General features: G+C 58.6%; 56 protein-coding genes and 7 pseudogenes (1 of these 63 only partly in view). 26 read left to right on the top strand and 37 right to left on the bottom strand.

Going from position 1 to position 55326, the window contains the following annotated elements; translation table 11 throughout:
• A protein-coding gene (locus tag ASE98_RS08595; protein ID WP_060540946.1) for a spermidine synthase crosses the window boundary here: on the bottom strand, nt 1–94 show its beginning. The gene continues 662 nt to the left of window position 1, outside the view; only the first 94 of its 756 coding nucleotides appear in the window; its start codon is at nt 92–94; its stop codon lies off the left edge, out of view.
• 150 nt (nt 95–244) lie between these two features.
• On the opposite strand from ASE98_RS08595, the gene ASE98_RS08590 reads away from it, so the two are divergent.
• Nucleotides 245–1591 carry a class II 3-deoxy-7-phosphoheptulonate synthase gene (locus tag ASE98_RS08590; protein ID WP_060540945.1) on the top strand — a complete coding sequence of 449 codons (1347 nt, stop codon included), beginning with the start codon at nt 245–247 and terminating at the stop codon, nt 1589–1591.
• 93 nt (nt 1592–1684) lie between these two features.
• Here the strand turns inward: ASE98_RS08590 and ASE98_RS08585 are convergent, their stop codons facing one another.
• The 3 genes from ASE98_RS08585 to ASE98_RS08575 form a co-directional block, all read right to left on the bottom strand.
• Nucleotides 1685–2914 (bottom strand): winged helix-turn-helix domain-containing protein, encoded by a 1230-nt coding sequence (locus tag ASE98_RS08585; protein WP_060540944.1) that lies wholly within the window; start codon nt 2912–2914, stop codon nt 1685–1687.
• A 69-nt stretch (nt 2915–2983) separates the two neighbouring features.
• Nucleotides 2984–3223 carry a DUF1127 domain-containing protein gene (locus ASE98_RS08580; RefSeq protein WP_082457509.1) on the bottom strand — a complete coding sequence of 80 codons (240 nt, stop codon included), beginning with the start codon at nt 3221–3223 and terminating at the stop codon, nt 2984–2986.
• 160 nt (nt 3224–3383) lie between these two features.
• Complete coding sequence (locus ASE98_RS08575) at nt 3384–3605, bottom strand: DUF1127 domain-containing protein (RefSeq protein ID WP_060540943.1); 222 nt, start codon at nt 3603–3605, stop codon at nt 3384–3386.
• A 95-nt stretch (nt 3606–3700) separates the two neighbouring features.
• Between ASE98_RS08575 and ASE98_RS08570 the strand changes: the two genes are divergently transcribed.
• Nucleotides 3701–4555 carry a LysR substrate-binding domain-containing protein gene (locus ASE98_RS08570; protein ID WP_060540942.1) on the top strand — a complete coding sequence of 285 codons (855 nt, stop codon included), beginning with the start codon at nt 3701–3703 and terminating at the stop codon, nt 4553–4555.
• On the opposite strand, the gene ASE98_RS08565 is transcribed toward ASE98_RS08570, so the two are convergent.
• Nucleotides 4545–5279 (bottom strand): sulfite exporter TauE/SafE family protein, encoded by a 735-nt coding sequence (locus tag ASE98_RS08565; protein WP_060540941.1) that lies wholly within the window; start codon nt 5277–5279, stop codon nt 4545–4547. The genes ASE98_RS08570 and ASE98_RS08565 overlap by 11 nt on opposite strands.
• A gap of 125 nt (nt 5280–5404) precedes the next feature.
• On the opposite strand from ASE98_RS08565, the gene ASE98_RS08560 reads away from it, so the two are divergent.
• From ASE98_RS08560 to ASE98_RS08550, 3 genes are all read left to right on the top strand, one after another.
• On the top strand, nt 5405–6361 hold the full coding sequence (locus ASE98_RS08560) for a LysR family transcriptional regulator (RefSeq protein ID WP_060540940.1): 957 nt from the start codon (nt 5405–5407) through the stop codon (nt 6359–6361).
• Between the two features lie 84 nt (nt 6362–6445).
• The gene (locus tag ASE98_RS08555; RefSeq protein WP_060540939.1) at nt 6446–6907 is read left to right on the top strand and encodes a MarR family winged helix-turn-helix transcriptional regulator; all 462 of its coding nucleotides are present in this window, start codon (nt 6446–6448) and stop codon (nt 6905–6907) included.
• Nucleotides 6908–7239: 332 nt separating this feature from the next.
• Nucleotides 7240–7659: an organic hydroperoxide resistance protein gene (locus ASE98_RS08550; RefSeq protein WP_060540938.1), complete on the top strand. Its 420-nt coding sequence runs from the start codon at nt 7240–7242 to the stop codon at nt 7657–7659.
• 204 nt (nt 7660–7863) lie between these two features.
• Here ASE98_RS08550 and ASE98_RS08545 read toward each other — a convergent pair whose 3' ends face one another.
• Together ASE98_RS08545 and earP are read right to left on the bottom strand one after the other, a co-directional pair.
• Entirely contained in the window at nt 7864–8433 is a 570-nt protein-coding gene (locus tag ASE98_RS08545; RefSeq protein ID WP_060540937.1) for an elongation factor P, read from the bottom strand.
• 48 nt (nt 8434–8481) lie between these two features.
• Nucleotides 8482–9624 (bottom strand): elongation factor P maturation arginine rhamnosyltransferase EarP, encoded by a 1143-nt coding sequence (gene earP / locus ASE98_RS08540; protein WP_060540936.1) that lies wholly within the window; start codon nt 9622–9624, stop codon nt 8482–8484.
• 124 nt (nt 9625–9748) lie between these two features.
• Between earP and ASE98_RS08535 the strand changes: the two genes are divergently transcribed.
• Nucleotides 9749–10159: a hypothetical protein gene (locus ASE98_RS08535; protein ID WP_060540935.1), complete on the top strand. Its 411-nt coding sequence runs from the start codon at nt 9749–9751 to the stop codon at nt 10157–10159.
• A gap of 2 nt (nt 10160–10161) precedes the next feature.
• The gene (locus ASE98_RS08530; protein WP_060540934.1) at nt 10162–10644 is read left to right on the top strand and encodes a GreA/GreB family elongation factor; all 483 of its coding nucleotides are present in this window, start codon (nt 10162–10164) and stop codon (nt 10642–10644) included.
• Between the two features lie 6 nt (nt 10645–10650).
• On the opposite strand, the gene cysB is transcribed toward ASE98_RS08530, so the two are convergent.
• From cysB to ASE98_RS08505, 5 genes are all read right to left on the bottom strand, one after another.
• Nucleotides 10651–11625 (bottom strand): HTH-type transcriptional regulator CysB, encoded by a 975-nt coding sequence (gene cysB, locus ASE98_RS08525; RefSeq protein WP_060540933.1) that lies wholly within the window; start codon nt 11623–11625, stop codon nt 10651–10653.
• Nucleotides 11626–11738: 113 nt separating this feature from the next.
• Nucleotides 11739–12242, bottom strand: coding sequence for a universal stress protein (locus ASE98_RS08520; RefSeq protein ID WP_060540932.1), 504 nt, complete (start codon nt 12240–12242; stop codon nt 11739–11741).
• 95 nt (nt 12243–12337) lie between these two features.
• Nucleotides 12338–13243 (bottom strand): 5'-nucleotidase, encoded by a 906-nt coding sequence (locus ASE98_RS08515; protein ID WP_060540931.1) that lies wholly within the window; start codon nt 13241–13243, stop codon nt 12338–12340.
• Between the two features lie 20 nt (nt 13244–13263).
• Nucleotides 13264–14220, bottom strand: coding sequence for a putative 2-dehydropantoate 2-reductase (locus tag ASE98_RS08510; protein WP_060540930.1), 957 nt, complete (start codon nt 14218–14220; stop codon nt 13264–13266).
• Nucleotides 14217–14603 (bottom strand): thioredoxin family protein, encoded by a 387-nt coding sequence (locus tag ASE98_RS08505; protein WP_060540929.1) that lies wholly within the window; start codon nt 14601–14603, stop codon nt 14217–14219. The genes ASE98_RS08510 and ASE98_RS08505 overlap by 4 nt, the downstream gene beginning before the upstream one ends.
• Here ASE98_RS08505 and ASE98_RS08500 point away from each other — a divergent pair.
• Both ASE98_RS08500 and ASE98_RS08495 read left to right on the top strand, forming a co-directional pair.
• Entirely contained in the window at nt 14602–15045 is a 444-nt protein-coding gene (locus ASE98_RS08500; RefSeq protein ID WP_060540928.1) for a PilZ domain-containing protein, read from the top strand. The two genes, ASE98_RS08505 and ASE98_RS08500, sit on opposite strands and share 2 nt — an antisense overlap.
• A gap of 182 nt (nt 15046–15227) precedes the next feature.
• Nucleotides 15228–16304, top strand: coding sequence for a 3-deoxy-7-phosphoheptulonate synthase (locus ASE98_RS08495; protein ID WP_060540927.1), 1077 nt, complete (start codon nt 15228–15230; stop codon nt 16302–16304).
• 85 nt (nt 16305–16389) lie between these two features.
• Here ASE98_RS08495 and ASE98_RS08490 read toward each other — a convergent pair whose 3' ends face one another.
• Complete coding sequence (locus ASE98_RS08490) at nt 16390–16677, bottom strand: GNAT family N-acetyltransferase (RefSeq protein WP_020800382.1); 288 nt, start codon at nt 16675–16677, stop codon at nt 16390–16392.
• Nucleotides 16678–17317: 640 nt separating this feature from the next.
• Here ASE98_RS08490 and oprI point away from each other — a divergent pair.
• Nucleotides 17318–17569, top strand: coding sequence for an outer membrane lipoprotei OprI (gene oprI, locus ASE98_RS08485; protein ID WP_007943620.1), 252 nt, complete (start codon nt 17318–17320; stop codon nt 17567–17569).
• Between the two features lie 124 nt (nt 17570–17693).
• Here the strand turns inward: oprI and ASE98_RS08480 are convergent, their stop codons facing one another.
• From ASE98_RS08480 to ASE98_RS08470, 3 genes are all read right to left on the bottom strand, one after another.
• Nucleotides 17694–18665 carry a L,D-transpeptidase family protein gene (locus ASE98_RS08480; RefSeq protein WP_060540926.1) on the bottom strand — a complete coding sequence of 324 codons (972 nt, stop codon included), beginning with the start codon at nt 18663–18665 and terminating at the stop codon, nt 17694–17696.
• Nucleotides 18666–18766: 101 nt separating this feature from the next.
• Nucleotides 18767–19060, bottom strand: a complete 294-nt coding sequence (locus ASE98_RS08475; protein WP_003226812.1) for a hypothetical protein — start codon at nt 19058–19060, stop codon at nt 18767–18769.
• Nucleotides 19061–19116: 56 nt separating this feature from the next.
• Nucleotides 19117–19722 (bottom strand): arylesterase, encoded by a 606-nt coding sequence (locus tag ASE98_RS08470; protein ID WP_060540925.1) that lies wholly within the window; start codon nt 19720–19722, stop codon nt 19117–19119.
• Between the two features lie 10 nt (nt 19723–19732).
• On the opposite strand from ASE98_RS08470, the gene ASE98_RS08465 reads away from it, so the two are divergent.
• From ASE98_RS08465 to greB, 3 genes are read left to right on the top strand one after another with little or no spacing between them, the layout of a single operon-like run.
• Nucleotides 19733–20416, top strand: coding sequence for an ABC transporter ATP-binding protein (locus ASE98_RS08465; RefSeq protein WP_060540924.1), 684 nt, complete (start codon nt 19733–19735; stop codon nt 20414–20416).
• A complete protein-coding gene (locus ASE98_RS08460; RefSeq protein WP_060540923.1) occupies nt 20416–22920 on the top strand; it encodes an ABC transporter permease in 2505 nt (834 codons plus the stop codon). The genes ASE98_RS08465 and ASE98_RS08460 overlap by 1 nt, the downstream gene beginning before the upstream one ends.
• Nucleotides 22921–22954: 34 nt before the next feature.
• Nucleotides 22955–23452: a transcription elongation factor GreB gene (gene greB / locus ASE98_RS08455; RefSeq protein ID WP_060540922.1), complete on the top strand. Its 498-nt coding sequence runs from the start codon at nt 22955–22957 to the stop codon at nt 23450–23452.
• Between the two features lie 16 nt (nt 23453–23468).
• Here greB and ASE98_RS08450 read toward each other — a convergent pair whose 3' ends face one another.
• From ASE98_RS08450 to ASE98_RS08440, 3 genes are all read right to left on the bottom strand, one after another.
• Nucleotides 23469–23777 carry a hypothetical protein gene (locus ASE98_RS08450; RefSeq protein ID WP_060540921.1) on the bottom strand — a complete coding sequence of 103 codons (309 nt, stop codon included), beginning with the start codon at nt 23775–23777 and terminating at the stop codon, nt 23469–23471.
• 249 nt (nt 23778–24026) lie between these two features.
• Nucleotides 24027–24461: a DoxX family protein gene (locus ASE98_RS08445; protein WP_060540920.1), complete on the bottom strand. Its 435-nt coding sequence runs from the start codon at nt 24459–24461 to the stop codon at nt 24027–24029.
• 95 nt (nt 24462–24556) lie between these two features.
• Nucleotides 24557–25978: a transglycosylase SLT domain-containing protein gene (locus tag ASE98_RS08440; RefSeq protein ID WP_060540919.1), complete on the bottom strand. Its 1422-nt coding sequence runs from the start codon at nt 25976–25978 to the stop codon at nt 24557–24559.
• 236 nt (nt 25979–26214) lie between these two features.
• Here ASE98_RS08440 and ASE98_RS08435 point away from each other — a divergent pair, with 236 nt between their 5' ends.
• Complete coding sequence (locus ASE98_RS08435) at nt 26215–27024, top strand: TatD family hydrolase (protein WP_060540918.1); 810 nt, start codon at nt 26215–26217, stop codon at nt 27022–27024.
• Nucleotides 27025–27240: 216 nt separating this feature from the next.
• Nucleotides 27241–27606, top strand: a complete 366-nt coding sequence (locus ASE98_RS08430; RefSeq protein ID WP_060540917.1) for a terminase — start codon at nt 27241–27243, stop codon at nt 27604–27606.
• Here ASE98_RS08430 and ASE98_RS08425 read toward each other — a convergent pair whose 3' ends face one another.
• The 3 genes from ASE98_RS08425 to ASE98_RS08415 all read right to left on the bottom strand — a co-directional run bounded on the left by ASE98_RS08425 (nt 27607) and on the right by ASE98_RS08415 (nt 29742).
• The gene (locus tag ASE98_RS08425; RefSeq protein ID WP_060540916.1) at nt 27607–28401 is read right to left on the bottom strand and encodes an acyl-CoA thioesterase; all 795 of its coding nucleotides are present in this window, start codon (nt 28399–28401) and stop codon (nt 27607–27609) included.
• A gap of 196 nt (nt 28402–28597) precedes the next feature.
• A complete protein-coding gene (locus ASE98_RS08420) occupies nt 28598–29356 on the bottom strand; it encodes a CHAD domain-containing protein (protein ID WP_060540915.1) in 759 nt (252 codons plus the stop codon).
• 107 nt (nt 29357–29463) lie between these two features.
• Nucleotides 29464–29742, bottom strand: a complete 279-nt coding sequence (locus ASE98_RS08415; protein ID WP_060540914.1) for a hypothetical protein — start codon at nt 29740–29742, stop codon at nt 29464–29466.
• Nucleotides 29743–29960: 218 nt separating this feature from the next.
• On the opposite strand from ASE98_RS08415, the gene ASE98_RS08410 reads away from it, so the two are divergent.
• Entirely contained in the window at nt 29961–30998 is a 1038-nt protein-coding gene (locus tag ASE98_RS08410) for a patatin-like phospholipase family protein (protein ID WP_060541017.1), read from the top strand.
• Between the two features lie 111 nt (nt 30999–31109).
• On the opposite strand, the gene ASE98_RS08405 is transcribed toward ASE98_RS08410, so the two are convergent.
• The 6 genes from ASE98_RS08405 to kdpF all read right to left on the bottom strand — a co-directional run bounded on the left by ASE98_RS08405 (nt 31110) and on the right by kdpF (nt 39297).
• Nucleotides 31110–31808, bottom strand: coding sequence for a response regulator (locus ASE98_RS08405; protein ID WP_060540913.1), 699 nt, complete (start codon nt 31806–31808; stop codon nt 31110–31112).
• Between the two features lie 48 nt (nt 31809–31856).
• A complete protein-coding gene (locus tag ASE98_RS08400) occupies nt 31857–34508 on the bottom strand; it encodes a sensor histidine kinase (protein ID WP_060540912.1) in 2652 nt (883 codons plus the stop codon).
• A 142-nt stretch (nt 34509–34650) separates the two neighbouring features.
• Nucleotides 34651–35196, bottom strand: coding sequence for a potassium-transporting ATPase subunit KdpC (gene kdpC, locus ASE98_RS08395; protein WP_060541016.1), 546 nt, complete (start codon nt 35194–35196; stop codon nt 34651–34653).
• A gap of 239 nt (nt 35197–35435) precedes the next feature.
• The gene (gene kdpB / locus ASE98_RS08390; RefSeq protein ID WP_060540911.1) at nt 35436–37493 is read right to left on the bottom strand and encodes a potassium-transporting ATPase subunit KdpB; all 2058 of its coding nucleotides are present in this window, start codon (nt 37491–37493) and stop codon (nt 35436–35438) included.
• Nucleotides 37494–37504: 11 nt separating this feature from the next.
• Complete coding sequence (gene kdpA / locus ASE98_RS08385) at nt 37505–39199, bottom strand: potassium-transporting ATPase subunit KdpA (RefSeq protein WP_060540910.1); 1695 nt, start codon at nt 39197–39199, stop codon at nt 37505–37507.
• Nucleotides 39200–39207: 8 nt separating this feature from the next.
• The gene (kdpF, locus tag ASE98_RS08380; RefSeq protein WP_007899818.1) at nt 39208–39297 is read right to left on the bottom strand and encodes a K(+)-transporting ATPase subunit F; all 90 of its coding nucleotides are present in this window, start codon (nt 39295–39297) and stop codon (nt 39208–39210) included.
• Nucleotides 39298–39611: 314 nt separating this feature from the next.
• On the opposite strand from kdpF, the gene rfbB reads away from it, so the two are divergent.
• The 5 genes from rfbB to ASE98_RS08355 all read left to right on the top strand — a co-directional run bounded on the left by rfbB (nt 39612) and on the right by ASE98_RS08355 (nt 43621).
• A complete protein-coding gene (gene rfbB / locus ASE98_RS08375; RefSeq protein ID WP_060540909.1) occupies nt 39612–40694 on the top strand; it encodes a dTDP-glucose 4,6-dehydratase in 1083 nt (360 codons plus the stop codon).
• Nucleotides 40691–41566: a glucose-1-phosphate thymidylyltransferase RfbA gene (gene rfbA / locus ASE98_RS08370; RefSeq protein WP_060540908.1), complete on the top strand. Its 876-nt coding sequence runs from the start codon at nt 40691–40693 to the stop codon at nt 41564–41566. Before rfbB ends, rfbA begins: the two co-directional genes overlap by 4 nt.
• 43 nt (nt 41567–41609) lie before the next feature.
• Nucleotides 41610–42479 (top strand): dTDP-4-dehydrorhamnose reductase, encoded by an 870-nt coding sequence (gene rfbD, locus ASE98_RS08365; protein WP_060540907.1) that lies wholly within the window; start codon nt 41610–41612, stop codon nt 42477–42479.
• Nucleotides 42480–42714: 235 nt separating this feature from the next.
• Nucleotides 42715–42882: a DUF2897 family protein gene (locus ASE98_RS08360; protein WP_020299652.1), complete on the top strand. Its 168-nt coding sequence runs from the start codon at nt 42715–42717 to the stop codon at nt 42880–42882.
• 181 nt (nt 42883–43063) lie between these two features.
• Nucleotides 43064–43621 (top strand): TetR/AcrR family transcriptional regulator, encoded by a 558-nt coding sequence (locus ASE98_RS08355; protein ID WP_060540905.1) that lies wholly within the window; start codon nt 43064–43066, stop codon nt 43619–43621.
• Here the strand turns inward: ASE98_RS08355 and fabF are convergent.
• A complete protein-coding gene (fabF, locus tag ASE98_RS08350; RefSeq protein WP_060540904.1) occupies nt 43618–44892 on the bottom strand; it encodes a beta-ketoacyl-ACP synthase II in 1275 nt (424 codons plus the stop codon). The genes ASE98_RS08355 and fabF overlap by 4 nt on opposite strands.
• A gap of 32 nt (nt 44893–44924) precedes the next feature.
• Nucleotides 44925–45182: pseudogene (locus ASE98_RS27165) on the bottom strand (SDR family NAD(P)-dependent oxidoreductase); the annotation flags it as partial.
• A gap of 444 nt (nt 45183–45626) precedes the next feature.
• On the opposite strand from ASE98_RS27165, the gene ASE98_RS08340 reads away from it, so the two are divergent.
• The gene (locus ASE98_RS08340) at nt 45627–46916 is read left to right on the top strand and encodes a GNVR domain-containing protein (protein WP_060540903.1); all 1290 of its coding nucleotides are present in this window, start codon (nt 45627–45629) and stop codon (nt 46914–46916) included.
• 275 nt (nt 46917–47191) lie between these two features.
• On the opposite strand, the pseudogene ASE98_RS26520 reads toward ASE98_RS08340, so the two are convergent.
• The 5 genes and pseudogenes from ASE98_RS26520 to ASE98_RS08320 all read right to left on the bottom strand — a co-directional run.
• Nucleotides 47192–47409: pseudogene (locus ASE98_RS26520) on the bottom strand (transposase domain-containing protein); the annotation flags it as partial.
• Between the two features lies 1 nt (nt 47410).
• Nucleotides 47411–47815, bottom strand: a pseudogene (locus ASE98_RS26515) (IS66 family transposase); the annotation flags it as partial.
• A 295-nt stretch (nt 47816–48110) separates the two neighbouring features.
• Nucleotides 48111–48914: an IS21-like element helper ATPase IstB gene (gene istB, locus ASE98_RS08330; protein ID WP_060540902.1), complete on the bottom strand. Its 804-nt coding sequence runs from the start codon at nt 48912–48914 to the stop codon at nt 48111–48113.
• On the bottom strand, nt 48907–50406 hold the full coding sequence (istA, locus tag ASE98_RS08325) for an IS21 family transposase (protein WP_177336958.1): 1500 nt from the start codon (nt 50404–50406) through the stop codon (nt 48907–48909). The genes istB and istA overlap by 8 nt, the downstream gene beginning before the upstream one ends.
• 126 nt (nt 50407–50532) lie before the next feature.
• Nucleotides 50533–50877, bottom strand: a pseudogene (locus ASE98_RS08320) (transposase domain-containing protein); the annotation flags it as partial.
• 214 nt (nt 50878–51091) lie between these two features.
• On the opposite strand from ASE98_RS08320, the gene ASE98_RS08315 reads away from it, so the two are divergent.
• Nucleotides 51092–53149, top strand: a complete 2058-nt coding sequence (locus tag ASE98_RS08315; RefSeq protein ID WP_060540899.1) for an acyltransferase family protein — start codon at nt 51092–51094, stop codon at nt 53147–53149.
• Nucleotides 53150–53204: 55 nt separating this feature from the next.
• Here ASE98_RS08315 and ASE98_RS26510 read toward each other — a convergent pair whose 3' ends face one another.
• Entirely contained in the window at nt 53205–53372 is a 168-nt protein-coding gene (locus ASE98_RS26510) for a hypothetical protein (protein WP_156465486.1), read from the bottom strand.
• A gap of 238 nt (nt 53373–53610) precedes the next feature.
• Between ASE98_RS26510 and ASE98_RS27160 the strand changes: the two are divergent.
• The 3 pseudogenes from ASE98_RS27160 to ASE98_RS08305 all read left to right on the top strand — a co-directional run.
• Nucleotides 53611–53966: pseudogene (locus tag ASE98_RS27160) on the top strand (IS66 family transposase); the annotation flags it as partial.
• Between the two features lies 1 nt (nt 53967).
• Nucleotides 53968–54446 (top strand): annotated as a pseudogene (locus tag ASE98_RS27155) (IS66 family transposase); the annotation flags it as partial.
• Nucleotides 54447–54489: 43 nt separating this feature from the next.
• Nucleotides 54490–54849: pseudogene (locus ASE98_RS08305) on the top strand (IS4 family transposase); the annotation flags it as partial.
• 43 nt (nt 54850–54892) lie between these two features.
• Here ASE98_RS08305 and ASE98_RS08300 read toward each other — a convergent pair.
• Nucleotides 54893–55222: a ComEA family DNA-binding protein gene (locus ASE98_RS08300; protein ID WP_060540898.1), complete on the bottom strand. Its 330-nt coding sequence runs from the start codon at nt 55220–55222 to the stop codon at nt 54893–54895.
• Nucleotides 55223–55326: the final 104 nt, after the last annotated feature.

Raw genomic sequence — 55326 nt, 5'->3', positions numbered from 1 at the left:
CGAGAAAACGGTAGTCGGCCACTTCCAGTACGCGAATCACGCCAAACTCGTCCTGTACCTCGGCGAGCAGATGCTCGACGCGCTCCTCAGTCATCTTGTCTCCTGATCGTCACCCGGGGCGGCGACGCGATAACACCGCGCGCAGGGCACGGCAAAGGCGCGATTGTCGGCCAAGCGACGGGAACAGGTCACGCACTAATTGCTGATAACATGGTCGTCCGAGCGTAAAACATTAGAGACCGTGATGAGCCAACCCTGGAGTCCTGACAGCTGGCGCGCCCTGCCGATCCAGCAACAACCCCGATACCCCGACGCCGCGCACTTGCTGCACGTCGAGCAGACCCTGGCCAGCTACCCGCCACTGGTGTTTGCCGGCGAAGCCCGGGAGCTGCGCCGTCAGTTTGCCGAAGTGACCCAGGGTCGCGCGTTTCTGCTGCAGGGCGGCGACTGCGCCGAAAGCTTTGCAGAGTTCTCCGCCGCGAAAATCCGCGACACCTTCAAGGTGCTGCTGCAGATGGCGATCGTCATGACATTCGCTGCCGGCTGCCCGGTGGTCAAGGTCGGGCGCATGGCCGGGCAATTCGCCAAGCCCCGCTCGGCCAATGACGAGACCATCGACGGCGTGACGCTGCCTGCCTATCGGGGTGACATCGTCAACGGCATCGGTTTCGATGAAAAAAGCCGCGTGCCGGACCCGGAGCGCCTGCTGCAGTCTTATCACCAGTCCACCGCGACCCTGAACCTGTTGCGCGCGTTCGCCCAGGGCGGGTTTGCCGATTTGCATCAGGTCCACAAGTGGAATCTGGACTTCATCGCCAACTCGGCGCTGGCGGAAAAATACAGCCACCTGGCCGATCGCATCGATGAAACCCTGGCCTTCATGCGCGCTTGCGGCATGGACACTTCGCCACAACTGCGCGAAACCAGCTTCTTTACCGCCCACGAAGCGCTGCTGTTGAATTACGAAGAAGCGTTCGTGCGCCGCGACAGCCTGACCAATGATTATTACGACTGCTCGGCGCACATGCTGTGGATAGGCGACCGCACCCGCCAGCTCGACGGCGCACACGTTGAATTCCTGCGCGGGGTGAACAATCCGATTGGGGTCAAGGTCGGCCCAAGCATGAACCCTGAAGACTTGATCCGGCTGATCGACGTCCTTAATCCGGACAACGACCCCGGTCGTCTCAACCTGATTGCGCGGATGGGCGCGAACAAGGTCGGCGACCATTTGCCACAACTGATCCGCGCAGTGCAGCGTGAAGGCAAGCAGGTGCTCTGGAGCAGCGACCCGATGCATGGCAACACCATCAAGGCCAGCAGCGGTTACAAGACCCGCGACTTCGCGCAGATCCTTGGCGAGGTGAAGCAGTTCTTCCAGGTTCACCAAGCCGAAGGCAGCTATGCCGGCGGTATTCATATCGAGATGACCGGGCAGAACGTCACCGAGTGCATCGGCGGTGCCCGACCGATTACCGAAGACGGTTTGTCGGATCGTTACCACACCCATTGCGACCCGCGGATGAATGCCGATCAGTCCTTGGAGTTGGCGTTTTTGATTGCCGAAACCCTCAAGCAGGTTCGGCGGTAAATCGCGTCCCCCCATCGCGAGCAGGCTCGCTCCCACACTGGTTCTGTGTCGTTCACAAATCCAATGTGGGAGTCTGCTCGCGATGCGGCCAGTTCAATCACCTTCAATCCGTACCAATGCCACCCGCAACCGCCCTGCACTTTCGCGCTGACAATTGAGCTGAACCTGCGCCAGCCCTAGCCAGTCCGCCAGCTGCCGCAAATTGAGCGCCAGCGCCCGCATCCCCTCCCCATCCAGCCCCGGCACTTCCTCGTGCACCGCGTGCACCACCAACCGACCCGCCGCCCGCTCGGCGCGCAGATCAACCCGGGCGGCGATCCGTTCGTTGTGCAAAAACGGCAACACGTAATAGCCGTAGACCCGCTTGTCCTGTGGCGTGTAGATCTCCAGTCGATAACGAAAATCGAACAGGCGCTCGGTGCGGCTGCGCTCCCAGATCAGCGAATCAAAAGGTGAAAGCAAGGCGCTGGCTTCGACCTTGCGTGGCGACTTCGCATCGGGCAGACAAAATGCCGGCTGCCGCCAGCCCTGGACTTCACATCTCAATAACGCCCCCGCCTCAACCAGTTCCGCCAGGCGCGCACGAGCATCACCCGGGTTCAGACGGAAGTAATCTCGCAGATCCTTTTCCGTACCTATACCCAAGGCGGTTGCCGCATGCAGCAACAGGCCACGCTGAGCGTCGGCTTCCGTGAGCAGCGGCTGGGCGAGGATCGCCGAGGGAATCACCCGCTCCGGCAGGTCATAAAGCCGTTCGAATCCACGCCGCCCCGCCACAGTCACTTCACCGGCGGCAAACAACCACTCCAGCGCATGCTTCTCCGCGCTCCAGTCCCACCACGGCCCCGCCCGCTCCTGACGGGTTGACAGGCTTCCAGCAGCCAGCGCGCCCTGCTCCTCAACCGCAGCCAGGACCCGGTGAATCGTGCCTTGCTGCTCCCGGCCAAAACGCGCCAATTGCTGATAGATATCTTCGCCACGGCGCGCCCGCTGCATGCGCCAGCGCAGCAACGGATACATGGACAACGGAAGCAAGGAAGCTTCATGACCCCAGTACTCGAACAACGTGCGTCGGCGCCCCGAGCTCCAGGCAGCCTGGTCGAGCAAATCGGATGAGTAATTGCCGAGACGAGAAAACAGCGGCAGATAATGTGAGCGCACCAAAGCATTGACCGAATCGATCTGCAGAATGCCAAGGCGCTCGATCAATCGATTAATGCGTGCCGGTGTAACCAATGCGCACGGGCGACGCGCGGTAAACGCCTGGGCAGTCAGCGCCAGACGTCTGGCTTTTTTCAAGGACAGGCAAAGAAGTGCAGGCATTCAATGGCTCTGGTTGATGACGAGGCCACTCCACCTTAGCCCTCTGCGTAAAAAACGCCACCGCCGCCCTCACCGCTTCAGCGGATCTTCCCAGAAAGGCCGGCACGCTTCGCGTCTGACATCCGCCCGGCTCAAGCCGATGTCACGTAAACGATCATCGCTCAGGCGCGACAACTCGGCACGATCTCGATGCAGTTGCCGCCAGCGTGCCACTTGCACCAAGGCTCGGGAAAAATGCACAGCGCAGTTGCCCGAGGCGTTGCGCAACGATTTGGACAGGACTTTTGCAGCAGATTGTTTGTCTTCCATGACGACCATCCTCAGGATTGAGGCGGCAGTCTTGTACTGTTGGCGGGGAAGCTCCAGTCAGGTTCTATGACTGTCTGTTTCTGCTCGGCACCCACCCCACGTTTGCAGGCACTTGCCATGATTCATGGGGCGGTGACCGAATATTTCCTGCGGTTTCAATTTATTTTCCATTGCTCAAGGGATCTTGCCAGAAGTGCCGCTCGGCCTCCTGTGCGACGTCTGCTCGACTCAAGCCGATATCCTTCAAGGCTTCGTCGCTCATACCCGCCAGTAACTCGCGTTCACGATGCAATTCATACCAACGGCTGAATTTGTGCAGCAGGTCGGAGACGACATGAATTGAATGTTTTTCGGCATTGATAAAACCATGTTGACCTTTCATCTTGTTGCCCTCCGTTTGGATGGCTCAAGTCTCCCCCCGGGGCTAAGATCAATCCAACAAATGTTTCTGATGGCAACCATCTCGGAGATTGATGTATGTCGGCCTACCCGAGTATCGATACGGAAGTGCTGCGCACCTTTGTTGCGATCGCCGACCAGGGCGGCTTTACCCGCGCTGGCGAATTGGTCAATCGCACCCAGTCGGCCGTGAGCATGCAGATGAAACGGCTGGAAGAGGACGTGCTGCAGCGTCAGTTGTTCCAGCGCGACGGACGCCAGGTACGCCTGACCGCCGAAGGCCAGGTGCTACTCGGTTATGCCCGCAGAATCCTCAAGCTGCACAGCGAGGTTTTCAATACCCTGCGCGAGCCAGACATGATCGGAACGGTGCGCATCGGTACACCGGACGATTACGTGATGCGTTTCCTGCCAGGGATTCTGCGACGGTTCGCCCAGTCCTATCCGCTGATCCAGATCGAAGTGCACTGCGAATCATCCAAGCAACTGCTGATGCGCCAGGACCTGGATCTATCGATCGTCACCCGCGAGCCGGGTAGCGAAATCGGCCAGTTGTTACGCAAGGAGCGTTTTGTCTGGGCCGAAGCGCAATGCTACAGCGCCCACGAACAAACGCCGTTGCCGCTGGCGATGTTCAACAGTGATTGCTTCTGTCGTCTCTGGGCGTGCAATGCCCTCGACGCCATCGGTCGCGATTATCGCGTTGCGTACAACAGCGACAGTCTGTCGGCGATCATGGCGGTGGTCAGCGCAGGCCTGGCAATCACTGCGCAACTGGAGAGCCTGATCACTCCGGACATGCGCATTCTCGGTGAAGCAGAGGGGCTGCCACTGCTGCCGGAAGCCAGCATCGTGCTCGTGCGCAACCTGCATAATCCCTCGCCGATCACCGAATGCCTGGCCGAACACATCGCCGACGGCTTCAAACCTTAAAGGCGAGCGTTACCGCGCAGAACACCAGGAAGCCGCAAAACAGTCCTCGCAGCAATCGTTCCGGCAGCGCGTGGGCGATTTTCACGCCCCAACTGATGCTCATCAAACCGCCAACCGCCAAGGGCACACCGATCAGCCAATCCACTTGATGATGCACCGCGTAGGTCACCAGTGTGACACCGGTGCTCGGCAGGGCCAGCGCCAGGGACAACCCTTGCGCGACCACCTGGCTGGTGCCAAACAGACTGGTCAATACCGGTGTGGCGACCACTGCCCCACCCACGCCAAAAAGCCCGCCCATGGTGCCGGAAGCCGCACCCAACACGCCCAGCCATGGCCATGAGTAGTTCATCTGCGAAGTAGCCGACGAGCGAGTAGAGAACATCCGCGCCAGGTTGTAGGCCGACAGTGCGACAAGGAACGCGACAAAGCCGAGACGCATGGTTTGCGCATCCATGCCTACTGCCCAGATCGAGCCGAGCCAGGCGAAGCAGAACCCCATCGAGGCCAGTGGCAGGGCGTGATGCAATTCGATTTTGTTGCGCTGGTGATAACGCCACAGTGCCAGCATCACATTCGGTACTACCATCACCAGCGCCGTGCCTTGGGCAATTTGCTGATCCAGGCCGAACAAAACGCCCAGCAGCGGAATGGCAATCAAGCCGCCACCAATTCCGAACAACCCGCCGAGTGTGCCGAGGGCTGCGCCAAACACCAGGTACATCAAAAGCTCAATCACTGCGATTTCCCCCACTCACATCAGGCTTTGATCCTACGCAGATGTTTGTGGCGGGGAAACGCATAGCGACGCACAATGGCTTTGCCACATCCGCATAAGCGCAGAACGCCATGAATCCCAATCAACTGACCGAGCAACTTGGTTTGTTTCTCGATGTGCTGGAAACCGGCAGTTTTTCCGCCGCCTCGCGCCGCCACCCGCTGACACCTTCGGCCGTGTCACGACGGATCGACAGCCTGGAGCGTGCGGTCGGCAGCCAGTTGTTCCTTCGCAGCACCCATGCGGTACGTGCCACACCGGCGGGACTGGCCTTTGCCGAGCGCGCCCGGCGGATTGTCGCCGAGCTGCGCCTGGCCCGGGCCGAAGCTGTGTCCCTGAGCAGCGCGCCGGAAGGCCTGATCCGGGTGGATGCACCGGCGGCGTTCGGGCGGCGACACCTGGCCCCCGTGGTTGCCGACTTTTTATTGCTGTATCCCGGCCTCGACGTCCAGTTGCACTTGATCGACAGTTTTGTCGACATGCAAGGTTTGAATCTGGGCAAGGTCGATCTCGTACTGCGTGCCGGACTGATGGCTGACAGCCGATTGGTGGCCACGCCGCTTGCGAGCATGGTGCGCATCGCATGCGCCAGTCCGGATTATTTGCAGCGACGCGGAGTGCCGACCGATCCGGAGCAATTGAACGGACACGATGGCCTCGACTGGGATGGCCTCGCCCCGCCGTTCGCCTGGCGCTTCGAACGCGACGGGCAGATGTATCTGCACCGCCCGGCGCGAATCCGAATGAGCGCCAACAATGCCGAAGCATTGGTCTGCGGTGCGCTGGCCGGTTTGGGCATCGCACACTTGCCGACCTGGCTCGCCAGTGAATACCTGCTGCGCGGTGAACTGCTGCCGTTGTTCTGCGAAGCCGGCCTGCCAAAGCCGGAGAGCGCCGGTATCTACGCCTTGCGCCTGGAGCAGCAACCCAACTCCCGCAGCCGCTTGTTGCTGGAATACCTGAAAACCCGTTTCAGCCCCTTACCGCCTTGGGATCTGGTGCTGCAAACCCATCTGCAACAGCACTGACGTGGGTAAACCTTGATTGAAAATTATCTGGCGCATTAAAGATTTGGCCGCTAGATTCTATAAATCACAGATCAAGGCTTTGACATGACCACCAAACACGGCACCCCGGACAACTGCGACCATCTGTTGCTGGACAATCAGGCCTGCTTCGCCCTGCATTCCACTTCATTGATGATGACCAAGGTCTATAAACCCCTGCTGCAAGCGCTGGGCCTGACCTACCCACAATACCTGGCGATGATGGTGCTGTGGGAACGGGACGGTTTGACCGTAGGCGAAATCAGCACACGGCTGCTGACCGACCCAGGTTCGCTCACACCCCTGCTCAAGCGCCTGGAAACCGAAGGCCTGCTCAGCCGCACCCGCAGTCGCGAAGATGAACGGGTGGTGATCGTCGAACTCACCGAACAGGGCCGCGCCCTGCGCGACAAGGCCCGTGGCATCCCCCAATGCATCCTCGGCGCCAGCGGGATGACGCTGCAGCGACTGCAGAAACTGCAAGCGGAGCTACAAGAACTGCGCAGCCACCTGCAAGCCAGCCTCTAACCTCAAGTCATACAAAAAACCTGTGGGAGCGGGCTTGCTCGCGAAAGCGATGTGTCAGTCAACCTCTGGATTGCCTGACCCTGCGCCTTCGCGAGCAAGCCCGCTCCCACAGTTGTTTTTCACTGGGCAAAAATATTCATCGCTGAGAAGCCTGCCGGAAAGGCTCTAAACCGGCTCTCACAACCCGTCACATGCCGTCATCGACTTGATCACTGGGGATTTTTTCAGAATTTATATTGCGCGCTAATTATTTGCGCAATATATTCATCTCGCACTTACTTAATGCGCAAACATTTAGCGCAAAACACCAAATTCCAAATGAGGCTTCCACCATGCAAACTCTCTATACCGCAGTCGCAACTTCCACCGGTGGCCGTGACGGTCGTGCGGTTTCGAGCGACAACATCCTCGACGTCAAACTCGCTACCCCGAAAGAACTCGGCGGTGCAGGTGGCGCAGCTACCAACCCGGAGCAACTGTTCGCCGCTGGCTACTCCGCCTGCTTCATCGGCGCCCTGAAATTCGTTGCCAGCCAGAGCAAACGCAGCATCCCGAACGATACTTCGATCACCGCACACGTCGGCATTGGCCAGATCCCTGGCGGTTTCGGTCTGGACATCGACCTGCATGTCAGCCTGCCAGGACTTGAACAGGCCGACGCGCAAAGTCTGGTCGACGCCGCCCACCAGGTTTGCCCGTACTCCAACGCTACCCGTGGCAATGTAGATGTGCGTCTTCACGTTGCGGTCTAACCGTTGGCAAGTGCCCTACTGTAGGAGCGAGCAGGCTCCGGGCGGCGTACCGACGAGGAGCGTCCAGACAACGCGGGCACTCAGCAAGCCCGCGTTATCGTTAAAGACCATCGCGAGCACGCTCGCTCCTACAGGAGGCGGGTTTCATCCAGGCGAAAAAAAGCCCGACTCAATGGTCGGGCTTTTTCATTCCTCAAGCAGTGCTTATTTGGCACGGCCTTTGTAGGAACCGCCTTCGCGGGTATCGATCTCGATCATGTCGCCGATTTCGATGAAGTCAGCAACCGACAGCTCGGTACCGTTCTTCAGTTTGGCAGGCTTCATCACCTTGCCGGAAGTGTCGCCGCGGGCGGAACCTTCGGTGTAGTCAATCTGACGCACGATAGTGGTCGGCAGCTCTACGGAAACCAGGCGCTCTTCAAAGAACACGGCTTCGCAGACGTCGGTCATGCCTTCTTCGATGAATGGCAGAACGCTTTCGATGTCTTCGGCGTTCAGCTCGTACATGGTGTAGTCAGTGGTGTCCATGAACGTGTAGGTGTCGCCGTTGATGAAGGACAGGGTCGCTTCTTTACGGTCGAGGATTACGTCGTCCAGTTTGTCGTCGGCGCTGTAAACGATCTCGGTCTTGTAACCGGTCAGCAGGTTTTTCAGCTTGGTCTTCATGATCGCGCTGTTACGACCAGACTTGGTGAATTCAGCTTTCTGAACCAGCCAAGGATCGTTTTCGAGACGGATCACGGTACCGGGTTTCAGTTCTTTACCAGTTTTCATTGCGAATATCCGAATTTGGATGGGATTTACAAAAATCTAGGCCGCGTATCATATCCAATTTCCATAAAACTGTACCAGCGCCGTGGCAAGATCGGCCTGCAAGGCCTGTTCCAGACACCACTTCTCGGCGTGTTTTTCCAGCTCTGGCCAGTGTTTACGAGTGGATTGCCAGTGGTCGGTCATTTTCTCACCGGCATTCCATGCTCGCCATAGACCGCTGATCGCCTCGCCCGCAGGTTCAGACAGGCCCTTTACATAGAGTTCCAGGAAGGCTTCGAGCTTGTCCAGGTGGACGTCTTCTTCCTGCTGATAGATGTGCCAGAGCAACGGCCGGCCGGCCCATTGGGCGCGCACGAAGGAATCTTCGCCGCGCACGGCATTGAAATCGCAACACCACAACAAGCGGTCATATTGATCCTGGCGGACGAACGTCAGCACTTGCACGGTCAAGGCACCCCGTACATGCACGGCGCCGGCTGCCAGCCCCTTCTCTGCGAGCCAACACTCGACATCGCCAAGAATCCGACCTTCGGGCACCAACAGATGAGTGCTCGTCGAATCTGCGGCCATTGCATCGAGCCAACTGGCCAGCCCGGTATTTTCGTAGGCAAACAGCGAGATCAACTGCGCGCCCGGCGCGCGATCAACTCCCAGACCTTGCAGGAATGTTCGCTGGCTTTCGGGACTTTGCTGAAATTGCCGGCGCTGCTCCAGCAACTCGCGCTCACGCAACAGACCGCCGGTGCCCTTCTGGAATCCGGGGAAGAAAAAGTACTTCTGCACATTCTTGTACTTCACCGAAGGCAAGCCGTGGCAGCCAATCACCCAGTCCTCGGCGCTCAGGTAATCGAGATTCATCCACAGCGGCGGTTTTTCCCGCTCCGCCATGGCCTCCATGTAAGCGCCGGGCAACTGGCAGGCGAACGCGGCAATCACCACATCGCCAGCTTGCGTCGGCGGCCACTCGGCGGGCCACTGACGTACCTCGACACCCTGTTGCCACTGCTGCGAAAGGTGGATGTCGATATCCGGGCACAGACGCTCGAAAGCCCGCAGATCATCGACCCACAGGCGTACCGCCAGACCCTGTTCGGCTACCAGTTGCCGGGCCAGGCGCCAGGTCACGCCAATGTCGCCGAAGTTATCCACCACGGTGCAAAATATATCCCAGCGGGTTTTCAGTTCAGGCATTGCGGGCTCCCGTTGGCAAAGGCGCCGATTGTCCGCATAAATTACCCCGCGCAGAAGAGCCGACGGCAATTAATCTTCATGCGACAATCGGCACTCGCCCGCGACCCTTCGCCAGGAGGCAACCATGACCTACCGTGCCACCCCCCGCCGTCACTTGCCGATCCGGCTCAATGCCCTGCAACTGACCGGCAGTATTGCCCTCGGCGTATGGCTGGGTTTCGTCGCCATCGCGCTGACCTGCTGGCTCGCTTCGCGCCTGCTGTTCAGCGAGCAACTGGCCCCGGTCTCGGCAGCGATCGAGCAACTGGCCAAACCGCCGGTAGCGGCGCAACCGGTACCGGACATCCCGGCGCAGAGCCCGCTGTTCGACCAGTACGAAGAAAACCTGCGCAAGAACGAACAACAGCAACGACTCGACCAGGCGCGCAGCAGCGGCCGCAATCTGGCCAATCCTGCCTGCCAGTTCTGGCTGCAGCAGGACCGGACCATACCCAGCGAAAAAAGTCGCGCCAACGTCCTGCAGTTCTGCGATTGATCATGAACAAACTCAGCGTCCACCAACTGATTCTCGACAAGCTGCGGATCGATCTCGACATCGCCGAACGTGCTGCGCAAACCGCTTACGAAACCGCGACCCACGAAGAAAACATCGCCGAGAACAAGTACGACACCCTGGGCCTGGAAGCCTCTTACCTGGCGGCCGGGCAGGCCAGGCGGGTGGAGGAAATTCGCCAGTCGCTGACGCTCTGCCAGAATCTGGTACTGCGTGCCTACGACGCTCGGCGGGGCATTGAAGTGGGCGCGTTGCTCGGGCTCGAAGACGAAAAGGGTCGCGAGCAATGGCTGTTTCTGGCGCCCGACGCGGCAGGTTTGAAAGTCGATCTGGTGGGCCAGCTGATTACCGTCATCACCCCCCGCTCTCCCCTGGGCAAAAGCCTGCTGGGCAAGTTCGAGGGTGATGAGGTGGAAATTCTGGTGGCGGGTGCCCGGCAACAGTACGCTGTCACCGAGGTCGTCTAGCCAAAATCAGTGAACGGGCAGTTCGACGCCGTCGAATAGCTCTTCCAGCTCCTGCTTGTTGTGGCACGCAATGGCTTTGGCCATGACTTCGCGGGTCAGGTGCGGCGCGAACTTCTCGATGAAGTCGCACATGAACCCCCTCAGGAAGGTGCCGCGACGGAAACCGATCTTGGTCACGCTGGATTCGAACAGCTCGCTGGCATCGAGTACCACCAGGTCACTGTCGAGTTTGGTATCGACGGCCATTTTCGCCACGATGCCTACGCCCAGGCCCAGACGCACATAAGTCTTGATCACGTCGGCGTCGGCCGCAGTGAACACCACTTTCGGCGTCAGGCCGCGATGACTGAAGGCTTCGTCGAGTTTCGAACGGCCGGTGAAACCGAACACGTAAGTCACGATCGGGTATTCGGCCAGCGCTTCGAGGGTCAGCTTCGTCAGTTTGGTCAAAGGGTGGCCCTGAGGCACGACCACGCAGCGGTTCCAGCGATAGCACGGCATCATCACCAGGTCGCCGAACAGTTCCAGCGCTTCGGTGGCAATGGCGAAATCAACGGTGCCGTCAGCGGCCATTTCGGCGATCTGCATCGGCGAGCCCTGGTGCATGTGCAGGGCAACATCCGGGTATTGCTTGATGAAATTGCTGATCACCGGCGGTAGCGCATATCGCGCCTGGGTGTGAGTGGTGGCAATCGACAGCGTGCCTTTCTTCTCGTTGGAGAACTCCTGGGCAATCTGCTTGATGCTTTCGACCTTGCGCAGAATCTCGCCAGCGGTAGTGATGATGCGCTCACCGGCTGGTGTGACGCGGGTCAGGTGCTTGCCGCTGCGGGCGAAAACTTCGACGCCCAGTTCGTCTTCAAGGAGACGGATCTGTTTGCTGATACCCGGTTGAGAGGTGTAAAGGCTTTGGGCTGTAGCGGAAACGTTGAGGTCGTGGTGCGCCACTTCCCAGATGTAGCGCAATTGTTGAAGCTTCATATCAATCCCTCAAAGCAGGTAGACGCCACGGGCATCAGCGACGGTATATAACTATATTAATGGCGTGAAGAATAAATCTAGAACTTTTTTATCAGACTGCCACTATTGATGCTCTAGAAATCTCCCTGGCGACGACGTTGCACCAGCGGCACCAGATAGACCGGCACCTTGGCCAGCTGCAGCACACGCGCTGCGGTGCGCCCCAATGGCGTGTCCACACCTGCCCCCTGGCTGTGACTACCTACGATCAGCAAATCCACGGAGAGTTTCTGCGCCTGCTCCAGAATCACCTGAGCCGGATCCCCCTGCAGCACGCGTACCGCCTGGATGCGCGCCAGGTCATGCTCGCCATCCTCACCCAACTCTTCACGAAAACTGTCCAGTACGCGCTGTTCAATGTTGGCTATCACCGTATTCAGACCCTGGCTGTGGAACTCGTTCAGTGCCTGCTCATCGAGATAGCTCTGCAATACAGATTCGGCAAACAGCCCCATGGGCTCGACCGCGTGCACCACATACAAGTTGGCATTGAAGGTTCGAGCCAGCTCCAGGGCGTGCTGCATCACTACAGGTGCGTACAGTCCGAGGTCGGTGGCATACAACATCGAACGAATCATATGACCTCCTTGAGTGGCAAGATGGCTCGGATTTGATTCAGCTTAGCAGTGCCTTGGCGACTACGACGTCCGGCGTAACACATTGAACGGCGGGGTTAAACCTTTAGCTCATTGCTGATGCCATGGGGTACGTGACCGGTGGCGACGACTTCACGGGCCAATTCGCAATGCCCGGCCTGATCGTCGAAAAACACATCGGCCGCGAACGCCTCGAGAAACGCCGACTTGGTCAGGCCCCCAAGAAACAGCGACTCGTCCAGACGAATATCCCATTCGCGCAAGGTACGGATAACCCGTTCATGGGCCGGAGCCGACCGGGCCGTCACCAGGGCGGTGCGGATCGGACAGGCGTCGTCCGCAAACTCGCGCTGCAACAGATTGAGTGCGGCAAGAAACCCCTTGAACGGCCCGCCGCGCAATGGCTCACGGGCGGCTTGACGTTCGCTGGCCTGAAACGCTTCCAGACCACCGGACTGATAGACACGCTCCGACTCGTCGGAGAACAACACCGCATCGCCATCGAAGGCGATGCGCAATTCGTCACTGGCCGCGCGGCTGGCACCGCCGGACAAAATGGTCGCCGCTGCAAACCCGGCGTCCAGTGCATTGCGTACGTCTTCGGCGTGGGTCGAGAGAAACAGGTCGCAGCCAAAGGCCTTTAGATAGGGGTACGGACTGCGCCCGCCGACAAATGCCGCGCGGGAAATCGCCAGCCCGTAATGGTCGATCGAGTTGAACACCCGCAGGCCGGTGTCGGCACTGTTGCGCGACACCAGAATTACCTCGACCCGGGCGCGGCCCAGCCTGGCATTGAGGCTCAAGAGCTTTTGCACCAACGGAAAGGCATCGCCGGGTTTGAGGATTTCGTCCTCGTGTTCAATCTGATATTGCCGGTAGGCCTCGACACCACTCGCCTCGAAAACCTTGTGGCTTTCACTCAGGTCGAACAGCGCCCGCGAAGAAATCGCCAGCACCAGTTTGTCGTCAATAACCTTCGGCATGCCCTTCCCCCTCGGGTCGATCAACCCAGGTTGCGTCGATCAATAAAACTCAAGCTACGATACAACGCCTCGATGCGCGGCATCTCACATCCCGCCGCCCTGGCCACCACCAGCGCACGGGCATAGATCGCGGCCAGCTCCAGTGGTCGCTTGTGCAGGAAGTCGTGATACATGCTCGGCCAGTAGTCGGGCATATTCTCGGTGACCTTGAACAAATGCTCGGCGTAACCCGTCGGCACCTCATGACCGCAGGCGATGGCGCCCTGGACCACTTCATCCATCAATGCCTTGACCAGCATACGGCTATCGGCATCGGCCATCAGCGGTGTGGTGCTTGCCCCCAGCAAAACCGAAAGACCGTTGTAGGGAATATTCCACACCAGTTTCAGCCAGCGCGCCTGATTCAGGTTCGCCATGGCCTGGGAGTCGATGCCGGCAGCGCGGAACAGGCCGACGCCTTCTTCGACGATCGCTGTGCGCGCCGCTTCATCGGCACAACCGCTGTGATAGCCGACATGCACCGCGCCGAGCGCCTGATGAGTGATCACCCCGAGGCCTTCGCGATGGACGCAGATATAGCAAAGCCCGCCTAGCACATGCAGTGAGTCGGGGAGCAATTGGCGCAAGCTGTCTTCCACGTCCAGGCCATTTTGCAGCAGCAGCACTTTCGCCCCCGGCGCCGCGGCCCTGAGTATGGCCGGTGCCAGATCCGCGTTGCTGGTGGTTTTTGCGCCGACCAGCAACCAGTCGCAGGGTGGCATGTCTTCAGCCGACGAATAAGCCTGAACCGGATTCAACGTCAGCGCGCCATGGGGCGCGCTATCAACGTGCAGGCCGCGCTCGGCCACCGCGCTGAACTCGCTGCGCAGCAGAAAATGCACATCAAACCCTGCCCGCGCCAGCATCACACCGTAGAAACCGCCAATTGCGCCCGTCCCGATAATGCCGACTACCGGCTTGGCAACTGTCCCCTTCATGGCAACTCCTCTGCTGTTCCACCCAACGCCTGGCCCAAGGCTGCATTCAGCTCGATACGGGTCAGGCGCGATTGCAATGCCCCATAAAACTCACCGTCACGCACGACAAACAGTGCCGGCAAGTGAAAAACCGAATAACGCTCGACCAGGCCGCCGTTGTTTCCGGCATCGATCCAGCACAGTCGATCGACCGCCAGTTCGAGTCCGGGCAGTTGCTCGCGGGCATAACGGCAACTGGCGCAGCCAACGCTGGTAAACACAACCAGCGAAACACCGCTCATCGCCAGCAGCCGTTGGTCGGCGTCGAAATCGGTCAGTTCCGATTCGACCACTATACTGGGGAAAACAATGTCAGATGACCGACACATGGAGTCCGTGCTCATGGGACGTTTTCTTCCTCATCCTGACGATATACCCGTCGAATTGACCTTGCTCAAACCCGAATGCATCTCGCGGCAACAGCTGCACACTATCAGCCTGGGGGGCATGGCTTGCAATTATCACCGTGCATGGCGCCACGGTACGGCGCTGGAAGTGCGCATGCCAACCCTGAATCCGGACATGCGTTATCTGGGGTATGTCGCCTGGTGCCTGCGACGCAAGCGCGGTTATCTGGTCGGTATTGCCTTTGTCGACGAACAGACACTGTTTAGCGCCCGAATGGGCGAGCAAGTCTGCCAGATTGAGCGCTACTGTCGCCTGCATGACAGCCACGACGACCTGCAGGGTATTCAGGCCCTGGCCCTCGAATGGGTGCAGGAACATGCCAACGAATTCTCCCACGAATCGGTGCACAAGGCATTTGCCCAACCTGCGCTGGATTAGAAACATTCTCGTTTTCCCCGGCACGAGGGGAAAACTGTTTGAGAATGCCCTCCAAACCCGCGTCTGCCCATTGTCGAGCCACGGTGTAACGCGCTAAGGTTCGGCTCCCCGACGCGCTTAATTTGCTGTGCTCCGCCGCGCGGGTTCGCTGGCGGCCGCACCCGTGACCTGACGAGTAAACGATGGCTGATTTACCGATCAACGACCTAAACGTCGCCTCCAACGAGACACTGATCACTCCAGATCAGCTCAAGCGCGATATCCCCCTGAGCGACGCAGCCCTGCGCACCGTCACCAAGGGCCGCGAAGTCATTCGCAACATTCTCGATGGTACCGACCACCGCCTGTTCGTCGTCATCGGGCCTTGCTCGATCCACGACATCAAGGCGGCGCACGAGTACGCCGAGCGCCTCAAAGTGCTCGCGGCAGAAGTGTCCGATACCCTGTATCTGGTCATGCGCGTGTATTTCGAGAAACCACGAACCACCGTGGGCTGGAAAGGCTTGATCAACGACCCGTATCTGGACGACTCGTTCAAGATTCAGGATGGCTTGCACATTGGTCGCCAATTGCTGCTGGACCTGGCCGAAATGGGCCTGCCGACCGCCACCGAAGCCCTCGACCCGATCTCCCCGCAATACCTGCAGGACCTGATCAGCTGGTCGGCCATCGGCGCTCGTACGACCGAATCCCAGACCCACCGTGAGATGGCTTCCGGCCTGTCCTCGGCGGTCGGCTTCAAGAACGGCACCGACGGCGGCCTCACCGTTGCGATCAACGCCCTGCAGTCGGTTTCCAGCCCGCACCGCTTCCTGGGCATCAACCAGGAAGGTGGCGTATCGATCGTCACCACCAAGGGCAATGCCTACGGTCACGTTGTGCTGCGCGGCGGCAACGGCAAGCCGAACTATGACTCGGTGAGCGTTGCGCTGTGCGAACAGGCGCTGAACAAAGCGAAGATCAAGCCCAACATCATGGTCGATTGCAGCCACGCCAACTCCAACAAAGACCCGGCCCTGCAACCGCTGGTGATGGAGAACGTTGCCAACCAGATCCTCGAAGGCAACCAATCGATCATCGGCCTGATGGTTGAAAGCCATCTGAACTGGGGCTGCCAGGCAATCCCGAAAGACCTCGCCGATCTGCAATACGGCGTGTCGATCACCGATGCCTGCATCGACTGGACCGCCACAGAGAACACCTTGCGCAGCATGCATGCCAAGCTCAAGGATGTGCTGCCCAAGCGCGCTCGCACCTGATCGCCTGTTTGGCCGCACCAAAAACGCAGACAAAAAAACGCCGGGCTGAACCCGGCGTTTTTTTATGCGTTCGTTTTACTGAAGCTCACTGGCTCAGCTTGGCGGCATGGCGCTGATGACGTTCCATGTAGCGTTCGACGTAGGAGCACGATGGAATGACGGTGTAACCCATTTCCTCGGCGTACTGCAGAGCCTGCTCGGTCAGTGCCGCCGCAATGCCGCGACCACGCAATGCGTTGGGCACGAAGGTTCGATAGATATCCAGGGTCTGCTTCCCCAGATCCATATAGGTCAGATAGGCACGATGACCGTCCACATTGGTCTCGAACTGATGACCAGCCTGGTCATGGTGGATGGACAACGCCTCGCTCATCACTACTCCTCGCGGGTCTGGATTTCCGACCCCTACCTTACCGATGTTTTTCCGGCGAAGGAACATCTACGCCACCCCGTGCCAGAATGGACACCGAGAAGAGCTGCACCGATCTCGCGTTACCGAGCACGTACAAATAGTAGGCACCATTGGCAGAAATGCTCAAGGTACGCTCGTCATCACACAGGTTGGCGGGTGCTGCCCCAGGTCACGCAGGAAGGGCTCGACCGTAGATCCCCCCAAGGTCGAGAGCCTGAACATTGCCGGATGTTGAGACTTGAGACGAACGCCCTTTGTTAAAGTCACCTGAACATGGTGAAAGATATGGGACGCACCGCGCAAAATCCGAATAAAAGTGTAAACGAATCCATATAGACTGCCTTTAGCCAAGGTCGGCAAAAAGAGCCCGTAAACAGGGAACTTTTCCGTTGCGGCGCGCTCAGGATCGGGGCTTGTAGCTGGATATTTTTTATACAATGTCGTTAAAAGTTGCTCGAAAAAGAATCAACGCCTACAATTTTTTATGCTTCTTGCTTCACGTCAGTTTTACTTACTACAAGTAATGGGTAGTATGTACGCCGGCTATTTCCTCACTCTGAGGAGACAGTCACTTAATAGAAAGTCCTTGAAGGGGAACACGATGAACAACGTTCTGAAATTCTCTGCTCTGGCTCTGGCCGCAGTTCTGGCTACCGGTTGCAGCAGCACATCCAAAGAAACTGAAGCACGTCTGACCGCTACTGAAGACGCAGCTGCTCGCTCCCAGGCTCGTGCAGACGAAGCTTACCGTAAAGCTGATGAAGCTCTGGCTGCTGCTCAAAAAGCACAACAGACTGCTGACGAAGCTAACGAGCGTGCTCTGCGCATGCTGGACAAAGCTAGCCGCAAGTAATAATCCTTCGGGATTGTTATCAAGCCGACCCATTTTTTGGGTCGGCTTTTTTATTGCCCGGCGTTTCCTCCAGGCAATAAAAAACCCGCCGGCGCAGTCAGCGCCGGCGGGCTCTTTGCAGGCGTTACTGCTGCAGGTCGAGCGGCGTGCTCGACACCATCGGCGCAGCCGTCCCCGGTACCGCGATTTCCACCGGCAGACCGTCTTCAGCCGCAACCACATCACGCACCACATCCCAGTTCATGCGCAGGTTGTTGGTGATGTCTTCACGCTTGAGCATCGCGTTGATCACCGCGGTGTGCTTGTCGACCACCGAAGGGTTGCCCTTGTCGTCCAGCGGCGTGTGCGCTTCCAGATAAACCTTGCCGCCACTCATGCCGAACTTGTACGGGTCATTGATGATCCGCACCGACGTCCCCACCGGCACCATGCCGGCCATTTCCAGCACGTTGTTGTTGAACATGCGGAAGCAGCCATGGCTGGTGCGCATGCCGATGCCAAACTTCTTGTTCGAACCGTGGATCAGGTAGCCCGGTGTGCCCAATGTGAACTTGAACGGCCCCAGCGGGTTGTCCGGGCCTGCCGGCACCACGTTGGGCAGCGGATCACCGTCGGCGGCGTGCTCGGCCTTGATCGACGCTGGAGGGGTCCAGGTCGGGTTCGGTGTCTTCGCGGTGATGCTGGTATGGGCAATCGGCGAGCCCCAGCCCTCACGACCGATACCCAGCGGGAAGGTGTACACCACGTTCCGGCCTTTCGGGTAGTAGTAGAGGCGGTATTCGGCCAGGTTGATCACAATGCCTTCACGCGGTCCCGGCGGCAGGATGAAACGGGTCGGCAGAATGATTTCGGTGCCGGCACCCGGCAACCATGCATCGACGCCCGGGTTGGCCGCAACCATTTCCGTGTAGCCCAGGTCGTAAGCGGTACCGAGGTCGGCGAAGGTGTCTTCGTACTTGGCCTTTATCACCTGGACCTGGCCAATGATGTCTTCGCCGGGCGGTGGCAGGGGAAGCTCCAATGCTGCAACTGGGCCGGCCACAAACAGGGCAGCAAGAGTCAGGCAGCGGGTGACGGCAGGAAAGCGCGGCAACATCCGGAAAATCCTTCGTGATCAACAGAGGGTATAGGCGCGAGATTGTACACCGCTGCCCAGTGATTCGGGGAGTTGGCCGATAGTAAGCTAACGTTGCTGCTTCACAACTCGAACCGCAGTTCCGGCCAGATGGGCGAGGTGCCGCGCTTCTGCGACTCGAGGATGGCGCGGCACAGCGAACACAGGCGCTGATCCTGGAACACCCGACGATCGACGCTAGACCAGCGGGGCTGTGCCGGCAACAGGCTGCCGCACAAGGTCCGGTCTGCCGAGCCGCCCAACTCCAGTTGACGGGTCACCAGATGCACCCGCACTTCCTGGCAGGCGAACAGATCCAGCTGCTCGTCAGGCTCGATCAGTTGATAGGCAAAAAGTGACCAGGCGGGACGCGGCATCGGGGGCTCCAAATCGGGGGCGCCACCTTAGCCGAAAGCCCGCGCCTAGAAAAGAGTCATAACAGCGGTTTTAGGATGGGCCAGACATTATCCAGCAATTTGCTCTGGGCCCCGGCCGCCGGGTGTATGCCATCGGCCTGCATCAGGTCCGGATGACCGCCCACACCTTCAAGGAAAAATGGCACCAGCGGGACTTTTTTCTCCTCAGCCAGATTGCTGTAGACCTCGGCGAAGGCTGTGGTGTAGCGGGCGCCGTAATTGGGCGGCAATTGCATGCCGAGCAACAGCACCCTGGCACCGCTGGCTTGGGAGCTGTCGATCATCGACGCAAGGTTTTGTTGCAATTGTGTTGGCAACAGCCCGCGCAGACCATCGTTGCCACCCAACTCGAGGATCACCACCTCAGGCTTATGCTCTGCAAGCAGCGCAGGCAGGCGCGCCTGGCCTCCTGCACTGGTGTCACCACTGATGGAGGCATTGATCACTTTATCGTCAAAACCTTCCCCTTTGAGCCGTTGCTCCAGCAACGACACCCACCCCAACCGGGTATCCAGCCCGAAACCGGCGCTGATACTATCGCCAACGATCAGCACAGTACCGGCCGCTGCGTTCTGGGCCATGCACATCAAGGCCAGGCCGGCACTCAAAAACCACACACGCATCGGATTCTCCATGGACGCAAGCATTCTCACCGCGAAGAACCTTAGCAAAGTGGTCCCCAGCGCGGAAGGTGAACTGACCATCCTGCACGAACTCAGCCTGGAACTGAACAAGGGCGACAGCCTGGCCATCGTCGGCGCTTCCGGTTCCGGCAAATCTACCCTGCTGGGCCTGCTGGCCGGCCTCGACCTGCCGAGCAGCGGTGAGGTCACCCTCGCCGGGCAAGGCCTGAGCAACCTCGATGAAGACCAGCGCGCTCGCATTCGTGCCGAGCATGTGGGATTTGTCTTCCAGTCGTTCCAGCTGCTCGACAGTCTCAACGCCCTGGAAAACGTCATGCTGCCGCTTGAGCTCGACGGGCGCAAAGATGCCCGTGAACGCGCCACCCAATTGCTGCAGCGGGTGGGCCTTGGCCAACGCCTGACTCACTCGCCTCGCCAACTATCCGGTGGTGAGCAGCAACGCGTGGCGATTGCCCGTGCGTTTGCTGCCGAACCCGACGTGCTGTTCGCCGACGAGCCCACCGGCAACCTCGACAGCCATACGGGCGAGCGCATCAGCGACCTGCTGTTCGAACTCAACAAAGAGCGCGGCACGACCCTGGTGCTGGTGACCCACGACGAACGCCTGGCCCATCGCTGCCGGCGCCTGATCCGTCTTGAAGCCGGCCTGCTGGTCGCCCCTCTGGAGCCTTGATGGTACGCATGCCGCTGTTGCGCCTGTTCAGTCTCGCCATCCGCCAGTTATTGCGCGACGCCCGCGCCGGTGAGTTGCGCGTGTTGTTTTTCGCCCTGCTGGTGGCCGTAGCCGCCAGTACTGCCATCGGCTACTTCGGCGCCCGCCTGAACGGCGCCATGATGTTGCGCGCCACCGAGTTCCTCGGTGCCGACCTGTTGCTCGAAGGCAGTTCGCCGGCACGGCCGGAACAGATCAGTAGCGGCACGGGACTAGGACTCGAACATGCACAGGTGGTGGAGTTCTCCAGTGTCATCGCCACCGACAACGGCATCCAGCTGTCCAGCATCAAGGCGGCCGACGACGTCTATCCGCTGCGCGGCGAACTCAAGAGTGCCCCCACCCCTTTTGCCCCGCAAGAGCCAGGCGGTGGACCGAAACCCGGTGAAGCCTGGGTCGAGGCGCGACTGCTGACGGCGCTGGAGCTGAAGATCGGCGACAGCATCGACGTGGGCATGAAAACCCTGAAGCTGGCACGCGTGCTGACCTACGAGCCGGACCGTGCCGGCAACTTCTACAGCCTGACGCCGCGGGTGTTGATCAATCTCAGTGACCTGCAGGCCACTGGCGTGGTGCAACCGGGCAGCCGGGTCAGCTACCGCGAACTGTGGCGCGGCGATGCCCAGGCGCTGGAAACCTATCGGCAACTGATCAAACCGGGGCTCGCCGCCAACCAGCGCCTGCAGGACGCCCGCGATGGCAACCGGCAGATCGGTGGCGCGCTGGGCAAGGCCGAGCGTTATCTGAATATGGCCAGTCTGGTGGCGGTGTTGCTGGCCGGTGTCGCGGTGGCGCTGTCGGCAACGCGCTTCGCCACCCGGCGCTTTGATGCCAGTGCGTTGTTACGCTGCCTGGGGTTGTCCCGTCGGGAAACCCTGCTGCTGTTCAGTTTACAGCTGACCGTCCTGGGACTGCTCGCCAGTCTGAGCGGCGCCGCCATTGGCTGGCTGGCGCAACTCGGCCTGTTCGCCCTGCTGCATGATCTGCTGCCGACCGATGTGCCGCCGGGCGGCCTGTTTCCGGCCTTCGCCGGAATCGGTACGGGGCTTGTGGCCCTGGCCGGCTTTGCCTTGCCACCTCTGGCGGCCCTGGGTCGGGTTCCACCCCTGCGGGTATTACGTCGCGACATGTTGCCGATTCCTTCCAGCACCTGGATGGTCTACGGCGCGGCACTGGGCGCCCTCGGGCTGATCATGTGGCGCCTGAGCCTGGACCTGGTGCTGACCTTCGCCCTGCTCGGCGGCGGGGTGATTGCAGCGCTGGTGCTGGGCGGACTGCTGTTGCTGCTGCTCAAAAGCCTGCGGCGCCTGCTCGCTCGCGCGTCCTTGCCTTGGCGGCTTGGACTCGGTCAATTACTGCGTCATCCGCTGGCAGCAGCAGGGCAATCCCTGGCCTTCGGCCTGATTCTGTTGTCGATGGCGCTGATCGCCCTGCTGCGCGGAGAGCTGCTGGACACCTGGCAGAACCAGTTGCCGAAAAACGCACCCAATTATTTCGCCTTGAACATCCTGCCGGCAGACAAACAGGCCTTCACCGATCGACTGATCGCCGTATCGGCACAATCGGCGCCGCTGTACCCGGTAGTGCCCGGGCGCCTGATCAGCATTAACGGTGACCCGGTGCAGGACATTGTCAGCAAGGACTCGGCGGGTGATCGCGCCATCCAGCGCGACCTGAGCCTGACCTGGGCGGCGGACCTCCCCGCGGGTAATAAAATCACCGCGGGCACATGGTGGAGCGATCAGGCACCCGACGATATTCCTGGGGTGTCGGTGGAAGGCAAGGTTGCCGAAAGCCTGAAGCTCAAGCTCGGCGACCATATGATTTTCACCGTCGGCGGAGTCAACCGCGAGGCGAAAGTCACCAGTCTGCGCGAGATCAACTGGGACAATTTCCAGCCCAACTTCTTCATGATCTTCCAGCCCGGCACCCTGAAGGACCTGCCGGCGACCTACCTGACCAGTTTTTATCTGGCGGCCGGCCATGACCAGCAGATCGTTGACCTGTCCCGCAGTTTTCCGGCAGTGACGATCCTGCAAGTCGAAGCGTTGCTGGAGCAATTGCGCAGCATCCTCGCCCAGGTCACTCTGGCGGTGGAATACGTGCTGTTGTTCGTACTGGCGGCGGGGATGGCGGTGTTGTTCTCCGGCTTGCAGGCGACGCTGGATGAACGCATTCGCCAAGGCGCACTGCTGCGGGCGCTGGGCGCAGAGCGGCAATTACTGGTCAAGGCTCGGCGTATCGAGTTTGGTTTGCTCGGCGCGGTCAGCGGCTTGTTGGCGGCACTGGGTTCGGAAGTCGTGAGCCTGGTGCTCTACCGTTTTGCGTTTGACCTGCCGTGGCATCCGCATCCGTGGCTGTTGGTACTGCCATTGATCGGTGCCGTGTTGATCGGTGGTGCCGGTGTGTTCGGTACCCGTCGCGCCTTGAACGCCAGCCCCCTGACAGTCCTGCGCGAGGGTTGATAGACTCCAGCCATAACCCTCAAAAGAAGTTGCCATGAGCCGTTACCGCCCTCCCCGCACCGCCGGCACCGCGCTGATCACCCCTGAAGGTGAAGCGCGGATGCGTGCCGAGTTTCATGAACTGTGGCACGTGCGCCGCCCGCAAGTGACTCAGGCTGTCAGCGAAGCCGCCGCCCAGGGCGACCGTTCGGAAAACGCCGAATACACCTACGGCAAAAAGATGCTGCGCGAGATCGACAGTCGCGTGCGCTTTCTCACCAAACGTCTGGAAGCGCTCAAGGTCGTCAGCGAAAAACCCAGTGATCCGAACAAGGTCTATTTCGGCGCCTGGGTCACGATTGAAGACGAGGACGGCAAGGAGGCACGTTACCGCATTGTCGGGCCGGATGAACTGGACCTCAAGCAAGGGCTGATCAGCATCGACTCACCATTGGCCCGAGCCCTGATCGGCAAGGCACTCGACGCCGAGGTCCGGGTGCAGACGCCGACCGACGAGCAGTGCGTGTACATCGTTGCGATCGAATATCCCTGAAATGCAACGCGGTGAGTCAACGGCGGGTAATCAGGCCTTGCCGGGCGACACGGGTCAGTTGCTTGATGACTTCGGGAGCCTCTTCGACACTGGGGGACTGAATCACCGCCAGATCAAAACTGTCATTGGCAAAACGGGCCAGGGATTCACCGTCTTCGACAAACTGGATCAGGAAGGCTGCCGGACCGCCGGTACGACGTGGCCAGCCGTCGAGATACCGCAGGAGCGTCGGCTGATGGTTGCCGCCAAGCAGGATTTTTGGATTGCGCTGGGTGAGATGTGCCGTGATCGGCGCGGGACGTACAACAGGGTTTAATGCATTCATTGTGTCGTGTCTCTGCCTCAAAAGTCTGCATGGCAGGTGAGAGGCAACACCGAACCAGCGCTTTAGCGGTATTTCGAAGCCTGTTTCAAGCTTCTGTCGGTGACTGAATGAGTCACCTGGCGCCCCGCAAGTAGCTGTTTAAATCGGCGCATGAGCAACATCCTAGAGAAGCTGACCGGACAGTGTCAAGAATGACGCAAAACAAAAAAGGCCTGCGCAATGCAGGCCTTTATCATTGAACCAGAGCGGTCAGTCGGCGATGAGGCGGTCCGCCGAAAGCTTGCCGGCGCCTTCGATCAACACCGCGATGCTGCCACCGAGCAAGGCCAGGGCGAACTCATACCCGTTGTTGGCCATGAACAGACCGTTGCTGATGTGTACCGAGAAAATCGCCACCAGCGAAAGAAAGGTCAGGCCCAGCGCCGCCGGACGAGCCAGCAGGCCGATGATCAAGGCCAGGCCGCCAAAAAACTCGGTCCCCCCCGCCAGCGTCGCCATCAGGTAGCCCGGCGCCAGGCCGATGCTTTCCATGTACTGCGCGGTGCCGGCCAACCCGTAACCACCGAATGCCCCGAAGAGCTTCTGCGCGCCATGGGCCGCGAAGATGATGCCGACGAAGATGCGCAATACCGTCAAACCGTAGCCGGCGCGGGTAAACAGTACTCTGTTGATCAATGTGCTCATGCTGTTGCTTCCTTGTAGTGGGTTGGCCGCTATATTAATCAGTAAATTCCATGTTAAAAGCGCAAAAAATTCAACATCACCATCGAATATTTCGATTATTTACTTGATACCACCTTTTGTCCCTGGGGCTCCAGTGACTCGCGTTCTCGATCGAACGCCAGGTAATACTTGTTCACGCTATTAACATAGCTGACAGGTCCCATTCCCACTTGCTCCATGGCGATACGTTCCACCTGGAAGAACCACTGATTGGGATTCAACCCGCGCCGGCGAGCTTCGGCGCGCATTCCCTGGACCCGCTCCGGCCCGATGTTGTAGGCCGCCAGCACGAAGGCCATACGCTCTCTTTCATTGAGTTTGGGACTGGCAAAGAACTTGCGGCGGATCAACGCCAGGTACTTGGCCCCGGCCTGTACATTGCCGTCGAGTTCCTGAAAATTGTTCACCCCCACCCGCTGGGCAGCGGAAGGCGTGATCTGCATCAGGCCGGTCGGCCCACCGCCGCTACGGGCCGGCGGCTGCAGGCCCGACTCCTTGAACGCCAGCGCCGCCAGGTTCAGCCAGTCCATGCCTTGGGCTGCGGCATGCTTTTGCAATACCGGGCGCAGTTTTTCCAGGCGCTGGCGATCCGCCTTGGCCAAGGGATAATGCACTTGATACAGACGGCGATAGATCCGCAGGAATGCGGCATCCTGATCCGATGGTGATTTGTAGCCGGTAAGGAAGCGATCGATGCTGGCCCGTAACATCGACGCATCGCGGCGCACGAACCAGAACTCTTCGCCCGGTTCGCTGATCTGCACCTGTCGGTCCAGACGCAATTTAGGCAGGATCTTGCCCCAGCGCTCGGCGATCGGAAGCTCAACGATGGTCAGGTGAAAGATCCCGCCCTGCACCATCTCCAGCACATCCTCGACCGCCAGACTGGGATCGACCCACTCGATCGTCACCGGCGGCAACTTGTGCAGCGCGAGTTTTTGATTGATTTGACTGACGGCGTCACCGGCTGCGCTGCCGGCGGGCAAGGCCAGGGTTTTACCCGAGAGTTGTTCGAGACGGGTATAGCGCCGTTCACCTTTGATGCCCACCAAAACCAGTGGAATGTTGCTGGCAATCGGCTCGCTGCTGCTGACGGCGTAGCCCGGTTGCAGATCAAGCAATTCCCCGGGGGCCACCAGGTCGCCCTCTCCGCGCTGCAGCGCGCCGAGCAATTGATCCTTGGCCCTGGGGATGATTTTGAGGGTGACTTCCTGGCCGTCCCGGGCGTGCCCGTTGAGGTATTGCTCAAAGGCCCGCAGCCGATGGTATTCGACCCCGATGGCCTGCCCCTGGACTTCGCCGGAACTGTTACGGCTCTGATTGACCAGCACCCGCAACACGCGACTGCTGCGAATTTCCGAGAGGTCACGCACCTTTGCTGTCGGCACGGCTTGCAGTGGCCCGGGCAGACGCGCGACCGCCGGAAACGGCAGTAGCAGCGAGCAGCACAGCAGTAGCAGAACCGAGGGACGAATCATCCACTCTCCGGAAAAGTAATGAGACCGCGCTCATGACGAACGGCATCTAATTCGGCGACAAAAGTCCAATGTTCACGACACTGGCAAAGCGAGAAAGACTGGCACAATGACATCAAAACTACCAATACAACCGCGTTCGCGCCTCAAGAGACACCTTTAACTCATTGTAGTTCTTGGCTTTTCTTTTAAATCCGTGGCTCTGATATGCTTTCCGGCCTTTGGTCCGAGGTAGAACCATGCAACTCATCGATATCGGCGTCAACCTGACCAACCCCAGTTTTGCCGACAAACACCAGGCCGTACTCGACCGCGCCTACGCCGCCGGGGTCTGCCAATTGGTGCTCACCGGCACCAGCGTCGAGGGCAGCGAGCAGGCGCTGGAACTGTGCCGGCAATTGGATGAAAGTACTCAGCAGCTGTTCGCCACGGCGGGCATTCACCCCCACTCGGCCAGCGACTGGAATGCCGACAGCGCCCGGCGTCTGCGTAGCCTGCTCGAGGAGCCGAATGTGGTGGCCGTGGGCGAATGCGGGCTGGACTTCAATCGCGACTTCTCGCCGCGCCCACAGCAGGAAAAGGTACTCGAAGAACATCTGGCGCTGGCGGTCGAGTTGCAGTTGCCTGTGTTCCTGCACGAGCGTGATGCCAGCCAGCGATTGCTGGAGATCCTGCGCGACTTCCGTGATCAACTGCCAGCCGCGGTAGTGCATTGCTTCACCGGAGAACAGAAAGCGCTGTTCAGTTATCTCGACCTGGACCTGCATATCGGTATTACCGGGTGGATCTGCGATGAACGCCGGGGCACGCACCTGCATCCGCTGGTTCGGGAGATTAAGCGCGGGCGCCTGATGCTGGAAAGCGATGCGCCATACCTGCTGCCGCGCAGCCTGCGACCCAAGCCGAAGAACGGGCGTAACGAGCCTGCATACCTGACTGAAGTCTTGCGTGAAGTGGCCTTGCATCGCGGTGAAACCCATGAAGATCTGGCCGCGCACACGACTGCATGTGCACGGGCGTTCTTCGGTTTGCCCGCGATTTCCCAATAGTCTCAAATCTTCTGTGGGAGCGATCAGGTTCGCTTCCACAATGGATCCAGGTGAAACAAGATTGATGTTCACCACTGAACACCTGTGGGAGGGAGCCCGGCAACATTAAATTTGACCATGCCCCCTATCGCCCTGATAGCCAGTGTTGATTCGCCGTCCTCACTGACCGGGCCTATCCTTCAATCATGAGTTCAGTACGGATTGAGGATCAGCATCATGGGCAAACGTCATCCCAACCTTCCCGCCTGGCAATGGCGTGCCTACCCGGGCAATCACCAGCACCCGGCCAATCTGGTGCTGCATCTGATCGCCGTGCCGCTGTTCATCGTCGCCTTTCTCCTGATCGTGTCCGGGGTCTTCGGCCTGAACCTGGCTAACTTCGCCATCGGCGTGGTCGGCTTGTTTGCCGCCTTGGGCTTGCAACGCCACGGTCACAGCCTGGAAGAGCAAGCCTCAGAACCGTTCAGTGACCGCAAGGACGCCGTATCGCGGTTGCTGGTCGAACAGTTCCTGACCTTCCCGCGCTTTTTTCTCAGCGGTGGCTGGTGGCGCGCCTGGCGTGAGCGCCACCGCCGTCACTGATCAGGCAAAAACCGTCACGGTCTGGCGGCTCATCGCGATCAACCGGCCATCCGCGCTCCACATCTTCGCTGCGGCATGCCCGTAACCGTCGGCGGCATGCTCGGTTTCAACCAGGTATTTGCACCAGTGCAGCGTACTCAGTTCGAGCAACGGCTGGACGAACTCAATGGTCCAGGTCAGGGTGCTACCTGCCGCCGGTTTCTTCAAAAACGGCATCAAGGCGGGTGGCCAGGCGTCCACCAGTGCCAGAATGTGCGCTTCACCGACTGCCTCTTCCTGGTCCCCGCGCAAGCGCACCCAGCCACCCATCTGCCGTGAGGTGTTGCCGGTGAACGGCAGCCCGCCAACACTCCAGCGCATCGCCAGGTGGCGCATGAATTCTGGAACAACGCCTTCGATGAACGGCAGTTCCTGGCAATCATCCCAGTGTTTCATCTCTGGCGCCGATTGCGCCGTCACCGCCACTTCCGATGGGCGCGAAGCGCCAAAGCTGCCCTGGATCAGGGTCACCACCTGCCCTTTCTGCATGACCCGCCCCAGCACCTGACTGACCGCCTTGCCTTCACGCAGCACGTCAACTTCAAAACTGACCGGAACCTCAGGCTCAACCGGACCAACGAAGGTGATCGCCAGCGAGCGCACCAGACGCTCCGCTGGAACTCTGGCCCGCATGGCTTCGTACTGCAAAGCGGCCACCAGGCCACCGAAACTGGCTCGCCCCTGTGCCCAGGATGCCGGAATAGACAGTTCCTGCGGCTGGCGGCGGACGGCGTCGAGCAGATCGGAAAAGCGCATGAAAACCTCAAGGACAGGAAAAGTATGTAGGGATCTTAACCAGCCGGCGAGACGGATACAGCACCTGTTCCGGCCAAATTGGCTGACAGATGAGCCGCGCCATCAATAGGAGCTGCCGCAGGCTGCGATGCTTTGATCTTGAAAAGCAAAATCAAAAGATCGCAGCCTGCGGCAGCTCGTACAGGGGTGCTTGAACTCAGGATTTGAAACAGTCAGCGCTGAGTTTGTCGAGGACACGGTCGGAACGCTGTTCGGCCTTGGCCATGTTGGCTTTCCAGACGGCGACACACGGCTGCAAATCGGCCTCATGCTCGGCAAGGGCCAGCCACTGCACGCAATCGTGCCAGTCACCCAGCGCGCCTTGCGCCGACTTCAATCGAGGCATTGCCTTTTTTGGCAGGCGATCCAGTTCAGGGTAGGCATCGATACCATAACGCACGCGTTTGATCAGTAAACGCAGGCGATGACGGTCGTGCGCCGGGTCCTGCAGGGCCGAGTCGAGTTTCGTCCACTGTTTGTCCAGACGCTTTTCGATGCGCTTGCGCAGGCCCTTGAGCAAGCCCTGCCGCTCGCTGGCGCGTAAAAAACGCGGAAAAGCGTCAAGGATGATCAGCAACTGCGCCAGCTCGGGACTGGTCGCTACCAGCGGATACGCCTTGGCCATTTGCGCCGCCCGCCGCTGTCCGGCTTCGGCTTGATCGTGTTCGAGCAAATACGCCGCCATCACCTCGCGATCACGCAACGGTGTGGTCAGATCGCCCACGCTCGAGGCCGCTGCTTCGAGCTGCTCTACGCCGGGCAAGCCGCGCAGCGGCCGCAACAGGCTGCGCAGGCGACGCATCGTGGTACGCAGATCGTGCAAGGCCTCCGGGTCGGTACGCTGGCTCAAGCGCGCCTGACAGGCCAGTAATCGAACTTCCAGACCCAGGACATGGGCCACCAATCGATTGATCATCGGTTTACTCCGTAAACAGCGGCAAGTTGCCAGCTTCCAGCTACAGGTCAAACGTGACAGGTTCGACTTGCAGCTTGCAGCCTATAACTTGTAACTGTTTTTGACCTTCAACGGCCCGCGCGGGATTCGCGGATATAGAAGCGTGCCTTCTCGGCTTTGTGAGTACAGCCTTCGAACCCTTCGAATTGCTGCTGCGTCTTGGCCGCGGTCAACAACGACAGGGCCTTGGAGTAGCTGACAGTCCCGGCGAAACCCTCAGCCTTGGCCAGGTCCAGCTCATGCCATGCTGCATCGAGCTGGCTACCACAGCTGTCGCGGTAGGCGGTTTTACCGGCACAACCGGCAAGCGCCAGGGCGATCAGGGGCACACAAATCCAGGCTTTCATCATTTACTCCTCTACAGATGGGAAACAGTCATGCAGTTAAGACGGCCTGGCACCTGAAAAGTGCCTCGGACCTGACGCGCAAACTATAGCGCCACCACGACCACATGCCGCCATCAAGTGTCGAAAATACGACACCCCTGGCTCACCAGACGACCTTGACGATTGATGCATGCCTGTCGATGGGTGCATTGTTGAAGCTGATCAAACGAGGGTGGTTCATGAAAAAGCGTGTTGCATTGGTACTGGGCTCCGGAGGAGCGCGGGGTTATGCGCATATCGGCGTCATCGAAGAGATCGAACGGCGCGGTTATGACATTGCCTGCATCGCCGGGTGCTCCATGGGAGCGGTAGTAGGCGGCATCTATGCCGCCGGCAAACTCGACGAGTACCGCGACTGGATCGAGAGCCTGGACTATCTCGACGTGCTGCGCCTGGTGGACGTCAGCTTTCGCCTGGGAGCGATTCGCGGCGAGAAAGTATTCGGGCAGATCCGCAAGATCGTCGGCGACATCAATATCGAAGACCTGCGCATCCCTTACACGGCGGTGGCCGCCGACCTGACCAACCAGCAGGAAATCTGGTTCCAGGAAGGCTGCCTGCATCAAGCCATGCGTGCGTCGGCGGCAATCCCGAGCCTGTTCACCCCGGTGATGCAGGGTAATCGCATGCTGGTAGACGGCGGCATTCTCAACCCGTTGCCGATCGTGCCGGTGGTATCGAGCCATTGCGACCTGATCATCGCGGTCAACCTCAACTCCACCAACCAGCGTCACTATCAATTACCGGTGATCCAGCGTCCCGCCGCGTTCAAGACCCGGTTCGACAGCCTGATCAACTCCCTGGGCTCGAAGTTTCCGTTCCGGCGTAAACAGGCGGAACAACTGCTGATACTGGAACAGGAGGCCTTCAGGGCCGAAGGGGCCGATCCCAACCCGTGGATCGAGTCTGCCGAGCCCGAAGCCCAGCAACCGGCAGCCGCTCCAGAGGCTTCAGGCGCGCCGCGCTCCGCCACGGGCTCATTCATCATCGACAACGTGGGACCTGCGTCCTTGCTGGATTTGATCAACCAGAGTTTCGAGGTGATGCAGACTTCATTGGCGCAGTACAAGATCGCCGGCTATCCGCCGGATATCCTGATCAACGTGCCGAAGCGGGTATGCCGGTTCTTCGAGTTCTACAAGGCGCCGGAGTTGATCGCCCTGGGCCGGGAGATTGCGCGGGATACGCTGGATCGGTATGAGAGTGAGCAGAACTGAGCATCTGGAAATTTCCCGGTGAATGTCAGGTCCTCATCGCGAGCAGGCTCGCTCCCACGGGATGCATTGCAAAGTGGGAGCGAGCCTGCTCGCGATGAGACAACACTTGGACTAAAGGCTGCCCTCACTCAACAACCGATACCCCACCCCCGCCTCGGTCACGATAAACCGCGGTCGGGTTGGGTCGTCCGCCAGTTTCTGGCGCAAATGGCCCACAACAATCCGCAGATAATGACTGTCCTCGGTATGAGTCGGCCCCCAGATATCCTTGAGCAGTTGCTGCTGAGTAATCACCCGCCCGGGATGCCGCGCCAGTTGCGCGAGCACCGCATACTCCTTGCGGGTCAACGCGACTTCAACGCCGTCGAGCAACACCCGGCGATAGGCCAGGTCGACAGTTAACGGGCCAAAAGTCAGCGCCGCCGACCGAGCTTCACCTACCGGCGCCTGACGCAGCAAGGCGCGAATCCGCGCGAGAAATTCCTGAATGCCGAACGGCTTGGTCACGTAGTCATTGGCGCCACCATCCAGGGCCTCGACTTTCTGCCCCTCGCCGGCGCGCACCGAGAGCACCAGCACCGGCACCGTCGACCATTCGCGAAACTCGCGCAGCACCTGCTGGCCGTCCATGTCCGGCAGGCCGAGGTCGAGCACCAGCAGGTCCGGCTTGTTCAGCGCGGCCTGGGCCAGCCCTTCGCTGCCCGTTCCGGCCTCCAACACTTTATAGCCCTGAGAGGCGAGGCTGATGCGCAGGAATTTGCGGATCTGCGGTTCGTCGTCGATGACCAGAATGGTCGTGGTCTGGCTCATGAATTCATATCAACACAATTGAGTGGCAAGAGAGTAACGCACGCGCGCTCAGGCTTCACTTTCATATCCTGGCTGCGCCTGCAAAGGCAGATGCAAGGTAATGCAGGTGCCGCGTCCCTCTATGCCATCGGCAACGCTGATACGTCCACCATGGGCGCCGACCATGCCCTGACAAATCGCCAGCCCCAGCCCGGTACCCTGCCCGCCCCGATCTCCGCGCGCAGCGGTGTAGAACATGTCGAAAATCTTCGTCCTATCCGCTTCCGGAATCCCCGGGCCTTCGTCGCTCACCGAGAAGAACAGCTCACTGTCGTCAGCGCCGGCACGCAATTGCAATCGCCCGTGGGTCGGCGAGAAACGTGCGGCGTTTTCCAGCACATTGATCAGCGCCTGTTCGATCAGCGCGGCGTGGACGTACAGCAGGGGCAACTGCGCCGGCACGTCGGTACTGACCTGCAACGATGAGAGCACCGTGCGCAGGCGATTGAGTGCACTGCCGACGATATCGGCCGGCGACACCCAGTCGCGTGCCAGCTTCAAGGCTCCGTGCCCGAGGCGTGTCATGTCCAGCAGATTCTGGATATAGCGATCGAGGCGTTCGGCTTCATCGCGGGTGCCTTCGAGCAGTTCACGGCGATCCTCCAGCGGTATCGCTTCACCAAGCGCCAGCAGGCTGTCGATGCTGCCGCGCATGGAGGTCAGCGGCGTGCGTAAATCGTGGGACACCGAGGCCAGCAAGGCACTGCGCAGTTGCTCGGTTTCGCCGTGCAAGCGCGCCGCTTCCAGGTCGTCAGCCAATTGTGCCCGGGCCAGGGCCTGGGCCAGAGGCTGGCTCAATGCGGTCAGCAGGCGCCGACGCTGACCGCTCAAGGCATGGCCTTCTTTGGCGCACACACCCAGCAGTGCCAACGGTCCATCCTCCACCGACAGCGGCCACCACCACCATTTCCCGAATGGCAAGGTGCCGGTGCCGGCACCCGCCGGTTGATCGTGTTGCCAGGCCCAATCGGCGGCGGCGCGCTCGGCTTCGGAAAACTCCAGTGGGCCACCTGTTTCGACTTTCCAGCCGCTTTGTCCATCGCGATTAAGCAGACACAATTGCAGATCGTTCCAGGCGTTGAGATGTTGCGCGGCAGCGCTGACCACCGCTTGCCGATCGGTGGCAGCCGTGAGTTTGCGCGACAGATCGAGCAGTTCCGTAGTCTCTTCCTGGGTATCGCGCAGGGCCTGCAACTGCCTGCGCTGACGTGCCGCGAGGTTGCCGGTAAGCGCCGCCATCAAGAGGAAAAACACCAAGGTCAGCACGTCTTCTTCGCGCTGGATGTGAAAGGAAAAATTCGGTGGTATGAACAAAAAGTCGTAGGTCAGAAACGACAACGCCGCACATACCAGGGCAGGTCCCAGGCTGCTGCGTACCGCCACCAGCAACACCGCGGCGAGGAACACCAGCGAGATGTTAGGCAGCGCCAGCACACTCGACACCGCCCAGGCCAAGGCACTGGCCAGCACCGTCGCCACCAGCGCCAGGGCGTAGTCGAACCACACCAACGATTGCAGCGAACGCTGACGCGGCTGATGCCGTTCATGATCACTGTCGAGCACGTTGATTTCCAGGCCCCGGGCGTTGCGCAACAACCGCGCCGCCAGACCACCGCCGAACAGGCGTCGACGCCAACGAGGCCTGGACTGCCCGACCAGAAGCAGGCTGGCGCGACGTTCGGTGGCGTGCTGGATCAGGGTTTTTGCCACTTCGCCGGCCCGCAGCAGCACCACTTCGCCACCCAGGCGTTCGGCCAGTTGCTGGGCACTTTGCAGGCGCAGGCGCGATTGCTCGTCGCGCACGCTGCCGTTGTCCACGTGCACCAGGCTCCAGGGCAGATGCCGGCGCTGGGCCACACGACAGGCATGACGCACCAGGCGCTCGGCCTGGTCATCACCGTCGACACCGACCAATAATCGACCACGCACCGCCGGGGCCGACTGGCCGAGCTGACGATAACCCTGGGCCAGATCATTATCGACCTGGGCCGCCGCCGCTTGCATCGCCAACTCGCGCAAGGCGGTCAGGTTGGTCTGGGAGAAAAAGGCATCGATGGCCGCCCGCGCCTGCTCCGGCACGTAGACTTTGCCATCGCGCAGTCGCTCCAGCAGCTCCCGTGGTGGCAAGTCGATCAACAGCAGTTCGTAAGCTTCCTGCAGGACCCAGTCCGGCAGGGTTTCACGGACCTGCACACCGGTGATGCCACGCACTTGATCGTTGAGACTTTCCAGGTGCTGGACATTGACCGTGGTGTACACGTCGATGCCGGCGGCCAGCAGCTCTTGAATGTCCTGCCAGCGTTTTTCGTGGCGGCTGCCGGGGGCGTTGGTGTGGGCCAGTTCGTCCACCAACACCAGTTTCGGCCTGGCCGCCAGCAGTGCGTCGAGGTCCATTTCCTCGAGCTGCACGCCCCGGTACTCCGAACGGAGCAAAGGCTGCTGCGGCAAGCCTGAGAGCAACGCCTCGGTTTCGGCGCGGCCGTGGGTTTCAACCACGCCGGCAATGATTTTCACGCCTTGACGCAGTTGGCTGTGCGCCGCTTGCAGCATGGCGTAGGTCTTGCCGACACCCGGCGCGGCCCCGAGAAAAACCTTGAGCCGGCCACGGCCATCACGGGGCAGGTTTGCTAACAGCGCGTCGGCGCGGCCGGAGTCGCTCATGCTTGGGGATCTCTTCATTCAGGTAGTGATGTGGTGACTGGCAAGCCGCCTTCGCGAGCAAGCCCGCTCCCACACTCGAACTCTGTAGCACTGTAGATCGAATGTGAGGGTGGGCTTGCTCGCGAATTGCCGTGCCACCGTTTTACAACTTCTCAAGCGCCATGTTCAGCGCCAGTACATTCACCACCGGCGGCCCCACCAGTGGCCGCTCGATATGCGCATCCAGCAGGTTTTGCAGCGTCGCCAGCGGCACATTACGCACCGCCGCGACACGCGCCAGTTGATAGGCAATCGCAGCCGGTGGCAAGTGCGGATCAAGGCCACTGCCCGACGTCGTGACCAATGCCAGCGGCACTGGGCCCTGGCCGGGCACCAGCAGTTTGCCGGCGTCGTCGACCACCCGGGTGGCCAGCGCCGGATTGCTCGGCGCCAGGTTGCTGGCGCTGCTCGACACCGTGGCAAAGGCACCGGCGGAAGGACGCGAATGGAACCAGGCGTCACCGACAAAATCCTGGGCGATCAGCGACGAGCCACGGACCTTGCCTTCGGCATCGCGGACAAGGCTGCCATTGGCCTGGTCGGGGAACGCGACCTGGGCCACACCGGTGACGACCAGGGGATAGGCGACGCCGGTGATCAGCGTCATCAGGACCAGCAGGCTCAGGGCCGGGCGTATCATTGTGGACATTTCACAATCCTCGAATTCAATGGCAAACATTGCGGGGTGTCAGTTGCAACCAACCCTCACCCCTGCCCTCTCCCGGCGGGAGAGGGGGCCAATCTCCGTTTTCAAAACAGAAGTTCGACTCGCAACTTCAGGTGCAGCACATCTGACAAACAACTCGATCAGTCCCCTCTCCCCCTGGGAGAGGGTTGGGGCGAGGGCTGGATTTCGAGCCATTCCGCGCCTGCGCAATCGCCTGACACCTACACCAGATGCAACGCCGTCAACAGCATGTCGATCGCCTTGATACCCACGAACGGCACCAGAAGCCCGCCCAGGCCGTAGATCAACAGATTGCGCCGCAACAGCGCCGCTGCACTCACCGCCTGCACCCGCACCCCCCGCAGCGCCAACGGAATCAACACCACGATGATCAGGGCGTTGAACACAATCGCCGAGAGAATCGCGCTCTGCGGACTGCTCAGATGCATGACGTTGAGCACACCCAGTTGCGGATAGATCGCGGCAAACAGGGCCGGCAAGATCGCGAAGTACTTGGCCACGTCGTTGGCGATGGAGAAAGTCGTCAGCGCACCACGGGTGACCAGCAACTCCTTGCCAACCTGCACCACGTCCAGCAGCTTGGTCGGATCACTGTCGAGATCGACCATGTTGGCCGCTTCACGCGCCGCTTGCGTGCCGTCATTCATTGCCATGCCGACATCCGCCTGGGCCAGCGCCGGAGCGTCGTTGGCGCCATCGCCACACATCGCCACCAGTCGGCCGTCGTCTTGCTCGTGGCGTATGCGTGCGAGTTTTTTCTCCGGGGTAGCCTCGGCCAGGACGTCATCCACGCCAGCTTCGGCGGCAATGGCAGCGGCCGTCAGCGGGTTGTCGCCGGTGACCATGACGGTGCGAATGCCCAGTTTGCGCAACTCGTCAAAACGCTCGCGGATACCGGGCTTGACCACGTCTTTGAGATGGATTGCCCCCAACAATTTGCCGTCGACGCATACCAGCAGCGGAGTGCCGCCGCTTTGGGCGATCCTGTCGATTTCCCGGGACAGGGCCGGTGCCAGATCGCCACGGTTCAGGCCGACAAACGCCAGCAGCGAATCCACAGCGCCTTTGCGATACACGCGCCCTTGGTAATCGACCCCGGACAGCCGCGTTTCAGCACTGAACGGCACGGCAGTCAGCGCGTCGGCGGACGGCTCCGGCTGGGGATGTGTGCCACGCAGATACTCGACGATCGACTTGCCTTCAGCAGTGTCGTCCGCCAGCGAGGCAAACAATGCGCCTTCGGCCAGCTCCACAGCGTTGACACCCGGCGCCGCATACACTGCTGCACAACGACGATTACCGAACGTGATGGTGCCGGTCTTGTCCAGCAGCAAGACGTGCACATCCCCCGCCGCCTCCACGGCGCGACCTGACTTGGCGATCACGTTCAGGCGCACCAGGCGATCCATCCCGGCAATACCGATGGCCGACAGCAGGCCGCCGATGGTGGTCGGAATCAGCGTGACCAACAACGCTGCCAGGAATACCAGCGGCAGGCTGCCATTGGCGAAGTGGGCGAAAGGTTGCAGGGTGACGACCACCAGCAGGAAGATCAGGGTCAAGCCGATCAGCAGGATGTCGAGCGCTACTTCATTCGGGGTTTTCTGCCGTTTGGCGCCTTCGACCAGGGCAATCATGCGGTCCAGGGTCGATTCGCCAGGGTTGGTGGTGATTTTCACCAACAGCCAGTCGGACACCAATCGTGTATTGCCGGTGACGGCCGAACGATCACCGCCGGACTCACGGATGACCGGCGCCGACTCACCGGTAATCGCCGCTTCGTTGACGGCCGCGATGCCTTCGATCACTTCGCCGTCACCGGGAATCATCTCCCCCGCCTCGACGCGCACCACATCGCCTTTGCGCAGGCTGGTGGCCGGCACCACCTCAAAGGTGCCGTTGCTGGTTTGGCGCCGGGCACTGAGGCCTGCGCTGCCGGCCTTGAGGCTGTCGGCGCGGGCTTTACCGCGGCCTTCCGCCAGGGCTTCGGCGAAGTTGGCGAACAGCACGGTGAACCACAGCCATACGGCAATTTGTGCGGCGACGAAGGTCGGCACCGCCGTGTCGGGAATGAAGCACAGCACGGTGGTCAGGATCGCGGTCAGTTCCACCACCAACATCACTGGCGCACGCTGCAATTGCCGTGGGTCGAGCTTGACGAAGGCTTGCACCAGCGCCGGGCGCCACAGGGCCGAGATCGCGGTTTTCGGTTGTTCCGGCGCCTTGACGACGGCGGTTTTGGTTATGGGCATATTCATCTTCAACTCCCTCAGAAGGCCATGCTCAGATGTTCAGCAATCGGGCCCAACGCCAGTGTCGGCAGGAAAGTAAGGCCACCCACCAGCAAAATGGTCACCGTCAGCAAGGTCACGAACAGCGGGCCGTGAGTCGGGAAGCTGTTCTGGCCGATCGGTGCGGTTTTCTTCATTGCCAGGCTGCCGGCCAGGGCCAGGACCGGGAGGATGTAGCCGAAGCGACCGATCAACATGCCCAGGCCCAGCATCAGGTTGTGGAACGGGGTGTTGGCACCGAAGCCACCTAACGCCGAACCGTTGTTGGCACTGGCCGAGGTGTAGGCGTAGAGCAACTGGCTGAAACCGTGGGCACCGGGGTTGCTTACCGAGGCCACAGGCCCTGGCAGGCTGGCCGCGATCGCACCGAGCACCAGTACGCCGATCGGCATGACCATCAGGGTCACCACCAGCAATTGCACCTCCCTGGCTTGCAGTTTCTTGCCGAGATATTCCGGGGTGCGGCCGATCATCAGGCCGGCGAGGAACACCGCAATCAACACGTTGAGCAACATGCCGTAGAGCCCGGCACCGACGCCTCCGAAGATCACTTCGCCAACCATCATGTTGACCAGTGCGACCATGCCGCTCAGCGGGTTGAGGCTGTCGTGCATGGCGTTGACCGAACCGTTCGACGCCGAGGTCGTGGTCACCGACCACAGTACGCTGGCGGTTGTGCCGAACCGTGCTTCCTTGCCTTCCAGCGGCGCGGTCTGTTCTACAGCGACGTTGTTCAGGGCCGGGTTAGGTTGGTACTCGGCCCACAGCGAGGTCGCGCCACCGATCAGGAACAGCGCCAGCATGCAGGCGATGATCGCGCGGCTCTGACGCAGATCCTTCACGTAGTGGCCGAAGGTGAACACCAGCGCAACGGGGATCAGGATGATCGACGCCACCTCGAACAGGTTGCTCCAGGCTGTCGGGTTCTCGAACGGATGCGCCGAGTTGACGCCGAAGAAACCGCCACCGTTGGTGCCCAATTGCTTAATCGCAATCTGGCTGGCCGCCGGGCCGAGCGGGATCACCTGGTCGACGCCTTGCAGGGTCACGGCATTCACGTACTGGGCGAAGGTTTGCGGTACGCCCTGCCACACCAGGTACAACGCCAGCAGCAGGCACAGCGGCAGCAAACCGTAGAGGGTGGCGCGGGTCATGTCGACCCAGAAGTTGCCCAGGGTCTTGGTCGACTTGCGGCCGATACCGCGACACAGCGCAACCAATACCGCCAGGCCGGTGGCGGCGCTGACGAAATTTTGCACAGTGAGACCGGCCATCTGACTCAGATAGCTCAGCGACGCCTCACCGCTGTACGCCTGCCAGTTGGTGTTGGTCATGAAGCTGACGGCGGTGTTGAACGCCAGCGTCCACTCTTGCCCCGGCAGGTTCTGCGGGTTGAGCGGCAAGTGGTCCTGGAGCAACAGGATCGCGAACAACAGCAAAAAGCCCGCAAGGTTGAAAGCGAGCAAGGCCAGTGTGTATTTCTGCCAGCTCTGCTCGGCCTGCGGATCGACACCGGCGACACGATAACAGCCACGTTCCAGCGGCCCGAGGATTGGTGTCAGCCAGGTGCGCTGGCCTTCCATGACCTTGTAATAGAAGCGCCCGAGGAACGGCGCAGGTAGCAATACCAGCGCGAAAAATCCGAGGATTAGCCAATAGTCATAACTGTGCATGGCCGCTCCTAGTTCCGGTCCGCGCGCAACAGCGCAACCAACAGATAAATGAACAGCCCCACTGCCAGCAGCAGCGACACTCCATCCAGAACGCTCATGGAAATTCTCCGTGTTACGGCGTATTGCCGCGTGTGAGCCATTGTCGGAAGGAAGGCTGTAAAGGAACGAGATCGAGGAGTCTCGCCGGGCATAAAGAAAGCGTAAAGAGTGGGTGTATGCGGGGATTACAGGGGGCTGGATCAAGCTTCAGGCCGGAAAAACCGGTCGTTTCGCGCGTTGTCGCGCACCACTGAAACTCAAGCCCGACAGGCTTGACGCAACAAAAATGGCATTAACACTCTTGCACCTCCCCGCTCGTGCCTACAAGCTACGGCTATTGGCATTATCGAATTACTGAAAAAGGCTGGCCTCCATGCGTATCCTCATCACCGGCGGTGCCGGTTTCATTGGCTCTGCCCTTATTCGCGAGTTGATTCGGCACACCGAACATGAAGTGCTCAATCTGGACAAACTGACCTATGCCGGCAATCTCGAGTCGCTGACCAGCATCGCCAACGACACTCGTTATGAGTTCGTCCAGGCCGATATCGTTGATCAGTCGACTGTCAGAGCAGTGCTTGCACGCTTCCAGCCTCACGCGATCATGCACCTGGCAGCTGAATCCCATGTGGATCGGTCCATCGACGGGCCATCGGAATTTATCCAGACCAACATTGTTGGCACCTACAGCTTGCTGGAGGCAACCCGTGCCTATTGGCAAACCCTCACAGAGCCTGAGAAAAGCGCGTTCCGCTTTCATCACATCTCTACCGACGAGGTTTATGGCGATCTGCATGGTGTCGATGACCTGTTCACGGAAAGCACGCCCTACGCTCCGAGCTCGCCCTACTCCGCCAGCAAGGCTGCGTCCGACCACCTGGTCCGCGCCTGGCAGCGCACCTATGGTTTGCCGGTACTGCTGACCAATTGCTCGAACAATTACGGGCCGTTCCACTTCCCCGAAAAACTGATTCCGCTGGTCATCCTCAATGCGTTGGCCGGCAAGCCGCTACCGGTGTATGGCAATGGCCTGCAAGTGCGCGACTGGCTGTTCGTCGAAGATCACGCCCGGGCTCTGCTCAAAGTGGTGACCACTGGCACCGTCGGCGAAACCTACAACATCGGTGGGCACAACGAACAGAAGAACATAGACGTCGTGCGTGGCATCTGTGCCCTGCTTGAAGAACTGGCACCGCACAAGCCCGACGGTGTTGCGCACTATGCCGACCTGATCACGTTCGTACAGGATCGTCCCGGCCACGATCAGCGCTATGCAATCGATGCCGGCAAGATTGAACGCGAACTGGGCTGGGTGCCTGAAGAGACGTTCGAAACCGGCCTGCGCAAAACCGTGCAATGGTATTTGGACAACCTGGAGTGGTGCCGTCGTGTTCAGGATGGCAGCTATCAAGGTGAACGCCTCGGCGCCATCGATAACAAGGAGTTGCTCGCATGATGAAAGGCATCGTTTTAGCGGGAGGCTCGGGCACACGCCTGCACCCGATTACCCTCGGCGTGTCAAAACAGCTGTTGCCGGTCTACGACAAACCAATGATCTACTATCCGATTTCGGTGCTGATGCTGGCCGGCATCAAGGATATTCTGCTGATTTCCACCCCCCAGGATTTACCTCAATACCGCAACCTGCTGGGTGACGGCAGCCAGTTCGGGGTCAATTTCAGCTTTGCCGAACAACCCTCACCGGATGGGCTGGCCCAGGCGTTCCTGATTGGCGAAGAATTCATTGGCAATGACCCTGTCTGCCTGATCCTGGGGGACAACATCTTCCATGGCCAGCACTTCGGCGAACAATTACAGAACGCGGCAAAACGCACCTCTGGCGCCACCGTGTTCGGTTACTGGGTCAAGGATCCCGAGCGCTTCGGCGTGATCGATTTCGACAGTGATGGCCGTGCGCTTTCAATCGAAGAAAAACCGACGACGCCGAAATCCAGTTATGCCGTTACCGGTCTGTATTTCTACGACAACGATGTCATCGAGATTGCCAAGGCAGTAAAACCTTCGCCACGCGGCGAGCTGGAAATCACCGACGTCAACAATGCCTATCTGCAACGGGGCGATCTGCAGGTGGAGCGTTTCGGCCGAGGTTTCGCCTGGCTCGATACCGGCACCCACGACAGTTTGCTCGAAGCCAGTCAGTACGTGCAGACCATCGAGCACCGCCAGGGACTGAAAGTCGCCTGCCTCGAAGAAATTGCCTACGAGAATGACTGGATCAATCGTGAACAGTTACTCGAGCGGGCGCAGTACTTTGGCAAGACCGGGTATGGTCAGTACCTCGCCAAACTGGCCGGGGAAGAACAATGATCATGATTGAACCCGGCGTGCACGAAGAGACCGGACTGTTGCCATGAGAATTCTCATCAATGGCCAGCACGGCCAGGTCTCACGCGAGCTGCAACACCGACTGGGCGCGGTCGGCGAACTGATCGTACTGGGTCGCGACCAGCTCGACCTGACGCAACCCGAACAGATTCGTCGGCAGGTCCAGACCGTTCGGCCCGACCTGATCATCAATGCGGCAGCCCATACAGCGGTCGATCAGGCCGAAAGCGAGCCGCAGACAGCCTTTGCCATAAACGCAGTCGCCCCCGGCATTCTTGCCGAAGAAGCGCTGGCTCTCGATATCCCGCTGATTCATTACTCCACTGATTATGTATTCGACGGGACGAAGGTCGGAGCGTACAACGAGGACGACGCGCCAAATCCGCTCGGGGTGTATGGCCGGAGCAAGCTGGCCGGTGAACAGGCCATCAGGGACGTGCAAGGTAAATACCTGATTCTGCGCACCAGTTGGGTCTACTCGAACCATGGCCGCAACTTCCTGCTGACGATGCAGCGTTTGCTGCAGGAGAAAACAGAGTTGCGCGTGGTCGCCGATCAAATCGGAGCGCCAACATGGGCAGGCACGATCGCCGACAGTACCCTGGCCCTGATTGAACGCTGGCAGGCGGGCATGGCCGGCAGCTGGGGGACGTTTCATCTGACCGCTCAGGGCCAGACCTCCTGGTTTGGCTTTGCCCAGGCAATTGGCGAAGCATTGCAACAGCAGGGTAAACCCTGTGCCAGTGTGCTGCCGATTCCAACCAGCGATTACCCGACGCCCGCGACCCGGCCGTTCAATTCACGTCTCGATTGCAGTCGCCTGCAACGTGAGTGGGGTGTCAGTCAACCTGACTGGCAAACTGCACTGTGCGCGTGCCTACGCCAACAGACATAGGCATCAAACCACGGCACCGCTCGTTCCTGTACTCCATGCTTGCCGCCCATCAGCGCGCCGATGCACCAACGGCGCGCGATGTTGACCGGACATTGAAGGCATTCGCCTGCGCCACACGTAACAGGCATAGAATGCACAGGTAGCGATGGAACTGCTGCCAGACCCCGTCACTCAAAGTGGTATGCACGATCGGTTGGCGAGCCTCGCCGGCCCGTTTGTCATCAAGGAGAGTCCCATGCCCTGGTATGCCTGGTTAATTTTGGTTGTTGCCATTGGCTCGATCGTCGGTGGTTTGATGATGCTACGCGACACCGCCAACAAGGTTGAACTGACCGAAGAGCAACGTAAACGCGTGGCTGAACGTAATGCGCAAATGGACGCCAAAGAAGCGCAGGATCGCTGATAACACCCCGCCAGAACCGGCGGGGTTTGTTTTTTTTCGAAGCCGAAAAAACCTTGGCAATGCCGGCCATTATTGCGGTTTTGTATCAGAATCGAAGCATCTGTATGCTTTTTAGAAGTAAAAGTACAATCACCATCCAATTTTCATTGGTTAAGATGACGCATTGATGTGGAGATTTCAGATGCGTTATTCGCAGGACCATAAAGCCCAGACCCACCAACGCATCATCAAGGAAGCTTCGGCGCGATTCCGCCGCGACGGTATCGGCGCGACCGGCCTGCAACCTCTGATGAAAGCATTGGGCTTGACCCATGGCGGCTTTTATTCCCACTTCGAGTCCAAGGACGAACTGGTAGAAAAGGCTCTCCAGGAGTCTGGCAATCAGGTTGACGGCTTGTGCGCGCAAATCTTTGCCGAAGAAAATCCCCTCGAAGCCTTCATCGATACCTACCTGTCGCAATGGCACCAAACCTCGCCCCACGAAGGTTGCCCTCTAACGACCATGTCTTCGGAACTTGGCCTGCGCGGGCAACCGAGCACGACAAGTGACACCGTGCTCAAGGCTCGACTGGATCAGATCGAGCACACCCTCAAAGGGGACAACACCGCTGATCGCAGCATTGTCATCATGGCCGCACTGGTCGGCGCCCTGCTACTTTCACGCAGCGTTGCCGACCCCGAACTCGCCCAACGCCTGCTCGACGTCACGCGCGAACATCTCAAGCAATCGCAGGACTAGCCCTGCCAGCGCTTGAACAACACGCTGGCATTGACGCCGCCAAATCCAAAACCGTTGGACAGCGCATAATCGATAGTCATCGGCCGCGCCTGGCCGCGAACGATGTCCACGCCTGCGGCAGCGGGATCCGGATTGTCTAAATTAAGCGTGGCCGGGACGATCTGGTCACGAATGGCCAGCAGTGTGAAGATCGCTTCAATCCCGCCCGCTGCCCCAAGCAAATGTCCGGTTGCCGACTTGGTCGATGTCACCGCAATTGCATTCTGCGCACCGAACAACGACTTGATCGCCGCCAGTTCACCCAGATCGCCCACCGGGGTCGAGGTCGCGTGAGCGTTCAAATGCTGAACCTGAGCAGGTGAAATACCGGCCTGGGCCAAGGCCAATGCCATCGCTCGCCGCGCACCGCTGCCATCCTCGGGTCCCGCGGTCAGATGATAGGCATCAGCACTGGTGCCATAACCGACCAGTTCAGCCAACGGTTGAGCGCCGCGCGCCAAGGCATGCTCCAGGGATTCGATCACCAGCAGCCCCGCGCCCTCGCCCATGACAAAACCATCGCGACCGCTGTCGAACGGACGCGAGGCGCGTTCCGGGGTGTCGTTATAACCGCTGGATAAAGCACGAGCTGCAGCAAACCCGGCGAGACTGACGCGATCGATCGCGGCTTCCGCGCCGCCACACACGGCGATATCGGCCTCACCACTACGGATCAACCGTGCCGCATCACCGATCGCCTGCACACCGGCGGCGCAAGCGGTGACTGGCGCACCCAGCGGGCCTTTGAAACCATGTTGAATCGAGACATGCCCGGCAGCGAGATTGACCAGAAACGACGGAATGGTAAAGGGTGACAAGCGTCGTGGGCCACGGCTGTCCGTGGTGCGCACCGCATCGGCGATTGCACCGAACCCCCCTACGCCAGAACCGATAATGGTCGCCGTGCGTTCCTGGGCGTTGCTGTCCTGGGCTTGCCAACCGGCCTGCTCCAGCGCCTGACGTGCCGCCTCCATGGCAAACAGAATGAAGCGGTCCATTTTCTTCTGTTCTTTGGGCGCTGTTGCCCGATCCGGGTCGAACCCGGCCTCGGGATCCTCGGCCAGCGTCGGCACCGACCCACCCACCTTTGCCGGCAGATCGGCAACCACCTCCTGCGGCAGATTGCGCAGCCCGGAACGCCCGGCCAGCAGCCTTTGCCAGACAGCTTCGACACCGCTGCCCAATGGAGATACCAGGCCCATGCCCGTTACAACGACTCGACGATCATTCATACCGCAAACACCTCTGGCCGATTGATAATGCCTCACTTGTAACGTGAGGCAGCCTTACTTCTGGAAAGATTCGGCGCCATGACATGACGCGCGGCTACAAAGGCATCCCAATCCGCGGCATCAGGTAGCGAAGGAACGGTGACCAACTCACCCTGATCCAGGCCCGCCAACGCTGCGTCGACCATTTCCCCTGCGTCCATGACCATCGCTGACGCGTCAATACCGGAGCGTTCCCATATTCCGGTACGTGTGACGCCTGGCAGCCCGGCTTGTACCTTGACGCAGGTGCCAGATGAAACTCCAGTGATGGGGGCTGTACCTGTGGACTGGGCAGAATTCGTGACTGTGCTCCTGGGAAAATGAAAACGAGTATTATATTATAATCATAATCATAATGCGCAGTTTTTATTACACTCGTAATTAAACTTGCGGACAAGCGGTCAGCAGATAGCCCCCAAAATGTCGCCCCTCCTGACCCTGCCTGCAGCACAACGGCAATTCGAGCCCTCGCAGCAGCGCATCAAAGACCTGACTGTAGCAATCGGTGGAGTCTGCCGGCTTTGCCGAATAGTAAGAGATTGCATTAATGGCAGTTTAATCTTGACAACAGCTTGCCGTAGGAATCTAGATACGGGAAAATAGGAAATATTACACATATTTTCGCCACTACAAGTCAGCGAGGACCGAGAGAGAGTTTCTCAACGCCGGTTGACTTTTTCTGACTTGAGGCTTTCATGAACTCCCCTATAAAAATACATTCTGAAAGTGAGCTTCATGAAATCGATGTTGCTGAGTTTTTGCTAGACGTATGGAGGCAACGAACGATTATTCTACTCTTCACCGGGCTTACCACAGCAATTGCAGTAACTTATACTTTAATGGCAAAACCTTATTATAAAGTTCAGAACGAAATCAGACCCGTAGCGACCGCTGATTTAGATATGTTAAACGAATCCGGCCTTTATAAAATAAAACCAGAGGAAGCGTTAAGTCGCGTCGGTTCTTCCATGGGTTCTTATAACGAACGTTTAAGCTTCTTTCAAAATAACCCAAACTTGCTCGCCCCCATACAGGATGGCAAGTCACTTGAAAAGACCCTCGAGCGCCTCAATACTGATGCGTTTACGGTTGAAAGAATCGACCCTAAAAAGACTCCTAATCTTTCGGAGGCAATTAAATTTGGCATAGAGTATCCATCCGGCGTGGATGGAGTGTCTATTGTCAACAACTTCACCGATTTTGTAGTCAAACGCGAAAAAGAGAAGGTCGAAGCGGACTTTAAAACTCTTGTTGAGAACCGGATCGCGCAAACAGAAAGAAAGCTATTATCCAAAAAAGCTGCGTACGAAGCTGAAAAAGACTCGCAAATTGCAGAACTTCTTGAAGAGGACCAGTTAAAAAAAGAAACACTACAGGACGAACTCAAAGCCCTGCGGCAACAACTGCAAACACGTCGACAGAATCGTGTAAAACAATTGGATGAGGCAATTTCTATTGCTAAAAATCTTGGGATTGTTGCCCCTACCACACCATCTGCCCTTGGTGAGGTTGGTCAAACAAGGCAAGGCAACATGATTCGTACAGAAGTAAGCAATCAAAAGATTCCGCTGTATTTTATGGGGCAGTCGGCACTTGTAGCAGAGCGTGCAACACTCGTCTCCAGAAACTCCGATGACTTTACTGAACCTCGAGTTGATGAAATACAGAAAGAGCTTAGTCTCCTTACCAACAACCGTAAAGTTGCCCTACTTAAACAGCGAAGCAACGAAGAGCTATTCCTAAAAGGCTTAGGTGAGATCCGGGAAGAGCTGGCGCATCTTAAAAATTTAAATGTCAACTTTGATCAATTTAATCTGGTTAACATCGACAGACCGGCGTCTCCTCCGCAAAGCCCTATAAAGCCGAAGAAAGCGTTAATCGTTGGTCTAGGTTTGATACTCGGACTGATGCTCGGAACAATGGTCGTTGTCGTCCGGACAATCATGCTACCTAAAAAAACGACTGACAAACGTACTGCAGACTAAAAGTTAAAATCTTATTTCCGCTCCAATAAAAAAGGCCGATCAATGATCGTAATGCTGTTCACTTAAGCGGAGCAGCCTTACGATCCACCGGAAACCGGGTCTTTGATATCTTCACCGTCCTTGGTCTTTAGTAAGCGCTCCATAAACCCCACCGACTTCAATATGGGTGGCGCGCTTAGCTAAGCGACACCGGCGAGCAGTTCCACGGCAACAGCGCTTCGTAATCTTCAGTAAGCGCTCCATAAACCCCACCGACTTCAATATGGGTGGCGCGCTTAGCTAAGCGACACCGGCGAGCAGTTCCACGGCAACAGCGCTTCGTAATCTTCAACCGAGGTCGCCAGTGGCAACAGTTCTAATGCGTGGCGCAGCCACGCATAGGGTTCTTGGCCGTTGGCTTTGGCAGTCTCGACCAGGCTGTAAAGTTGAGCACTTGCCCTAGCGCCTTTGGGCGTATCGCTGAACAACCAGTTCTTTCTCCCAATGACGAAGGNTGGCTTTGGCAGTCTCGACCAGGCTGTAAAGTTGAGCACTTGCCCTAGCGCCTTTGGGCGTATCGCTGAACAACCAGTTCTTTCTCCCAATGACGAAGGCCCTGATCGCACGCTCGGCTGCGTTGTTGTAGATTGGCAAGTAGCCTTCCTCGACGTACCGTTCCAGTTTGTTCCAGTTTGTTCCAGTTACTCGCCAGATAGCCGATGGCCTTGCCCAAGGCGTTCTGAGACGTAACTTGTGGCTGCGTCTTTTCCATCCAGCTTTTTAACTGAGCCAGCACTGGCAGGCTCCGATCGTGACGGCCGGTTTTACGATCGTCGTCGCACGCATCCTTCAGATCACGCTCTACGCCATAGAGTTTGTTGATCAGGTTCAGTGCGATATCAGCGCGTCCCGTCTTGCCTNGTTTTACGATCGTCGTCGCACGCATCCTTCAGATCACGCTCTACGCCATAGAGTTTGTTGATCAGGTTCAGTGCGATATCAGCGCGTCCCGTCTTGCCTTTCGGCTGCACTTTTTGCGCCTCAATTGTTGGCGCTGATTGAAAACTGACCCACCCTGCCGATTGAAAATTGACCCAGGGCCGTTTGCTGATTTTTGCATCAGCAACTGTGGATAAGCTTAGCAGCAGTGTCCTGCTGACATAGGCACTAAGCCCCACCGCATACAGGCATGCGGCAGGGAATTCCCGGTGTTGATCAAAACGGTTCATCGTCCTCTGTACCGTCATCGTTCTTGCGCTTTCGCTCACGTGATTTGATCTTTGTCTGGTCGACCAAGCTGCTGTGTTGCAGGCGGTAGGACTCGTTGCCCGTTTCGACGATGTGGCAGTGGTGTGTCAGCCGATCCAGCAACGCAGTGGTCATCTTGGCGTCACCGAACACACTCGACCATTCCGAGAAGCTGAGGTTGGTGGTGATGATCACGCTGGTGTGCTCGTATAGCTTGGATAGCAGGTGAAATAACAGGGCACCACCGCTCTGACTGAAGGGCAAATACCCCAGCTCATCGAGTATCACCAGGTCTATGCGAAGCAGTCCTTGAGCGATTCGGCCTGCCTTGCCCTCGTATTTTTCGCGCTCCAGCAAATTGACCAGATCCACCGTGGAGTAGAAGCGCACGCGCTTGTTATGCGTCGTGATCCCGGACACGGCCAAGGCGGTGGCCAGGTGGGTTTTGCCTGTTCCAGGCCCACCGATGAACACGACATTCTGTGCAGTATCGGTGAACTCCAGGCTGGACAGATCCCTGACCAAGCGGGCGTCTGCGCTGGAAGCGCTGAAATCGAAGCCTGCCAAATCACGATGGATGGGGAGTTTGGCCATGTTCATCTGATGATTCACAGAGCGTACGGCGCGATCTGCATGTTCCTGCTGAAGCAGATGTTCGAGCAGCCATTTCGACGACGCCGTCGAGGCTTCGCCTTGGGAGACCAGTTCTTCCCAGGCGCTGGCCATGCCATGCAGCCGAAGTTCTTTGAGTTCCGCCATAAGATCACGCATTGCGAGTCTCCTCATCGGTGGTACGCAGCCGGTCGTAGCGCGCCGTATTGGCGACAGGCGCGACCTTGAGTTGAAGACTGGTTTCGGCAGATGGAGGGGCTGCTGTAGATGTCAGTCGAGCCAGGACATTCAGGATGTGGTCAGCGCTCAAGCTGCCTGATTCAAGTACCAACTCCACAGCCACCAACACGGCATCGAGCCCGGCGATGGGAACTGCCGCCAGTACCTGCGTCATGACTCGATCACCATTGGTGTGACGTCTCAGACCACGCTTGAGAAGCAGCAATGGCTTCGGCAGATCGGCAAACGGAGCGCCATTGCGTAGCGCACCAGGTTTGCGTTCGATGAGTGGGATGTAATGCTGCCAGTCAAAACTGACCTGGTCTCGATCAAAGAGGCGCTCGTGACTGGCAATCATCGTTTCATCGGCGATGACCACTACCCGAGAGGGATACAGGCGGCTGCTGACCCACTGACCGACCCGTTCACACGGCACCGAGTAGCGATTTCGCGTCACGCTGACCAGACAGGTGCTGGAGACCCGCACAGTGCGTTCGACATAACCGTCAAAGGCCGTGGGCATTGGCATCATTTCCACCCGTTCCAGTTCCAGGACGTCCGCCACCGTCAGCCCGTTGTACTGTGGGTGCAGCAACTCGTTCCAGAGCGCACGACAGCGTTGGCCGAGCCAGACATTCAGTTCTTCAAAGGTGTGGAACATACAATCTTGAGCATCGAGCCAGATGCGTCTCCGGCTGTCCTGGACGTTCTTTTCGACGATGCCTTTTTCCCAGCCGGAGGCCACGTTGCAGAAGTCTGAGTCGAACAGGTAGTGTGCGCACATAACGGCAAACCGGGCATTGACCGTGCGGCCCTTACCCTTGTTGACCTTGTCGACAGCGGTCTTCATGTTGTCGTAGATGCCGCGACGCGGCACCCCACCTAACGCGCCAAACGAGCGGGTATGGGCATCGAACAACATCTCGTGGCCTTGGCTGGGATACGCAACCAACCAAAATGCGCGACTGGCGCACAGCTTCATGTGGGAGACCTGGATGCGTCGAAACAGGCCGCCGATCAGCAGACCTTCTTCGCTCCAGTCGAACTGAAAGGCCTCGCCGAGTGCGAACGTCAACGGTACAAAGGCCCGTAAGGATTTGCCTTGCTCACCGCGCCACGAACGTATGAAGGCGGTGAGCTGGCTGTAGCCGCCGTCGTAACCCTCTGCCTTGATCTGCTCGAAGAGCGCTTTGGCGCTCCTGCGGTTGTGCTTTGCCCGAAATGAATCGGCTTTGAGCGCTTGCTCCAGCGTCTGGTGAAACGGACTGAGTTTGTTGGAGGCTGCGCACCGCAGGTACGCCGGTTGAGTGGCTTCGGGTGCTCTGACCCATTTTCGGATGGTGTTTCTCGACAGCCCGGTACGCTTGGCTATCTGATGCAGCGACAGCTTGTCGCGAAAATACATGCGCCGAATTTTGCCCATCATTTCCATGCTGATCACCCTGTGTTCTCCTGCTCAAAAATTGAGCAGAAGCAGTTGAACACCTGGGTCAGTTTTCAGTCGGCAGAACAGCCTTTACTGGGTCAGTTTTCGGTCAGCGGCAACATCCGCGCCCTATTGGGTGCCCGTCTTGCGGAACAACCATTCAACGGGATCGGCACCGAGCCGCTTACGAGCTTCGGTCACACCGCTACGAGCCAACCGATGGTCGGAGGCTAGGCCTTGGGCGCAGATGTTCAAGCGTCCGGCCACCTCGTGAACCGGCTCGTCACGAAACAGCGCCATGCCAAGCACCAGCCACAGCACTTGGTCAGCGGGCTGGCGACGTCGGCGGATGGTCGCCTGAGTCGATAGATCCAACGCAGACGCTACCCACTCAATAGGAATGTTTTGGGTGAAGGTACTCAGGCCGCAGAAGTTGAAAAGGTCGCCGAGGTTGAGCAGGTCCTGTTGAACAGACATAAAAATCCGATGCCAGAGGTCTGGCATCGGATTTTTTAGGAAGCCCAGCGTCAGCTCAAATGCTTAGGTGAACAGCTTTACGCTCGATGGCGGGATATCCACTTTCTCAATAATTCTAACCTGCAATCAATCTTAACTTTTGTAACGGAGTCGTACCGCGTACGATACGTGCGCCAGAAACTGGCCCGATATTAAACATGGAGCATGACCAACAATGACGTCTCTCGCCGAACCGGCCAGCCCGCTATTGACCAAAAATAATCACAACACAAAGTACCGGCCTGACATTGACGGCTTGCGCGCAATCGCCGTTCTATCGGTTGTTGGGTTCCATGCCTTCCCTGCTTGGGTGACTGGCGGGTTCATCGGCGTAGACATCTTCTTTGTTATTTCCGGCTACCTGATCACTACAATTCTGTTAGAAGGTCTGGCACATGGGAAGTTCAGCATCCCTGAATTCTATGCCCGACGCGTTAACAGGATCTTCCCGGCATTGATCACAGTGATGATTGCCAGCTACGCGTTCGGCTGGACTGCGCTGTTCACTGACGAGTTTCAGCAGCTAGGCAAGCATATTGCTGGCGGATCGGCATTCATATCCAACCTGGTTCTTTGGAATGAAAGCGGGTACTTCGACACCTCGGCCGAGGTGAAACCGTTCCTGCACCTGTGGTCACTTGGCATTGAAGAGCAGTACTACATCTTCTGGCCGGTGATCATGTGGGCTGCGTGGAATAAACAGTTCAACCTGTTGACTATTGCGGTTCTGTTACTCGGTGCGTCGTTCGCGCTGAACATGGAGAATGTTAGGGAAAACGCCACCTACACGTTCTATATGCCGCAAACCCGCTGCTGGGAACTGCTGATCGGCTCCGTGCTGGCCTACCTGTCGCTGTATAAAATCTCGGCATTTGATAAAGCCTTTGAAGCAGTTGACCAATTTTTAGCCGGGATCATTCACAAGCCGGTTCCAGGAGAGAGTGGCCAAACACTCAGAAACGTCCTGTCCTTTATAGGGATGGGGCTTATTGCCTATGGCCTGGCCACCATCACCAAGGACGACCAGTTCCCCGGGTGGCGCGCAATATTCCCAACGGTCGGCACGGCGCTGATCATCGCCGCCGGCTCGCGGTCGTGGCTCAATCGCTCGATTCTGTCCAGCAGGCTGATGGTGTGGGTCGGCCTGATCAGCTTCCCGTTGTATCTGTGGCACTGGCCGCTGCTGACTTTCGCCCGAATCATCGAAGGCGACATGCCGTCTCGTAACACACGAATCGCGATGGTGCTGCTGTCGTTCGTCCTCGCGTGGATCACCTTCAAGGTCATCGAGAAGCCAATCCGCCACAACCGCAACAAGTACACTACCGCCCTGCTAACCGCAGCGATGGTGGTCGTAGGTCTGACTGGGTTTGTTACCTACAAGATGGGTGGCATGCCGGATCGACCTTCCCTCCAACACATGAACAAGGCGCTGTCTCAATTCTCGGGGCCGCTTTGGAAATACGCCACCAATGAGCTGTGCCTGCAAAAATATCCGTACGCGGAAAAGAAGGACTTTGGCTGGTGGTTCTGCGCCACCAACAAAGACGCCGATCCTACCTTGCTGCTGTTCGGCAACAGCTATGTCAACCATCTCTACCCTGGTCTGGCGCAAAACAAGGACTTCGAAAAAAACACAGTTCTTTCCCTGGGCACTTGTGGTGTGGGTTCGCCGGATTACTCCGACAAAACAATCCTCGGTGGCACTGATCCGTGCACTGGTTACAGGCCTGATCGTCAAGAGGCGTTTATTTTTGACGTGGTCAAAAAAGCGGGAACAGTTAAGTATGCGATTATCGACGGGCTTATTAAAGCTCCGTACGGCGACTACATAACCAGCGTTGAAAAACGAGTGGACTACCTGCTTAAACAAAATATAAAAGTGATTATCTTCATTCCTCACATGACGTTTGATTACGACATCAAAAAGTGCTTCACGCGTCCGCTATCGTCTGGCCTGAGTGCCGCTTGCACCACCGGCATCGAGAAAAAAGAGGAAATTGATAAAAGCTTCAAACCTCTGATGGATGACATCTTGCGGTTGCATCCGCAGGTGCAATTTTTCGATCAGAATCAACTGTTTTGTAAAACAGGGAAGTGCTCGATGATCCTTGATGGCATGCCGATCTTCAGGGACCAGGTCTTCCACTACTCGGTATATGCTAGCGAGAAAATGAGCGAAGAGTTTGCCGACTGGGCAAAAGTCCACGCGCCTGACATTTTCACGCCATAAACGGAAAACCGCCCATCTATTATGAAGTAGATGGGCGGCGTCTTTTGTCGATCGCCTATTCAGCTTTTTGAATACGCCCGATGTATTCCATCAGGCTTTCGCTTTCCTTGAGATCTTCTGGGATGGTTGTTCCGTCGATAATGGCAGACCACCTTTCACTGGTATGCCCCTCTGGAACCTCGCGCTTTTGTTCGGCTTTCCAACTCTCATATGCATTAGTCACTTACAAATCTCCTTGTTATTAGATAAGCCAGGTCCGCTGACTGATTACGAGAACGAGTCCTCTATCCACTCAATCCAAACGCCAGGGTTTCCAGCCACTGCCGAGCTGGACTGAATGCAAGTCCTCCCGCCCACGTACACACGGTTTGGAACAACGCCTGACATCACCGGGGTGTTGCTGTAGACCCGAGACCCCAGCGCCCACGCCCTGCTGCCATAATCATCAGGTGACGTTTGTGGACCGAGACCCAAGCAGCCAGTCCTGGATGTGGGTGCAAACCGGCGGCCCGCCAGATAAACCAGTGATCCTTTTTGACTACTCCACCAGCCGCGCGCAGGAGGTGCCTACACGCCTGCTCGATGGCTATCGTGGCTACGTGATGACCGATGATTACGCCGGTTATAACGCGTTGGGCGCGCAGGCCGGAGTCGAACGTTTGGGCTGCTGGGCGCACGCAAGGCGCAAGTTTATTGAGGCGCAAAAAGTGCAGCCGAAAGGCAAGACGGGACGCGCTGATATCGCACTGAACCTGATCAACAAACTCTATGGCGTAGAGCGTGATCTGAAGGATGCGTGCGACGACGATCGTAAAACNAGGCAAGACGGGACGCGCTGATATCGCACTGAACCTGATCAACAAACTCTATGGCGTAGAGCGTGATCTGAAGGATGCGTGCGACGACGATCGTAAAACTGGCCGTCACGATCGGAGCCTGCCAGTGCTGGCTCAGTTAAAAAGCTGGATGGAAAAGACGCAGCCACAAGTTACGTCTCAGAGCGCCTTGGGCAAGGCCATCGGCTATCTGGCGAGTAACTGGAACAAACTGGAACAAACTGGAACAAACTGGAACAAACTGGAACGGTACGTCGAGGAAGGCTACTTGCCAATCTACAACAACGCAGCCGAGCGTGCGATCAGGCCCTTCGTCATTGGGAGAAAGAACTGGTTGTTCAGCGATACGCCCAAAGGCGCTAGGGCAAGTGCTCAACTTTACAGCCTGGTCGAGACTGCCAAAGCCTGAAGATTACGAAGCGCTGTTGCCGTGGAACTGCTCGCCGGTGTCGCTTAGCTAAGCGCGCCACCCATATTGAAGTCGGTGGGGTTTATGGAGCGCTTACGATGCAGCAGAACGCAATGACCTTGCGCAGTAAGAAGATTGACTTGGTTTATCAGGAGGTGTGGGGCTTGTTACTGGCCTACAACGTGATTCGCCGTGAGGCGAGCCAAGCGGCAGTGGCATTTGGCCGAGCTCCGTCGGATATCCGGTTCAAGCCAGCCTGCCAATATATCGCCGTTCAGTTGATCGTGATGGCAGCGGCTAAGCCGATTTCAGCGACAGGCAGACGATTAGCGGAGCTCAGGGCAGGTGTCGGAGGGATGTTTCTGGATCACCGTCCAAGGCCCTAAAGACCAAGGACGGTGAAGACATCAAAGACCCGGTTTCCGGTGGATCGTAAGGCTGCTCCGCTTAAGTGAACAGCATTACGATCATTGATCGGCCTTTTTCTGATTTTCGCGATTAATTCACCTCAATCTTGTCCCGGTTACTTTCCAGAAGTGCCTTGCCAATCCCTTTGACCTCAAGGAGTTCATCCGCTGACGCAAACGGCCCATTATTGTCACGGTACGTAACAATTGCCCTCGCCTTCGCCTCCCCAACACCGGCTAACTCGCGTTGAAGTGTTGCTACATCAGCACTGTTGAGATCAACTTTCTGGGTCTTCCCTCCAGCAGCAGCTTCCGTAACCACGGAAGACACAACAGCCTTAGCTTCCGGAGCAGCAGTAGCTGCTACAGAAGCGACGCTCAAAAGGGCAAAAACCAACGAGTAAAAGTAACCTTTACGCATTATGACGCTCCATGACATGAATTGAGTGAAGTAGCTTTTCCAAAGCTGCACTTTAAACTTAGGCTATGTCATGGGACTGTCAAAAATGTGTACGTTACAGGATA

This window comes from Pseudomonas sp. Leaf48, from assembly GCF_001421885.1.
Classification (GTDB): domain Bacteria; phylum Pseudomonadota; class Gammaproteobacteria; order Pseudomonadales; family Pseudomonadaceae; genus Aquipseudomonas.
This window is presented reverse-complemented; position numbering and strand designations above follow the sequence as displayed.

Bases quoted from the DNA above. Each gene is read 5' to 3' on its own strand.
- ASE98_RS08520 (WP_060540932.1), bottom strand. From the start codon at position 12,242: ATGATTCGTTCGATGTTGTATGCCACCGACCTCGGACTGTACGCACCT.
- ASE98_RS08400 (WP_060540912.1), bottom strand. From the start codon at position 34,508: ATGAGCGACTCCGGCCGCGCCGACGCGCTGTTAGCAAACCTGCCCCGT.
- ASE98_RS08565 (WP_060540941.1), bottom strand. From the start codon at position 5,279: ATGTACCTGGTGTTTGGCGCAGCCCTCGGCACACTCGGCGGGTTGTTC.
- ASE98_RS08555 (WP_060540939.1), top strand. From the start codon at position 6,446: ATGACCACCAAACACGGCACCCCGGACAACTGCGACCATCTGTTGCTG.
- ASE98_RS08315 (WP_060540899.1), top strand. From the start codon at position 51,092: ATGACGTCTCTCGCCGAACCGGCCAGCCCGCTATTGACCAAAAATAAT.
- oprI (WP_007943620.1), top strand. From the start codon at position 17,318: ATGAACAACGTTCTGAAATTCTCTGCTCTGGCTCTGGCCGCAGTTCTG.
- ASE98_RS08340 (WP_060540903.1), top strand. From the start codon at position 45,627: ATGAACTCCCCTATAAAAATACATTCTGAAAGTGAGCTTCATGAAATC.
- ASE98_RS08410 (WP_060541017.1), top strand. From the start codon at position 29,961: ATGAAAAAGCGTGTTGCATTGGTACTGGGCTCCGGAGGAGCGCGGGGT.
- ASE98_RS08500 (WP_060540928.1), top strand. From the start codon at position 14,602: ATGGGACGTTTTCTTCCTCATCCTGACGATATACCCGTCGAATTGACC.
- rfbA (WP_060540908.1), top strand. From the start codon at position 40,691: ATGATGAAAGGCATCGTTTTAGCGGGAGGCTCGGGCACACGCCTGCAC.
- ASE98_RS08515 (WP_060540931.1), bottom strand. From the start codon at position 13,243: ATGCCGAAGGTTATTGACGACAAACTGGTGCTGGCGATTTCTTCGCGG.
- ASE98_RS08430 (WP_060540917.1), top strand. From the start codon at position 27,241: ATGGGCAAACGTCATCCCAACCTTCCCGCCTGGCAATGGCGTGCCTAC.
- ASE98_RS08450 (WP_060540921.1), bottom strand. From the start codon at position 23,777: ATGAATGCATTAAACCCTGTTGTACGTCCCGCGCCGATCACGGCACAT.
- ASE98_RS08550 (WP_060540938.1), top strand. From the start codon at position 7,240: ATGCAAACTCTCTATACCGCAGTCGCAACTTCCACCGGTGGCCGTGAC.
- rfbD (WP_060540907.1), top strand. From the start codon at position 41,610: ATGAGAATTCTCATCAATGGCCAGCACGGCCAGGTCTCACGCGAGCTG.
- ASE98_RS08360 (WP_020299652.1), top strand. From the start codon at position 42,715: ATGCCCTGGTATGCCTGGTTAATTTTGGTTGTTGCCATTGGCTCGATC.
- ASE98_RS08490 (WP_020800382.1), bottom strand. From the start codon at position 16,677: ATGAGCGAGGCGTTGTCCATCCACCATGACCAGGCTGGTCATCAGTTC.
- rfbB (WP_060540909.1), top strand. From the start codon at position 39,612: ATGCGTATCCTCATCACCGGCGGTGCCGGTTTCATTGGCTCTGCCCTT.
- cysB (WP_060540933.1), bottom strand. From the start codon at position 11,625: ATGAAGCTTCAACAATTGCGCTACATCTGGGAAGTGGCGCACCACGAC.
- kdpC (WP_060541016.1), bottom strand. From the start codon at position 35,196: ATGTCCACAATGATACGCCCGGCCCTGAGCCTGCTGGTCCTGATGACG.
- ASE98_RS08300 (WP_060540898.1), bottom strand. From the start codon at position 55,222: ATGCGTAAAGGTTACTTTTACTCGTTGGTTTTTGCCCTTTTGAGCGTC.
- ASE98_RS08580 (WP_082457509.1), bottom strand. From the start codon at position 3,223: ATGGAAGACAAACAATCTGCTGCAAAAGTCCTGTCCAAATCGTTGCGC.
- istB (WP_060540902.1), bottom strand. From the start codon at position 48,914: ATGCGTGATCTTATGGCGGAACTCAAAGAACTTCGGCTGCATGGCATG.
- ASE98_RS08445 (WP_060540920.1), bottom strand. From the start codon at position 24,461: ATGAGCACATTGATCAACAGAGTACTGTTTACCCGCGCCGGCTACGGT.
- ASE98_RS08460 (WP_060540923.1), top strand. From the start codon at position 20,416: ATGGTACGCATGCCGCTGTTGCGCCTGTTCAGTCTCGCCATCCGCCAG.
- ASE98_RS08590 (WP_060540945.1), top strand. From the start codon at position 245: ATGAGCCAACCCTGGAGTCCTGACAGCTGGCGCGCCCTGCCGATCCAG.
- ASE98_RS08530 (WP_060540934.1), top strand. From the start codon at position 10,162: ATGAACAAACTCAGCGTCCACCAACTGATTCTCGACAAGCTGCGGATC.
- ASE98_RS08570 (WP_060540942.1), top strand. From the start codon at position 3,701: ATGTCGGCCTACCCGAGTATCGATACGGAAGTGCTGCGCACCTTTGTT.
- kdpF (WP_007899818.1), bottom strand. From the start codon at position 39,297: ATGAGCGTTCTGGATGGAGTGTCGCTGCTGCTGGCAGTGGGGCTGTTC.
- ASE98_RS08420 (WP_060540915.1), bottom strand. From the start codon at position 29,356: ATGATCAATCGATTGGTGGCCCATGTCCTGGGTCTGGAAGTTCGATTA.
- ASE98_RS08475 (WP_003226812.1), bottom strand. From the start codon at position 19,060: ATGCCGCGTCCCGCCTGGTCACTTTTTGCCTATCAACTGATCGAGCCT.
- ASE98_RS08355 (WP_060540905.1), top strand. From the start codon at position 43,064: ATGCGTTATTCGCAGGACCATAAAGCCCAGACCCACCAACGCATCATC.
- ASE98_RS08575 (WP_060540943.1), bottom strand. From the start codon at position 3,605: ATGAAAGGTCAACATGGTTTTATCAATGCCGAAAAACATTCAATTCAT.
- ASE98_RS08465 (WP_060540924.1), top strand. From the start codon at position 19,733: ATGGACGCAAGCATTCTCACCGCGAAGAACCTTAGCAAAGTGGTCCCC.
- greB (WP_060540922.1), top strand. From the start codon at position 22,955: ATGAGCCGTTACCGCCCTCCCCGCACCGCCGGCACCGCGCTGATCACC.
- ASE98_RS08405 (WP_060540913.1), bottom strand. From the start codon at position 31,808: ATGAGCCAGACCACGACCATTCTGGTCATCGACGACGAACCGCAGATC.
- ASE98_RS08440 (WP_060540919.1), bottom strand. From the start codon at position 25,978: ATGATTCGTCCCTCGGTTCTGCTACTGCTGTGCTGCTCGCTGCTACTG.
- ASE98_RS08510 (WP_060540930.1), bottom strand. From the start codon at position 14,220: ATGAAGGGGACAGTTGCCAAGCCGGTAGTCGGCATTATCGGGACGGGC.
- ASE98_RS08415 (WP_060540914.1), bottom strand. From the start codon at position 29,742: ATGAAAGCCTGGATTTGTGTGCCCCTGATCGCCCTGGCGCTTGCCGGT.
- fabF (WP_060540904.1), bottom strand. From the start codon at position 44,892: ATGAATGATCGTCGAGTCGTTGTAACGGGCATGGGCCTGGTATCTCCA.
- ASE98_RS08505 (WP_060540929.1), bottom strand. From the start codon at position 14,603: ATGAGCACGGACTCCATGTGTCGGTCATCTGACATTGTTTTCCCCAGT.
- istA (WP_177336958.1), bottom strand. From the start codon at position 50,406: ATGGAAATGATGGGCAAAATTCGGCGCATGTATTTTCGCGACAAGCTG.
- ASE98_RS08495 (WP_060540927.1), top strand. From the start codon at position 15,228: ATGGCTGATTTACCGATCAACGACCTAAACGTCGCCTCCAACGAGACA.
- ASE98_RS08470 (WP_060540925.1), bottom strand. From the start codon at position 19,722: ATGCGTGTGTGGTTTTTGAGTGCCGGCCTGGCCTTGATGTGCATGGCC.
- kdpA (WP_060540910.1), bottom strand. From the start codon at position 39,199: ATGCACAGTTATGACTATTGGCTAATCCTCGGATTTTTCGCGCTGGTA.
- ASE98_RS08560 (WP_060540940.1), top strand. From the start codon at position 5,405: ATGAATCCCAATCAACTGACCGAGCAACTTGGTTTGTTTCTCGATGTG.
- ASE98_RS08535 (WP_060540935.1), top strand. From the start codon at position 9,749: ATGACCTACCGTGCCACCCCCCGCCGTCACTTGCCGATCCGGCTCAAT.
- ASE98_RS08435 (WP_060540918.1), top strand. From the start codon at position 26,215: ATGCAACTCATCGATATCGGCGTCAACCTGACCAACCCCAGTTTTGCC.
- earP (WP_060540936.1), bottom strand. From the start codon at position 9,624: ATGCCTGAACTGAAAACCCGCTGGGATATATTTTGCACCGTGGTGGAT.
- ASE98_RS08545 (WP_060540937.1), bottom strand. From the start codon at position 8,433: ATGAAAACTGGTAAAGAACTGAAACCCGGTACCGTGATCCGTCTCGAA.
- ASE98_RS08425 (WP_060540916.1), bottom strand. From the start codon at position 28,401: ATGCGCTTTTCCGATCTGCTCGACGCCGTCCGCCGCCAGCCGCAGGAA.
- kdpB (WP_060540911.1), bottom strand. From the start codon at position 37,493: ATGAATATGCCCATAACCAAAACCGCCGTCGTCAAGGCGCCGGAACAA.
- ASE98_RS08585 (WP_060540944.1), bottom strand. From the start codon at position 2,914: ATGCCTGCACTTCTTTGCCTGTCCTTGAAAAAAGCCAGACGTCTGGCG.
- ASE98_RS08480 (WP_060540926.1), bottom strand. From the start codon at position 18,665: ATGTTGCCGCGCTTTCCTGCCGTCACCCGCTGCCTGACTCTTGCTGCC.